The sequence below is a fragment of the Roseixanthobacter psychrophilus genome (assembly GCF_043195195.1).
Classification (GTDB): Bacteria; Pseudomonadota; Alphaproteobacteria; order Rhizobiales; family Xanthobacteraceae; genus NCEH01.
Genome location: NZ_JBAFWT010000023.1, coordinates 1 through 57,125, shown reverse-complemented (window position 1 = coordinate 57,125; position 57,125 = coordinate 1). Strand labels below are relative to the sequence as shown.

The 57,125-nt window shown below is 64.8% G+C and carries 49 protein-coding genes and 1 pseudogene (1 of these 50 running past the window's edge); 32 read left to right on the top strand and 18 right to left on the bottom strand.

The window, feature by feature from the left end; all coding sequences use genetic code 11:
* The 11 genes from V5F77_RS18660 to trmB form a co-directional block, all read left to right on the top strand.
* Positions 1–39, top strand: the 3' end of a protein-coding gene (locus tag V5F77_RS18660) for a GNAT family N-acetyltransferase (RefSeq protein ID WP_429006839.1). Its footprint begins 438 nt before the window's first position; only the last 39 of its 477 coding nucleotides appear in the window; the start codon falls outside the window, past its left edge; its stop codon occupies positions 37–39.
* A gap of 111 nt (positions 40–150) precedes the next feature.
* Complete coding sequence (locus V5F77_RS18655; RefSeq protein WP_429006866.1) at positions 151–531, top strand: Fur family transcriptional regulator; 381 nt, start codon at positions 151–153, stop codon at positions 529–531.
* On the top strand, positions 528–1,496 hold the full coding sequence (locus tag V5F77_RS18650) for a lysophospholipid acyltransferase family protein (RefSeq protein ID WP_429006838.1): 969 nt from the start codon (positions 528–530) through the stop codon (positions 1,494–1,496). Before V5F77_RS18655 ends, V5F77_RS18650 begins: the two co-directional genes overlap by 4 nt.
* Positions 1,497–1,619: 123 nt before the next feature.
* Positions 1,620–3,005 (top strand): tRNA (N6-isopentenyl adenosine(37)-C2)-methylthiotransferase MiaB, encoded by a 1,386-nt coding sequence (gene miaB, locus V5F77_RS18645; RefSeq protein ID WP_429006837.1) that lies wholly within the window; start codon positions 1,620–1,622, stop codon positions 3,003–3,005.
* 69 nt (positions 3,006–3,074) lie between these two features.
* Positions 3,075–4,091, top strand: coding sequence for a PhoH family protein (locus tag V5F77_RS18640; protein ID WP_429006865.1), 1,017 nt, complete (start codon positions 3,075–3,077; stop codon positions 4,089–4,091).
* A gap of 1 nt (position 4,092) precedes the next feature.
* Complete coding sequence (ybeY, locus tag V5F77_RS18635) at positions 4,093–4,617, top strand: rRNA maturation RNase YbeY (protein ID WP_429006836.1); 525 nt, start codon at positions 4,093–4,095, stop codon at positions 4,615–4,617.
* 21 nt (positions 4,618–4,638) lie between these two features.
* Positions 4,639–5,628, top strand: coding sequence for a hemolysin family protein (locus V5F77_RS18630; RefSeq protein WP_429006835.1), 990 nt, complete (start codon positions 4,639–4,641; stop codon positions 5,626–5,628).
* Positions 5,625–7,256 (top strand): apolipoprotein N-acyltransferase, encoded by a 1,632-nt coding sequence (gene lnt / locus V5F77_RS18625; protein WP_429006834.1) that lies wholly within the window; start codon positions 5,625–5,627, stop codon positions 7,254–7,256. The genes V5F77_RS18630 and lnt overlap by 4 nt, the downstream gene beginning before the upstream one ends.
* A 93-nt stretch (positions 7,257–7,349) precedes the next feature.
* Positions 7,350–7,772, top strand: coding sequence for a helix-turn-helix domain-containing protein (locus V5F77_RS18620; protein ID WP_429006833.1), 423 nt, complete (start codon positions 7,350–7,352; stop codon positions 7,770–7,772).
* Between the two features lie 92 nt (positions 7,773–7,864).
* The gene (gene metK / locus V5F77_RS18615; RefSeq protein WP_429006832.1) at positions 7,865–9,055 is read left to right on the top strand and encodes a methionine adenosyltransferase; all 1,191 of its coding nucleotides are present in this window, start codon (positions 7,865–7,867) and stop codon (positions 9,053–9,055) included.
* 197 nt (positions 9,056–9,252) lie between these two features.
* Positions 9,253–9,948, top strand: a complete 696-nt coding sequence (gene trmB, locus V5F77_RS18610; protein WP_429006831.1) for a tRNA (guanine(46)-N(7))-methyltransferase TrmB — start codon at positions 9,253–9,255, stop codon at positions 9,946–9,948.
* 15 nt (positions 9,949–9,963) lie between these two features.
* Here trmB and V5F77_RS18605 read toward each other — a convergent pair whose 3' ends face one another.
* On the bottom strand, positions 9,964–11,676 hold the full coding sequence (locus V5F77_RS18605) for an AIPR family protein (RefSeq protein WP_429006830.1): 1,713 nt from the start codon (positions 11,674–11,676) through the stop codon (positions 9,964–9,966).
* Between the two features lie 623 nt (positions 11,677–12,299).
* Between V5F77_RS18605 and rimP the strand changes: the two genes are divergently transcribed.
* The 8 genes from rimP (at position 12,300) to pnp (ending at position 23,805) form a co-directional block, all read left to right on the top strand.
* On the top strand, positions 12,300–13,100 hold the full coding sequence (rimP, locus tag V5F77_RS18600) for a ribosome maturation factor RimP (protein WP_429006829.1): 801 nt from the start codon (positions 12,300–12,302) through the stop codon (positions 13,098–13,100).
* Complete coding sequence (gene nusA / locus V5F77_RS18595; RefSeq protein ID WP_429006828.1) at positions 13,100–14,713, top strand: transcription termination factor NusA; 1,614 nt, start codon at positions 13,100–13,102, stop codon at positions 14,711–14,713. The genes rimP and nusA overlap by 1 nt, the downstream gene beginning before the upstream one ends.
* Before the next feature lie 21 nt (positions 14,714–14,734).
* A complete protein-coding gene (locus tag V5F77_RS18590; protein ID WP_429006827.1) occupies positions 14,735–15,454 on the top strand; it encodes an RNA-binding protein in 720 nt (239 codons plus the stop codon).
* Positions 15,451–18,690, top strand: coding sequence for a translation initiation factor IF-2 (infB, locus tag V5F77_RS18585; RefSeq protein WP_429006826.1), 3,240 nt, complete (start codon positions 15,451–15,453; stop codon positions 18,688–18,690). The genes V5F77_RS18590 and infB overlap by 4 nt, the downstream gene beginning before the upstream one ends.
* Before the next feature lie 287 nt (positions 18,691–18,977).
* The gene (gene rbfA, locus V5F77_RS18580; protein ID WP_429006825.1) at positions 18,978–19,421 is read left to right on the top strand and encodes a 30S ribosome-binding factor RbfA; all 444 of its coding nucleotides are present in this window, start codon (positions 18,978–18,980) and stop codon (positions 19,419–19,421) included.
* A 71-nt stretch (positions 19,422–19,492) separates the two neighbouring features.
* Entirely contained in the window at positions 19,493–20,587 is a 1,095-nt protein-coding gene (truB, locus tag V5F77_RS18575; protein WP_429006864.1) for a tRNA pseudouridine(55) synthase TruB, read from the top strand.
* A gap of 507 nt (positions 20,588–21,094) precedes the next feature.
* Positions 21,095–21,364 carry a 30S ribosomal protein S15 gene (gene rpsO, locus V5F77_RS18570; protein WP_429006824.1) on the top strand — a complete coding sequence of 90 codons (270 nt, stop codon included), beginning with the start codon at positions 21,095–21,097 and terminating at the stop codon, positions 21,362–21,364.
* Between the two features lie 254 nt (positions 21,365–21,618).
* Complete coding sequence (gene pnp / locus V5F77_RS18565) at positions 21,619–23,805, top strand: polyribonucleotide nucleotidyltransferase (RefSeq protein WP_429006823.1); 2,187 nt, start codon at positions 21,619–21,621, stop codon at positions 23,803–23,805.
* 88 nt (positions 23,806–23,893) lie between these two features.
* Here pnp and V5F77_RS18560 read toward each other — a convergent pair whose 3' ends face one another.
* Complete coding sequence (locus tag V5F77_RS18560) at positions 23,894–24,754, bottom strand: DMT family transporter (RefSeq protein WP_429006822.1); 861 nt, start codon at positions 24,752–24,754, stop codon at positions 23,894–23,896.
* Between the two features lie 300 nt (positions 24,755–25,054).
* Here V5F77_RS18560 and V5F77_RS18555 point away from each other — a divergent pair, with 300 nt between their 5' ends.
* The 7 genes from V5F77_RS18555 (at position 25,055) to V5F77_RS18525 (ending at position 32,673) form a co-directional block, all read left to right on the top strand.
* On the top strand, positions 25,055–26,401 hold the full coding sequence (locus tag V5F77_RS18555; protein WP_429006863.1) for an aminotransferase-like domain-containing protein: 1,347 nt from the start codon (positions 25,055–25,057) through the stop codon (positions 26,399–26,401).
* Positions 26,402–26,691: 290 nt separating this feature from the next.
* Positions 26,692–27,669 (top strand): LysR family transcriptional regulator, encoded by a 978-nt coding sequence (locus V5F77_RS18550; RefSeq protein ID WP_429006821.1) that lies wholly within the window; start codon positions 26,692–26,694, stop codon positions 27,667–27,669.
* A 100-nt stretch (positions 27,670–27,769) separates the two neighbouring features.
* Positions 27,770–29,002: a CaiB/BaiF CoA transferase family protein gene (locus V5F77_RS18545; protein ID WP_429006820.1), complete on the top strand. Its 1,233-nt coding sequence runs from the start codon at positions 27,770–27,772 to the stop codon at positions 29,000–29,002.
* Entirely contained in the window at positions 28,999–29,949 is a 951-nt protein-coding gene (locus tag V5F77_RS18540) for a hydroxymethylglutaryl-CoA lyase (RefSeq protein WP_429006819.1), read from the top strand. The genes V5F77_RS18545 and V5F77_RS18540 overlap by 4 nt, the downstream gene beginning before the upstream one ends.
* 28 nt (positions 29,950–29,977) lie before the next feature.
* Positions 29,978–30,835 carry an ABC transporter ATP-binding protein gene (locus V5F77_RS18535; protein ID WP_429006818.1) on the top strand — a complete coding sequence of 286 codons (858 nt, stop codon included), beginning with the start codon at positions 29,978–29,980 and terminating at the stop codon, positions 30,833–30,835.
* Entirely contained in the window at positions 30,832–31,626 is a 795-nt protein-coding gene (locus V5F77_RS18530; RefSeq protein ID WP_429006817.1) for an ABC transporter permease, read from the top strand. The genes V5F77_RS18535 and V5F77_RS18530 overlap by 4 nt, the downstream gene beginning before the upstream one ends.
* A 33-nt stretch (positions 31,627–31,659) precedes the next feature.
* Positions 31,660–32,673, top strand: a complete 1,014-nt coding sequence (locus V5F77_RS18525) for an ABC transporter substrate-binding protein (RefSeq protein ID WP_429006816.1) — start codon at positions 31,660–31,662, stop codon at positions 32,671–32,673.
* Between the two features lie 168 nt (positions 32,674–32,841).
* Here the strand turns inward: V5F77_RS18525 and V5F77_RS18520 are convergent, their stop codons facing one another.
* Complete coding sequence (locus tag V5F77_RS18520; RefSeq protein WP_429006815.1) at positions 32,842–34,557, bottom strand: dihydroxy-acid dehydratase; 1,716 nt, start codon at positions 34,555–34,557, stop codon at positions 32,842–32,844.
* Positions 34,558–34,574: 17 nt separating this feature from the next.
* Positions 34,575–35,297, bottom strand: a complete 723-nt coding sequence (locus tag V5F77_RS18515; RefSeq protein ID WP_429006814.1) for a GntR family transcriptional regulator — start codon at positions 35,295–35,297, stop codon at positions 34,575–34,577.
* Positions 35,298–35,557: 260 nt separating this feature from the next.
* Between V5F77_RS18515 and V5F77_RS18510 the strand changes: the two genes are divergently transcribed.
* The 3 genes and pseudogenes from V5F77_RS18510 to V5F77_RS18500 form a co-directional block, all read left to right on the top strand.
* Entirely contained in the window at positions 35,558–36,850 is a 1,293-nt protein-coding gene (locus V5F77_RS18510; RefSeq protein ID WP_429006813.1) for an MFS transporter, read from the top strand.
* Positions 36,843–37,736, top strand: coding sequence for an amidohydrolase family protein (locus V5F77_RS18505; RefSeq protein ID WP_429006812.1), 894 nt, complete (start codon positions 36,843–36,845; stop codon positions 37,734–37,736). Before V5F77_RS18510 ends, V5F77_RS18505 begins: the two co-directional genes overlap by 8 nt.
* A gap of 21 nt (positions 37,737–37,757) precedes the next feature.
* Positions 37,758–37,894, top strand: a pseudogene (locus tag V5F77_RS18500) (IS481 family transposase); the annotation flags it as partial.
* 10 nt (positions 37,895–37,904) lie between these two features.
* Here V5F77_RS18500 and V5F77_RS18495 read toward each other — a convergent pair.
* The 8 genes from V5F77_RS18495 to V5F77_RS18460 form a co-directional block, all read right to left on the bottom strand.
* Complete coding sequence (locus V5F77_RS18495; protein ID WP_429006811.1) at positions 37,905–38,564, bottom strand: NUDIX domain-containing protein; 660 nt, start codon at positions 38,562–38,564, stop codon at positions 37,905–37,907.
* The gene (locus tag V5F77_RS18490) at positions 38,561–40,192 is read right to left on the bottom strand and encodes an ABC transporter ATP-binding protein (protein ID WP_429006810.1); all 1,632 of its coding nucleotides are present in this window, start codon (positions 40,190–40,192) and stop codon (positions 38,561–38,563) included. The genes V5F77_RS18495 and V5F77_RS18490 overlap by 4 nt, the downstream gene beginning before the upstream one ends.
* Positions 40,192–40,407: a hypothetical protein gene (locus V5F77_RS18485; protein ID WP_429006809.1), complete on the bottom strand. Its 216-nt coding sequence runs from the start codon at positions 40,405–40,407 to the stop codon at positions 40,192–40,194. The genes V5F77_RS18490 and V5F77_RS18485 overlap by 1 nt, the downstream gene beginning before the upstream one ends.
* Before the next feature lie 648 nt (positions 40,408–41,055).
* Positions 41,056–42,234 (bottom strand): ABC transporter permease, encoded by a 1,179-nt coding sequence (locus tag V5F77_RS18480; RefSeq protein WP_429006808.1) that lies wholly within the window; start codon positions 42,232–42,234, stop codon positions 41,056–41,058.
* Between the two features lie 2 nt (positions 42,235–42,236).
* On the bottom strand, positions 42,237–43,349 hold the full coding sequence (locus V5F77_RS18475; protein ID WP_429006807.1) for a microcin C ABC transporter permease YejB: 1,113 nt from the start codon (positions 43,347–43,349) through the stop codon (positions 42,237–42,239).
* Between the two features lie 46 nt (positions 43,350–43,395).
* Positions 43,396–45,327, bottom strand: coding sequence for an extracellular solute-binding protein (locus tag V5F77_RS18470; protein WP_429006806.1), 1,932 nt, complete (start codon positions 45,325–45,327; stop codon positions 43,396–43,398).
* Complete coding sequence (locus tag V5F77_RS18465; RefSeq protein WP_429006805.1) at positions 45,324–47,225, bottom strand: extracellular solute-binding protein; 1,902 nt, start codon at positions 47,223–47,225, stop codon at positions 45,324–45,326. The genes V5F77_RS18470 and V5F77_RS18465 overlap by 4 nt, the downstream gene beginning before the upstream one ends.
* 269 nt (positions 47,226–47,494) lie before the next feature.
* Positions 47,495–48,118, bottom strand: a complete 624-nt coding sequence (locus tag V5F77_RS18460; RefSeq protein WP_429006804.1) for a c-type cytochrome — start codon at positions 48,116–48,118, stop codon at positions 47,495–47,497.
* A 191-nt stretch (positions 48,119–48,309) separates the two neighbouring features.
* On the opposite strand from V5F77_RS18460, the gene V5F77_RS18455 reads away from it, so the two are divergent.
* Both V5F77_RS18455 and V5F77_RS18450 read left to right on the top strand, forming a co-directional pair.
* Positions 48,310–49,071: a 3-deoxy-manno-octulosonate cytidylyltransferase gene (locus tag V5F77_RS18455; protein ID WP_429006862.1), complete on the top strand. Its 762-nt coding sequence runs from the start codon at positions 48,310–48,312 to the stop codon at positions 49,069–49,071.
* Between the two features lie 24 nt (positions 49,072–49,095).
* Positions 49,096–49,947, top strand: coding sequence for a prephenate dehydratase (locus tag V5F77_RS18450; protein WP_429006803.1), 852 nt, complete (start codon positions 49,096–49,098; stop codon positions 49,945–49,947).
* Positions 49,948–50,345: 398 nt separating this feature from the next.
* On the opposite strand, the gene V5F77_RS18445 is transcribed toward V5F77_RS18450, so the two are convergent.
* The 3 genes from V5F77_RS18445 to V5F77_RS18435 all read right to left on the bottom strand — a co-directional run bounded on the left by V5F77_RS18445 (position 50,346) and on the right by V5F77_RS18435 (position 54,024).
* Positions 50,346–51,092, bottom strand: a complete 747-nt coding sequence (locus V5F77_RS18445; RefSeq protein WP_429006802.1) for a glycosyltransferase — start codon at positions 51,090–51,092, stop codon at positions 50,346–50,348.
* Positions 51,093–51,812: 720 nt separating this feature from the next.
* The gene (locus V5F77_RS18440) at positions 51,813–52,712 is read right to left on the bottom strand and encodes an NAD-dependent epimerase/dehydratase family protein (protein ID WP_429006801.1); all 900 of its coding nucleotides are present in this window, start codon (positions 52,710–52,712) and stop codon (positions 51,813–51,815) included.
* 58 nt (positions 52,713–52,770) lie between these two features.
* Complete coding sequence (locus V5F77_RS18435; protein ID WP_429006800.1) at positions 52,771–54,024, bottom strand: NADH:flavin oxidoreductase/NADH oxidase family protein; 1,254 nt, start codon at positions 54,022–54,024, stop codon at positions 52,771–52,773.
* A 147-nt stretch (positions 54,025–54,171) separates the two neighbouring features.
* Between V5F77_RS18435 and V5F77_RS18430 the strand changes: the two genes are divergently transcribed.
* A complete protein-coding gene (locus V5F77_RS18430; RefSeq protein ID WP_429006799.1) occupies positions 54,172–54,828 on the top strand; it encodes a TetR/AcrR family transcriptional regulator in 657 nt (218 codons plus the stop codon).
* Positions 54,829–54,905: 77 nt separating this feature from the next.
* Here V5F77_RS18430 and copD read toward each other — a convergent pair whose 3' ends face one another.
* The 3 genes from copD to V5F77_RS18415 all read right to left on the bottom strand — a co-directional run bounded on the left by copD (position 54,906) and on the right by V5F77_RS18415 (position 56,739).
* Complete coding sequence (gene copD, locus V5F77_RS18425; RefSeq protein WP_429006798.1) at positions 54,906–55,790, bottom strand: copper homeostasis membrane protein CopD; 885 nt, start codon at positions 55,788–55,790, stop codon at positions 54,906–54,908.
* Entirely contained in the window at positions 55,787–56,155 is a 369-nt protein-coding gene (gene copC, locus V5F77_RS18420; RefSeq protein WP_429006797.1) for a copper homeostasis periplasmic binding protein CopC, read from the bottom strand. The genes copD and copC overlap by 4 nt, the downstream gene beginning before the upstream one ends.
* A gap of 158 nt (positions 56,156–56,313) precedes the next feature.
* On the bottom strand, positions 56,314–56,739 hold the full coding sequence (locus tag V5F77_RS18415; RefSeq protein ID WP_429006796.1) for a nuclear transport factor 2 family protein: 426 nt from the start codon (positions 56,737–56,739) through the stop codon (positions 56,314–56,316).
* Positions 56,740–57,125 lie beyond the last annotated feature (386 nt).

The following is a 57,125-nucleotide window of genomic DNA, read 5'->3' as shown; positions in this document are numbered from 1 at the left end:
GGCGGCATGGATGCGCTTGTGATGCGGCGTGCGCTATAGGCCGCCTTGCGGTTGCCGAAAGGGGCGGCGATAAGCGTCGAAGTCTGAGCGAGGGATTGGCTCTTGAGCGAAATCATAAGTGCCATTGAGCACGCCTGTACCGTCAAGGGCATGCGCATGACCGAGCAGCGCCGTGTGATCGCGCGCGTGCTGACGGCCGCCGAGGACCATCCCGACGTGGAAGAATTGTACCGCCGCGCCAGCGCCATCGACGACAAGATCTCCATTTCCACGGTCTATCGCACGGTCAAGATGTTCGAGGATGCCGGCATCATCGAACGGCACGAGTTCGGCGACGGCCGCGCCCGCTACGAGCCGGTGCCGGAGGAGCATCACGACCATCTCATCGATTTGCGCAGCGGCAAGGTGATCGAGTTCCGCTCCGAGGAGATCGAGCGCCTGCAGGAAGAGATTGCGCGCCGGCTTGGCTACCGCCTCGTGGGCCATCGCCTGGAGCTGCACGTGTTGCCGCTGGATGAGGAGCCATCGTGAGTAGCCCCAAGGATGGCGAAAATATTTTCGACGAACTGGCGGGCGGCCGCACCAAGCGCCCGCGCAAGCAGCGATCATTCTTCGGCCATTCCGCCGAACCCATGGCGCGGTCCACCTTCGATGCCGAGCCGATGCCGGACCTCGGCCCCGAGATGCCGCGGTTCGGCCGATTCTTGGATACGGCGCGGGTCGGCGTGATTCTCACCCTGGTCGGCCTCGTGACAGCCATCGGGATTCCGCTGCAATGGCTGTCGCTGAAGCTTCACCTGCCCAGCCGCCGGCTGATTCCGATGCTTTATCACCGCATCGTCCTGTCGCTGATCGGCGTGCGGCGGCGGGTGCGTGGGGTTCCGGCCGAGGGACGGCCACTGCTGCTGCTGTCCAATCACGCGTCCTGGCTGGACATTTGCGTCCTCGGTTCCCTGACGCCGTTGGTGTTCGTCGCCAAGAGCGAGGTCTCCCGCTGGCCGCTCATCGGCCTGCTCGCCGCCTTCCAACGCACCATCTTTGTCGATCGCCAGCGCCGCCACGCCACCGGCAAAGTGAATGCCGCCATCGCCGCGCGCCTGTCGGAAGGTGACCCCGTGGTCCTGTTCGCCGAGGGCACGTCGAGCGACGGCAATCGTATTCTCCCGTTCCGCTCCGCCCTCGTGGGCGCGGTGCGGGAGACCTTCGAGGCCAACGGCCAGGCGATGGTTCAGCCGGTGTGCATCGCCTATGTGAAGATCCAGGGCATCCCCATGGGGCGGTCCCATCGCGGGATCGCCGCCTGGTTCGGCGACATGGATCTTGCGCCCCATCTCCTGGAGGTGCTGCGACAGGGGGCCATCGACGTCGACGTCACCTTCGGGGAGGCGCGGGCGCTCGACGGGGAGGTGAACCGCAAGGCGGTCACAAAGGCGAGCGAGGACGTGGTGCGCAGCCTGAGCGAAGCGAGTTTGATGGGGCGGATCACTCCGGCCTGAGTTCCCAAAGCGCCGATTTGCCGGTAAGACAAACGTTCCAGGTTTTCAATCGGGGACGGACCGCGCGGGCGTCACTGGAGCGTCGCGCCCATGCGCGATGGTGGAGTTGGCAGAACGCGAAACATGCACGAACCCCGCAAGCTTTATGTGAAGTCCTTCGGGTGCCAGATGAACGTCTACGATTCCCATCGTATGGCCGACACGCTGGCGAAAGAGGGCTATGTGGAGACCACCGATCCGGCCGATGCCGATCTGGTCATCCTGAACACCTGCCATATCCGTGAGAAGGCGGCCGAAAAGGTCTATTCCGAACTCGGACGGCTGCGCAAAGCCAAGGCCGAGGAGGGGCGCGACACCCTCGTCGCCGTCGCCGGCTGCGTGGCCCAGGCGGAAGGCGCCGAAATCATGCGCCGCTCCCCGGTGGTGGATCTGGTCGTTGGGCCGCAGAGCTATCACCGCCTGCCCGAGCTGCTGGCGCAGGTGAAGGCTGGCGTGCGGGCGGTGGATACCGAATTTCCGGTGGAGGACAAGTTCGACCATCTCCCGGCGCCGAGCGATGCCGCCACCCGCAAACGCGGACCCACCGCCTTCCTCACCGTGCAGGAAGGCTGCGACAAGTTCTGCACCTTCTGCGTGGTGCCTTATACCCGTGGCGCCGAGGTCTCTCGCCCCGTGGCCAAGATCCTGGCCGAGGCCGAGAGGCTCGCCGATCAGGGCGTGCGTGAGCTGACCCTGATCGGGCAGAACGTCAATGGCTTCCACGGCATCGGGCCGGACGGCGGCGTGTGGACCCTGGCCCGGCTGCTCCATGCCCTGGCTCAGGTTCCCGGCATTGCCCGCCTGCGCTACACCACAAGCCACCCCCGCGACATGGGCGAGGATCTCATTGCTGCCCATCGCGATCTGCCGGCCTTGATGCCCTATCTGCATCTGCCGGTTCAGTCGGGTTCGGACCGGGTGCTCGCGGCCATGAACCGCAAGCACGGCAAGGGTGTCTTTCTGGATATCGTCGCGCGTATGCGTGAGGCGCGTCCGGACTTGGCGCTTTCGACCGATTTTATCGTCGGCTTCCCCGGCGAGACCGACGCCGAGTTCGAGCAGACCATGGATCTGGTGCGCGAGGTAGGCTTTGCCGGGGCCTATTCCTTCAAATATAGCCCGCGCCCCGGCACCCCGGCTGCGGACCTGGAATTGCAGGTTCCCGAAGAGGTGAAGGCCGAGCGCCTCGCCCGCCTTCAGCAGGCGCTGGAAGCCTCCAAGCGCGCCTTCGACCGCTCCTGCCTCGGCCGCACCTTGGATGTGCTGCTGGAAAAGCCGGGTCGCCAGGATGGCCAGTTCATCGGCCGCTCGCCCTATCTCCAATCGGTCGTGGTGACGGACCCACCGGTCGGGATCGGCGCCTTCGTCACCGTCGTCATCACGGACGTGGGGCCGAACAGCCTTGCGGGCCGCGTCATTGACCATCCCTCGCCTGCGCAAACGCGCACGTTCGCTGCCATGGAGGCTTGAGCATTGCGAAGATCAGGCGCCGATAAAGACCGTCCTTCTCCTTCGGCGCAGACCCCCGCAAGGGCGGCCATCAGCGATCCCTGGGCCATCAACGGCGAGGATACTCCCGCCCAGGTGGTCCTCGCCTTCGACGATAACCGCTTGGCGACGCTGCTGTTCGGCCATTACGGGCGCAACCTCGCCCTGATCGAGCGGAAGCTCGGCGTGAAGGCGGATTCGCGCGGCAACCATGTCAGCCTGGAAGGTGGCCGCGAGAGCTGCGAGCAGGCGCGCAAGGTGCTGGAGCATCTCTATGAAACCCTCAAGCGCGGCCGGGAAATCAGCGTCGGCGACGTGGAGGGCGCGATCCGCGAAGCGGTGGCCCAAGGCTCGCTGTTCGATTTCGATCCCGCCGAGGGCCAGGCGTTCGACGAGATCCAGTTGCGGCGGCGCCCGGTGCGGGCGCGCACGGCAGCGCAGGATGCCTATATCCGAGCGCTGAAGCGCAACACGCTCAATTTCGGCACCGGCCCGGCGGGCACGGGCAAGACCTGGATCGCGGTCGCCTATGCGGTGCATCTGCTGGAGCGGCGGATGGTGGACCGCATCATCCTCTCGCGTCCGGCGGTGGAGGCGGGCGAGCGGCTCGGCTTCCTGCCCGGCGACCTGAAGGAAAAGGTCGATCCCTATTTGCGTCCCATTTACGATGCGCTTTACGACCTGATGGATCGCGCCTTCGTCGAGCGGGCGCTTCAGACCGGCGAGATCGAGATCGCGCCGCTTGCCTTCATGCGCGGGCGCACCCTCTCCAACGCGGCGGTGATTTTGGACGAGGCGCAGAACGCCACCTCCATGCAGATGAAAATGTTCCTCACGCGCCTGGGTGAGAATTCGCGCATGATCGTCACCGGCGACGCCAGCCAAACCGACCTGCCGGTGGGCCAGACGTCGGGCCTTGCCGAGGCGGTACGCCTTCTTGAGGGGATCGAGAGCGTGGGCATCACCCAGTTCAAGGCGGCAGACGTGGTGCGCCACGAATTGGTTGGGCGCATCGTCGGTGCTTACGAGGCTCACGAAGCGGCGCGCATTGCCGCCAAGGGGGCCTGAGATGGCGCGCGGTGCGACATCGGTGTCTTCGCCCGCGCCGGATCGGTTCGCCGTCGATATTCTGGTCGAGGACGCGCGCTGGGATGGTGTGCCGGATGCTCCGGTGCTGGCCGAGCGTGCCGCCCAGGCGGCGCTCGCGGCCTGCGGTGATGGTTTCGAGCGGGCCGCGGAGATGAGTGTGACGCTGACCGATGATGCGCGCATCCGCGTGCTCAACCGGCAGTGGCGCGAAAAGGACAAGGCGACTAACGTTCTGTCCTTTCCCGCCGCAGAAGTGCCGGAGGATGTCACGCCGGAGCCATTGGGCGATGTCATTGTGGCGCTGGAGACCGTGCTGGCCGAGGCGCAAGCCGAGGACAAGCACCCGCAGGATCATCTGGTGCATCTCGTCGTGCATGGCACGCTGCATCTGCTGGGCTTCGACCATGAGGACGATGCCGATGCGGAAGAGATGGAAGAAATGGAGCGTGGCATCCTGAAGGGGCTCGGCATTTCCGACCCCTATGCGCTGCCCGCGGAAACTTGAGGCCGACCCCAAAGGGAGACCATGTCCAACATCGACCAGTCGAGCGACCCCGCCTCTGCGGAGCCGCAGAGTTTCATCGATCGATTGCGAGCCCTCCTCGGGACGTTCCGCTCCCATGGCTCCTTGCGCACCGACCTTGTCGAGGTGCTCGAGGAGGCAGGCGGAAGCTCCGGGGAGGTGAGCGAATTCTCTCCGTCCGAGCGCAAGATGCTGCGCAACATCCTTCATCTGAAGGAAGTCGGCATCGGCGACATCATGGTGCCGCGCTCGGAGATCGTGGCGGTCCAGAAGGACGTCTCGCTGGGTGAATTGATGGTGGCGTTCGCAAACGCGGCCCATTCGCGCCTGGTGGTGTTCGACGACGATCTCGATGATCCGGTCGGCATGGTCCATATCCGCGACCTGCTCTCCTTCATGACCGGCCCGCTGCCCGAGGGTGCCGAGGATCATCCCGCAAACAAGGAAATCGATCTCGCCAAGGTCGATCTGCGCCAATCTCTGACCGAGGCCGGGCTGGTGCGGCGCCTGCTCTATGTGCCGCCCTCCATGCCAGCGGTGGACCTGCTGGTCTCCATGCAGGCCGCGCGGACCCATCTTGCGCTGGTGATCGACGAGTACGGCGGAACCGACGGGCTGGTTTCGATCGAGGACGTGGTCGAGGAGATCGTCGGCGAGATCGAGGACGAGCACGACGACGAGGCGGCGCTGATTCAGCGCCAGGCCGACGGCAGCTTCGTCACCGACGCGCGCACGCCGCTCGAGGACGTGCTGAACGTGCTGGGCGAGGATTTCGCTCCCGCCGAAGTGGCCGATGAGGTGGATACGCTGGGTGGCCTCATCGTGACCATCGCGGCACGGGTGCCGTCGGTGGGCGAAATCATCTCCCTGCCCGGCGGGCACAGCGTCGAGGTGCTCGATGCCGACCCGCGCCGGGTGAAGATGCTGCGCATCATCCCCCCGGCTTCGTCGGCGCAGGATTCGACAGCGGCCTCGGACGGCGAGCACGCGTGACGCGCCTAACCCTGAAGCTGCTCGCCGTTTCGCGGCGGGTGAGCGCGCTGGAGGGATGGCGCCGCCTCGGGGCTGCTTTCGCCGCCGGCGTGCTCGCGGCGCTGTCCACCGCACCGTTCGGCCTCTGGCCCGTGCTCGCGATCAGCTTTCCGGTACTGGTCCTGCTGCTCGACGGCACCCGTACGGCAACGCGGCATCCCTGGCGGATCGCCGCCGCCATCGGATGGTGGTTCGGCTTCGGCTATTTCCTGTCCTCCCTCTGGTGGATCGGCGACGCCTTCCTGGTTGAGGCTGACGTGTTCGCCTGGCTGCTTCCGGTGGCGGTGGTGTGCCTGCCTGCCGGCCTTGCCCTGTTTCCCGCCCTCGGGCTGCTCGCTGCCCGCATGCTGTGGTCACGCGGGCCGGCGCGGCTGTGTGCGCTGGCGGCGGGCCTCGGCGGTGCCGAATGGCTGCGCGGCCATGTGCTGACCGGCTTTCCCTGGAACACCTTCGGCTATGCCTTGGCGGAGAATCTTGCGTTCGCCCAGACCGCGGCGCTGGTGGGAATCGCCGGACTGACCTTCCTCACCATCCTGCTGCTTTCCGCGCCGGTGCTTCTACTTTCGGCGCCGACGCGGCCGCACCATCTGGTCTCGCTCACCCTGGCGGTTCTGAGCCTCGTTGCGATGTACGCGGGTGGGGCGATCCGCCTGGCACGGACCGACGTGGGCATGGTGCCGGGGGTGAACCTGCGGATACTCCAGCCGGCCTTGGCGCAGGACGAGAAGTTCGCCTATGGCCGACGCGAGGCCATCCTCGATGATTACCTTACGTTGAGCGCGCAGCCGAGTGCCCGGTATCCCGGCGGCCTCACCGACGTGAGCCTGCTGATCTGGCCGGAATCGGCCTTTCCGTTCCTGTACGAGCGCGAGCCATGGGCGGCGCGCCGGATCGCCGAGAGCTTGCCGCGCAACGTTGTGCTGGTGACCGGCGCCGCCCGCTACGGTGTTCCACCGGAGGGGCAGATCTCGCCTTATTTCAACTCCATCCGCGTCATCGCCGCCGATGGAACGGTGTTGCAGAGCGCGGACAAAGTGCATCTCGTTCCGTTCGGCGAATACCTGCCATTCCAGGCCTTTCTGGAGCGGATCGGGCTGGAGCAGCTCACCCGGGTACGTGGCGGCTTCTCCTCCGGGGCGCAGTTGCAGGCGCTGCATATTCCCGGCGCCCCGCTTGCCGGCCCGCTGATCTGCTATGAGGCGATCTTTTCCGGAGCGGTGATTCCCCCCGGCCCGCGGCCCGGATTCCTGTTGAATGTGACCAATGATGCCTGGTTCGGCGACACGCCGGGGCCGCACCAGCACTTCCTCCAGGCGCGGCTGCGGGCGATCGAGGAGGGGCTCCCGCTGGTGCGGTCCGCGAATACCGGGATTTCCGGGATCATCGATCCCCTGGGACGCATTGTCGCAGATTTGGGCTTGGACAAACGCGGTGTAGTGGATGGATACCTCCCTCAGAGGTTGGAGAATCCACCGCCGGCTGCGCGGATAGGTGGTTCCATTGTTCTAATCATGTTTCTTCTGCTTTTTGCCCTCGGCGCGCTGGGCGCCGACAGCTTGCGCTGCATACGCGCTGCACGCAAAAGTTGATCGACGCGCAAAGCATGTATGCGTATCTTCGCGCCGTCAGGGCAGCCTTCGCGATGCGAAGTGTGACACATTTCCGATCCAGCCGGAGAGAACATGGCCAAGAAGGCGCCGAATCCTATTGATAAATACGTAGGTAGCCGTGTGCGTATGCGACGCATGATGGTGGGGATGAGTCAGGAGAAGCTTGGCGAGAGCCTTGGGATCACCTTCCAGCAGATCCAGAAGTACGAAAAAGGCACCAACCGCATCGGCGCCAGCCGGCTTCAGCAGATTTCGCTCGTCCTCAGCGTGCCCGTTGCTTTCTTCTTCGAAGGCGCACCCTCACTGACCACCGATTCCGAGGGCTTCGGGGAAGCACATTCGCCTGCGTATGTCTCTGATTTCCTTGCGACATCGGATGGCCTCGTCCTGACCCGCAATTTCATGCGCATCTCGGACGCAAAAATCCGCCGACGGATCGTGGAATTGGTCACCGCGATCGCCGGCGACGAGGAAACGGCCGAGCGTCCGGCCTGAGCCCCCTCCAATGCCGGCGAGCCGGTCTTGACCGGCCCGCGGGCCTTTGACACAAGCAGGGTCGAGCTCCGTCGGTGGGCGAGGGGAAGCATATGTCGCGTCAGTCCTATTTGTTCACCAGTGAGTCTGTGTCCGAAGGGCATCCCGACAAGGTGTGCGACCGCATCTCGGACGAGGTGGTCGATACCTTCTTCAGCGTCTCTCAGGAGCAAGGGTTCGACCCCTCGCAGGTGCGCGTGGCGGCTGAAACCTTGGCCACCACCAACAAGGTGGTGATCGCCGGCGAGACCCGCGGCCCCTCGGCCATCACCAAGGATCTGATCGCCCACAAGGCGCGCCTTGCGATCAAGGACATCGGCTACGAGCAGGCCGGCTTCCATTGGGAGACCGCCGATATCGAGGTGGTGCTGCATGCGCAGTCCGCCGACATCGCCCAGGGCGTCGACATCGACGGCAACAAGGACGAGGGCGCGGGCGACCAGGGAATCATGTTCGGCTATGCCGTGCGCGAGACCCCGGAGCTGATGCCGGCCCCCATCTTCTATGCCCATAAGATCTTGAAAACCCTCTCGGAAGCTCGCCGCTCCGGCGAGACCGGCGCCCTCGGCCCGGACGCCAAGAGCCAGGTGACCGTGCAATATGAGAACGGCAAGCCGGTCGGCGTGACGCAGATCGTGCTGTCCACCCAGCATCTGGACGAGCACCTCACCTCCCACGACGTGCGCTCGCTGGTGGAACCCTACATCACCCAGGCCTTGCCCGAGGGCTGGATCTCCCCCGAGACGGTGTGGCACGTGAACCCCACCGGCAAGTTCGTGATCGGCGGCCCCGATGGCGATTGCGGCCTGACCGGGCGCAAGATCATCGTGGACACCTACGGCGGAGCGGCGCCCCATGGCGGCGGCGCCTTCTCCGGCAAGGATCCGACCAAGGTGGATCGCTCGGCCGCCTATGCCGCGCGCTATCTCGCCAAGAATGTGGTTGCCGCCGGCCTGGCCGATCGCGCCACCATCCAGCTCGCTTATGCCATTGGCGTATCGGACCCGCTGGCGGTCTATGTGGACCTGCACGGCACCGGCCATGTGGATGAGGCGAAGCTTGAAACCGTGCTGCGGCAGGTGGTGAACCTGCGCCCGCGCGGCATTCGCGAGCATCTCGGCCTCAACAAGCCGATCTATGCCCGCACCTCCGCCTATGGCCATTTCGGCCGCACCCCGGATGCCGACGGCGGCTTCTCCTGGGAGCGGACGGACCTTGTGGATGCTCTGAAATCGGCGTTCTAGGTTTCACGTGAAACATTTTGGGGCTGCGGGCGGAATGAGGAATTTCGCCCGCAGAACGCCACGGAGAAGCGCAGAATTTTGCGAATGACGCGCCTTTCCGCGCCTTTTCCGCAGAACTTCCACAGAAGGTTCTCGCGCGGCCCGCGAAATGGGCGCGGATTTGACGGCGCAACCGAAGGTTGCAGAACGAAGACCCCATGATTGCCGATTACGACGAGAAGGGTGCCTTCTACGGGCGCCGGGTGGGCAAGCCGCTGCGCCCTGCCCAAGTGAGCGCCCTGCGCGATAGTCTCCCCCGCTATCTCATCGCCCTCGATTCCATCGCCCCCGAAATGTCCCTCGCCGATCTGTTCGCCGGCGCGGTGGATGAGGTGCGCCTGGAGATCGGCTTCGGCGGCGGCGAGCATCTGCTGGCCCGAGCGGCCGAGGCGCCGCGCACCGGCTTCATCGGCGTGGAGCCCTTTCTCAACGGCATGGTGAAGGCGGTGACGGGGCTGGAGGCGACGCCGCGCGAGAATGTGCGCCTGTTCGACCGCGACGCGGCGCTGCTGCTGGCGCGCCTGCCGGAAGGATCGCTCGCCGGCGCGAGCCTGCTTTATCCCGATCCCTGGCCCAAGCGCCGCCACTGGAAGCGCCGCTTCGTGCGCCCCGACAATCTGGACCTGCTGGCCCGCGCGCTCGCGCCGGGCGGCACGTTCCGCTTCGCCAGCGACGTGCCGGACTATGTGGACTGGACCCTGCGCGAGATCCGCGCCCACGGCGTCTTCACATGGACCGCCCGCACGGCGGACGATTGGCGCACGCCCTATGCCGGCTGGCCCGGCACCCGCTACGAGGCCAAGGCGCTCAGGGAAGGGCGCGTGCCGACGTATCTGGAGTTTGTGCGGGGGTGAGATATTGCAACAGTGCTATTTATCTGTTTTATCTTTGTAAAATTGGATCGATTTTTCGAGAACATCCTTACTCATCGATGTGCTCTTAAACAAGACTGCAAGAAATTTACCCTGATAGTCCTTGTCTAACACACTAACCATTCCCTTATATATATCATCGCATTTTTTCTCGATATTTAAAATTTGAACTGATTTATCAAAATCGGATATTGACTGAGACATTATGTTTACATCAATCAATTTAAATACAGATGAAGCAAGTATTCTATTCCCGTGTATTAAGACACCCCAAGAAAATCCACTTTTCTTTCCAGCCATACTCTGCTTATTGTCGATCCACTGATCTATTTTTCGCTGAATTGTGATCGTATTGAAAGCTCTCGCCCCGCTTAGCTTTGCATTGAAGAGCGCCTTATAAGGCGCTTTTGTAAGATCGTTGTAAAACCGTCCGATTCCGGTCTTAACCGCTACTGCGTGTGAGGCATCTCCGGATGCGCAAGCTAGTGCCGTTGTCAATTCAATTAGTTCACACGATCGTGGTGAAGATATAAAATCCTCACTACGTAAGTATTGATACTCTATACTTTCGATGGCCATCTCCATTTGGAGGCGGCGTTGTTCCGGATCTTGCGCTACGAAGTCACGTCCTTCAACTCGATTTTGAAGATTATTCGTTCGAGTTACCTCGCCCCCAAAACCTTCGGGCGCACCTTTCAACAATATTACACGTATGGGAACTCGAACCAGCCCAAGATTTTCATCATTTTCAACCCGCGCAAGCGTGCTAACGGTTTGTGCTCCGTTCACAATCGACGCACCGTTGAATTGAAATACCCCAGATGAGCGGGATGCTGCCGCTACTGGGGCCTTTAAAGCCTCATCGGCAATAAGAGTGATTCCGTTGTTAAAATACCAGAAATTTTCAGGGTTCGAAATAGCAGTTTTCATAATTTGATTATTAACATCTGTGTGTCCGAGGGAATGTCTGATATTTTTTGCAACTAATCGTTTTCCAAAACTAGACCACCACGTTTTAAGTTGGAGTCCGTCGACAATACCGAAGTAGGCCGCGTACGGCTGAGAAACAAAAGACCAGTCAATTATATTTGCATCAATAGAAATTTTGTCGTGAGATGATCCGCTAGCTATAGCAGGATACACGTCGGGCAATCCGATAATTTGAGTGGTTGCCAATGGTTCTTGCTGATCGGAACCGTTTAATTCTGACGCAATTCGTTCCAAGGCAGCCATGCCTGGCCGAGCAATTTTACTTGAACCAGTAGTTATTATGATCAAATCTAACGTGGTACCGGGCGTATTAATTGCCTCTGATATAGCAAATATTTTTGAGTGTAATCTCTCGGAGAAATTTGCTGTCTCCAGCTCAACTAAATCCTTAACGCCGTTAGCAAAAGTTGAAATATCCTTGGCTTCGGGCTCGCCACTTCCCGAGTGAATCCACTTTGATTGAACGATAATTACCTTTGAGCTAGACTTGTCATAATAAACGGCATCGATACCATTGTCACCCGAGCCGTCCCAAATAGATATTGCAGCATCTTTTTCAGAGCAGCCTGTTTGAGTATATATAGCAAATGCGGCCAAACAACGCGTTAATATCTTATTTTCTCTTTCTTTGTCGGATATTGAAATATCTCTCAAATCTAGGTGTTGTTTAAATAAATCTAGCAATCTCTTCTTAATTTGCTTAACTCTAAGAGTGGTCATGAAGAATCTACCAGATGGATGTTTCGGAACGGGTGGCGTCGATTGCTGAGCGTGGTCGGTATTTTTAAAGGGTAACAGCGAATCTCGCCTCGGGCGAGGGTGAGGCTTGTGCAAAATCAGTTAGAAATGGGCGTTACACCCGATTTTCTGAGGGGCGCGAAATTCGAGGGCTCAAGTCTTGAAGTATCTCGATATTGAGATTGCACTCGCCCCATCCCCCGCCCTTGCATCCCCCGCCGTTCCGTCTATATTAGCGCTGTCCCCCAACGGGGATACCTCAGAGCCATCGTCGTCGAAGGTGATGAGAGTGGGCCCCCGCCGGGACCCGCTCGATTTTCGTTTACGCAATCGTCTGCGGAGCGCATATGCCCCGTACCCTTGCGCCTCGAACCTTCGATCCGCGGTGCCGTCCGGTCGCTTCCCCCGCTTTTGCGCCGGGCCGGCGATCCGGGCCCAAGCCGCCGCCCCAGCGGGCGCGGCAGATGCGGGCGCGGCCGATGAGGGAATGAAGGGGCGCGCAGGCGCTGTATTCGGCGCCAAGGCGCCAGAGATAAGAGCGGCGCATCCGCGCCAGTGACACACGGCGCCCACGCGCCACAGGAAGAAAGACGTCCCGGAGGGACATGACCGATACGCAAGCGACCCACGGTGTGGACACCGGAGACCTGAACGAACCCCGCCTCATCATCGAGACGGGTGTGGCCGCGCGCGTCGCCGGCATCGTCGGTCCCGTGCTCGCCGGCCTCGGCCTGCGGCTGGTGCGCGTGAAGCACACGGCCCGCGACGGCGGCACGCTGCAGATCATGGCCGAGCGCCCCGACGGCTCCATGACCATCGACGATTGCGAGCTGGTCTCCCGCGCCGTCTCCCCCGTGCTCGACGTGGAAGACCCCATCGCCAGCGCCTATCGCCTGGAAATCTCCTCCCCCGGCATCGACCGGCCCTTGGTGCGCCTCACCGATTTCGATCGCTGGTCGGGCCATGAGCTGAAGGTGGAAATGGCCGTGCCGCTGGACGGCCGCAAGCGCTTTCGCGGCATCCTGCTCGGCACCGAGGGCGGCCTTGCCTTGGTGCGGCGCCCCGATGCGCCCGCCGGGGAAGATCCGGTCTCGCGCCTGCCGGTCGCCGATATCGGCGATGCCCGGCTGATCCTCACCGACGATCTCATCACCGAGGCGCTGCGCCGGGCGAAAGCCGCCGGCCGCGCGCTGGACGAGATGGACGAAGACGAATTGGCCGAAGGCGCTGACATCGCCGCCGATGACGGCGACGCCGCGCCCGCCCCCTCCAAGCCCGTCAAATCCAAGCCTGAAAAGCCCTTGCAGCCGCGCAAGCTGGAAAAGCCCAAGGCCGGCAAGACCAAATCAAAGCCCCCGGCCCGCAAGGCCAAGGGCGGCAATGCCAAAGCGAAGGAGACGCACTGATGGTTGCCGTCAGCGCAAACCGGCTCGAGCTGCTGCAGATCGCCGAAGCGGTCGCCCGCGAGAAGACGATCGATCGCAGCATCGTCATTGCCGCCATGGAAGATGCCATCGCCAAGGCCGCGCGCTCGCGCTACGGCCAGGAGACGGACATCCACGCCGACATCAATCCCAAGACCGGCGAATTGCGGCTCGCCCGCCATCTGCTGGTGGTGGACGAGGTGGAGAATTTCGCCACCGAGATCACGCTGGATGGCGCGCGCCGGCACAATCCCGCCGCCCAGGTCGGCGATACCATCGCCGATACCCTGCCGCCGTTCGATTTCGGCCGCATCGCCGCGCAGAGCGCCAAGCAGGTGATCGTGCAGAAGGTGCGCGAGGCCGAGCGCGATCGCCAGTATGACGAATATAAGGACCGCATCGGCGAGGTTTCCAACGGCCTCGTGAAGCGGGTGGAATACGGCAACGTGGTGGTCGATCTCGGCCGCGGCGAAGCCATTCTGCGCCGCGACGAATTGCTGCCGCGCGAAGTGGTGAAGACCGGCGACCGCGTGCGCGCCTACATCTACGACGTGCGGCGCGAGCCGCGCGGGCCGCAGATCTTCCTCTCGCGCACCCATCCCCAGTTCATGGCCAAGCTGTTCGCGCAGGAAGTGCCCGAGATCTATGACGGCATCGTCGAGATCAAGGCGGTCGCCCGCGACCCCGGCTCGCGCGCCAAGATCGCCGTGGTCTCGCGCGACCAGTCGGTGGACCCGGTCGGCGCCTGCGTCGGCATGCGCGGCTCGCGCGTGCAGGCGGTGGTGAACGAACTGCAGGGCGAGAAGATCGACATCATCCCCTGGAACCCCGAGATCGCCACCTTCATCGTCAATGCGCTCGCCCCGGCCGAAGTGGTCAAGGTGGTGCTGGACGAGGATCGCGAGCGCATCGAAGTCGTGGTGCCCGACGCCCAGCTCTCGCTCGCCATCGGCCGGCGCGGGCAGAACGTGCGCCTCGCCTCCCAGCTCACCGGCTGGGACATCGACATCATGACCGAGGCGGAGGAGAGCGAGCGGCGCCAGAAGGAATTCGCCGAGCGCACCACCATGTTCGCGGAAGCCCTCGATCTCGACGAGATGATGGGCCAGTTGCTCGCCTCCGAGGGCTTCGCCTCGGTGGAGGAAATCGCCTATGTGCCGATTTCCGAACTCGCCTCAATCGAGGGCTTCGATGAGGAGACCGCCGGCGAACTGCAGGCGCGCGCCCTGAAGAACCTCGCCGACGTGGAAGAGGCGCTCGACAATGAGCGCAAGGAATTGGGCGTGGAAGACGCCCTCGCCAACGTGCCCGGCGTCACCTCCAAGATGCTGGTGGCGTTCGGCAAGCACGACATCAAGACCGTGGAAGACCTGGCCGGCTGCGCCACCGACGATCTGACCGGCTGGTCGGAACGCAAGGACGGCGAGACCACCCGTTTCCCCGGCGCGCTCGACGGCTTCGACCTCACCCGCGAGGATTCGGAACACATCATTATGCAGGCCCGTGTCGCGGCCGGCTGGATTTCGCAGGACGATCTCGACTCCGACGCCCATGGCGCGGATGACGAAGATGTGTCCGACGAAATCCAGACCTGAGAGAAAAGGAGATGACCCGGCGTGCTGGCAGCGAGTGTGATCGAGGAAGAGACCGATGGGGGGCCGCGCGGGCTTGTGTCCGCGCGCGCGCCGCTGGCGCGTCTGTGCCTCGCGACGCGCGCCGTCACGCCGGTTGCGCAGATGATCCGCTTCGTGATGGGGCCGGACGGCACCATCGTCCCGGATCTCGCCGCTAAGCTTCCCGGCCGGGGCGCCTGGGTCACCGCGACCCGCGCCGCCCTCGCCGAAGCCTTGAAGCGCAAGGCGTTCGGCCGCGCGTTCAAGGGCAAGGGCACGATTCCCCCCGATCTGCCCGACCTCATCGATACCCTCATGTTGGCCGATACCCGCAGCGCCTTGTCGATGGCGAACAAAGCGGGCCGGGTCATCACCGGCACCACCAAGGTGGATGCCGCCCTCCATGCGGACCCCGTGCGCGTGCTGCTGCATGCTGCCGACGGCCGTCCGGATGGGAAACGCAAACTCGACGGCATTGCCCGTCAGAGAGAAGCCGCCGGCATGAGTCCGGTGGACATCGTCGACTGTTTATCGGGCCTCGAATTGGACTTGGCGCTCGGGCGGTCAAATGTGGTACACGCTGCGCTGCTCGCGCATCCGACGACCGCGGGATTTCTCGCGCGCTGCCGAAAGCTCGAGCGCTGGCGGATGGGAACATCCGCCCGCGCACCGGACGGGCATGGCCTGACGCTCGACCGGATGCCAGGAACGGATACGGAATGAACGACACTAAGACACCCGGCGACAAGACGCTCCACCCTGCCACCGGCAAGACGCTGACCCTCAAGCGACCCGTGGAGCAGGGCACCGTGCGCCAGAGCTTCAGCCATGGCCGCTCCAAGGCGGTCGTGGTGGAGAAGGTGAAGCGCCGCGTGTTCGGCCCGGGTGATGCCGCGCCGGCGAGCGCTGCTCCGGCTGCGCCGGCGGCCGCCCCGCGCCCGGCGGCGCCCGCAGCTCCGGCTCCCGCCGCTGGACCCGCTCCGGCGGCGCCGCGCCCGGCTGCCCCGGCGCCCGCTGCTGCGCCCGCCGTGCCGGTGGAAGCCAAGGCTCCTGCGTCCGCACCTGCATCCACACCTGCACCTGTGAGCGCGCCGGCCGAGGCTGCCGCCCCGCAGCCCGTTGCAGCTCCCCCGGCGCCCGCGCCGGAAGTCGCCGCCCCCGCCGCTCCGGTGGTCGAGGCGAAGGCGCCGGCGGAACCCGCTCCCGCCCCCCAGGCGGCCGCGGAACCGGTCTCGCAGGCAAAGCCGATGGACGCAAAGCCCGCCGAGGCGAAAGCCCCGGAATCGCGCCAGTCCGAATCCCGCCCGAGCGAACCGCGTCCGAGCGAGACGCGCTCGGCCGCCTCTTCGCGTGCCGGCGAAGGCCGCACCAGCGCGGCCGGCTCGTCCTCGCGCTCGGCCGGTGCGGGTGGCAATCGCAGCGCCTCCGGCGCATCGCAGCGCGGCGGCCAATCCGGTTCCGGCCAAGCCGCTTCCGGCCAGGCCCAGCGCCCTGCCCAGGGCGGGGCCCAGCGCGGCGGTGCCGCACCGAGCGGCGAACGCCGTCCCGGTGCCGGCGGCACCCCGGCCGCCCGGCCCGGTTCCAACCGCCCCGGCGGTTCGGGCGTGGTGCTGCGCACGCTGACCGATGAAGAGCGCAACATGCGCGCCAGCGCCCTTGCCGATGCCCGCGTCCGCGAAGTGGAAGAGCGGCGCATGGCGGAAGAGCGCCGGATCGCCGAGGAAGAGGCGCGTCGCCGCGCCGAGCGCGAGCGTGCCGAGCGTGTCGAGCGCGACGCTGCCGAAGCCCGCAAGCGCGAGGAAGAAAGCCGCCGCGCGAACGAGGACGAGAGCAAGCGCAAGGCCGAGCAGGAGGCGCGCAAGCGCTTCGGCGGCGAGGATACCAGCGGCGCCGCGCGTCCGGCCGGTACCGCGACCACCGCGCGTCCGCTCACCGCCCGCCCCGCCGGCACCGCCAATGCCGAGACGGCCGAGGAAGAAGAGCGCAAGGGTGCAGCGGTGCGCCGCAGCCCCGCCGCGCCGCGTCCCGCGCCCCCGGCCAAGCTGCCCAAGGGCCCCGGCGCCGAAAAGAGCCGTGGCCGCCTGACGCTCGTGACCGCCCTGTCGGGCGACGAGGAACGCCAGCGCTCGCTGGCCTCGTTCCGCCGTCGCACCCAGCGCATGACCGGCCATCGGGTGCAGGAGGCCAAGGAAAAGATCGTCCGTGAGGTGATCCTGCCCGAGACCATCACCATTCAGGAACTCGCCAACCGCATGTCCGAACGGGCTGTGGACGTGATCCGCATGCTGATGAAGCAGGGCCAGATGGTGAAGATCACGGACGTGGTCGACGCCGACACCGCCCAGCTGATCGCCGAGGATCTTGGCCACACGGTGCGCCGCGTGTCGGAATCGGATGTTGAGGAAGGCCTGTTCGACACCGTCGACGCGCCCGAATCCCTGCAGCCGCGCCCGGCCGTCGTGACCATCATGGGCCATGTCGACCACGGCAAGACCTCGCTGCTCGACGCGATCCGCAAGACCGCCGTCGTCTCCGGCGAGGCCGGCGGCATCACCCAGCATATCGGCGCCTATCAGGTGACCTCGCCCTCGGGCAGCAAGATCACCTTCATCGACACCCCCGGCCACGCCGCCTTCACCGCCATGCGCGCCCGCGGCGCCAAGGTGACGGATATCGTGGTTCTGGTGGTGGCGGCCGACGACGGCGTGATGCCCCAGACGGCGGAAGCCATCGCCCACGCCAAGGCGGCGGGCGTGCCGATCATCGTCGCCATCAATAAGATCGATAAGCCCGACGCCAAGCCCGAACGGGTGCGCAGCGAGCTGCTCCAGTACGAGATTCAGGTGGAAAGCCTGGGCGGCGAGACCTTGGAGGTGGAAGTTTCCGCCACCAAGCAGATCAATCTCGACAAGCTGCTGGAAATGATCGCCCTGCAGAGCGAACTGCTCGATTTAACCGCCGATCCCACCCGCCCCGCGGAAGGAACAGTGGTCGAAGCCAAGCTCGATCGCGGACGCGGCCCGGTCGCGACCGTGCTGGTGCAGCGCGGCACGCTGAAGATCGGCGAGATCGTGGTTGCGGGTGCCGAATGGGGTCGCGTGCGCGCCCTCATCGCCGACACCGGCGCCAATGTGGACGCGGCCGGCCCCTCCATGCCGGTTGAAGTGCTCGGCTTCAACGGCACGCCGGAGGCGGGCGACCGCCTCGCGGTGGTGGAGAATGAAGCCCGCGCCCGCGAGATCACCGATTATCGCCAGCGCCAGAAGCGCGAGAAGGCGGCGGCCCGTTCCGCCACCATGCGCGGCTCGCTCGAACAGATGATGAGCCAGGTCAAGGCGACCGGCCGGAAGGAATTCCCGCTCATCATCAAGGGTGACGTGTCCGGCTCCGTGGAAGCCATCATCGGCGCCCTGGAGAAGCTCGGCAACGACGAGGTGCAGGCCCGCGTGATCCACGCCGGTGCCGGCGGCATCAACGAAAGCGACGTGACGCTGGCGGAAACCTCCGGCGCCGCGATCATCGCCTTCAACGTCCGCGCCAACAAGGAAGCCCGCGATGCCGCCGCACAGGCCGGCATCGAGATCCGCTACTACAACATCATCTACGACCTGGTGGACGACGTGAAGAAGGCCATGAGCGGCCTGCTCGCCCCCATCAATCGCGAGACGATGCTGGGCAATGCCCTCATCCTGGAGATCTTCGCGGTCTCCAAGGTGGGCAAGGTTGCGGGCTGCCGGGTTACCGACGGCACTGTGGAGCGCGGCCAGCACGTGCGCCTGATCCGCGACAATGTCGTGATCCACGAAGGCAAGCTTGCCACCCTGAACCGCTTCAAGGACGCCGTGAACACGGTGGTCGCGGGCCAGGAATGCGGCATGTCGTTCGAGAACTACCAGGACATGCGCGCCGGGGACGTGATCGAATGCTACCGCGTCGAGGTCATCCAGCGCTCGCTGTGATGCGCGGCTGAGGCTTCTCCTTGCCGAGGAACTCCCTCCCCCCTTGAGGGGGGAGGGTTGGGGAGGGGGTATCTCGCGACCGCGCGGAAATCGTTTGCGTGGAGAGATACCCCCTCCCGAGCCCTCCCCCTCAAGGGGGGAGGGACCTTAGGGGACGTCAACGCCATGCGTTCGCCGGGTTTGCCGGTATGATTGTCATCGAGGCCGGACGGTCCAAGCCCGCCGGCCTCATGTTTTCCATGGCGCTCAAAGCCCGCGACAAGCGGCGCGCCGAGAAGGTTTCGACAATGAAGACTCAAACTCGTTCTGGACCGGGCTCGGGCCCGAGCCAGCGCATGCTGCGCGTCGGCGAACTGGTGCGCCACGCTTTGGCCGACGTGCTCGCGCGCGGCGACGCGGTGGTGGACCCGGTGCTCTCCGGCCGCATCATCACGGTACCGGAAGTGCGCATGTCGCCGGATCTGAAGATCGCCACCTGCTATGTCATGCCGCTCGGCGGCAATGACATCCAGCCGGTGCTGAAGGCGCTGGCCGTGCACCAGAAGGTGCTGCGCACCGAGGTCGGGCGCCGGGTGGAGCTGAAGTCCGTCCCGGCCCTGCGCTTCATGAAGGACACCTCGTTCGAGGAGGGCGCGCGCATCGACGCGCTGCTGCGCAAGCCCGAGGTGCTGCGCGACCTCTCCCACGAACCCTTCACCCTCGACGATAAAGCCAAGACGGAAGACGAATGATGCGGATCGAGGACGAAGCCGGCGTGGCGACCCTGGACCTCAACGAGGACCTGAACCCGACTCTGGCTGGAATGCCGGTCGCCGGCGCCCCGCTAGAGAGCGATGTGGATGCGCGCCGCGACGAACCCGCCGCCCGCGCGCCGCGCGAGGGCGAGCGCCCGCGCTACAAGAGCGCCGATCCGCGCCCCCGCACCCCGCGCGCGCCGGACGATCCCCAGCGCCCCCGCCTGCCCAAGCGCGACATCGACGGCTGGGTGCTGCTGGACAAGCCCGTGGGCATGACCTCCACCCAGGCGGTTTCGGTGGTGAAGCGCCTGTTCAACGCCAAGAAGGCGGGCCATGCCGGCACGCTCGATCCGCTCGCGTCGGGCTGCCTGCCGATCGCCTTCGGCGAGGCCACCAAGACCGTGCCCTATGTGATGGACGGGCAGAAGACCTATCGCTTCACCGTGCGCTTCGGCACCGAGATGGACACCGACGATGCCGAGGGTTCGCCGGTGGCCACCAGCGACCTGCGCCCGAGCGATGCGGCCATTCTCGATGCGCTCGACGCGTTCCGGGGCCAGGTGATGCAGGTGCCGCCGGCCTATTCTGCGCTGAAGATCGGCGGCGAGCGCGCCTATGATCTTGCCCGAGAGGGCGAGCAGGTGGTGCTGGAGGCCCGCCCGGTGGTGATCCACCGGCTCGATCTCGTGGACCGTCCCGACGCCGACCATGCGGTGTTGGAAGCGCAATGCGGCAAGGGCACCTACGTGCGCGCCATCGCCCGCGACCTCGGCCGCATGCTGGGCGCGCTCGGCCACGTCTCCATGCTGCGTCGCGCGGCGGTGGGGGCGTTCCTGGAGGAGCAGCTTGTCACCCTCGACGATCTGCGCGCCCGCGCCGATGCCGGGGAAGGCCCGCTGTTCGAGGCGCTCGACCCGGTGGATTGCGCGCTGGAGGAGCTGCCGCAACTCTCCTTGTCGCCGCAGGACGCCCATCGCCTGCGCTGCGGGCAGAATGTGTTCCTGCGCGGCCGCGACGCGCCGATCTTCGAGGGGCATGTGGCGGTGAGCTGCCAGGGCAGCCTCGTCGCCATCGGCGACATGGTGGAGGGCGAAATCCGTCCCCATCGCGTGTTCAACTGGTCCCGCGCCATGCCCCGCGCCCTGCGCCGCACGGCCTGAGGGGAAATACTTCACCGGCTAACAACTTACTTCCCCCTTGGGGGAGAGAGGGATTCTCAGCCGTTGAATTTGCATCCGCCGGAAATGGCGTGTGCCCCTCCTCGGATTTCCCCCAGCCCTCCTCCGCAAGGGGGGCGGGGGGCGATGGTGCTTTCGGCGCAAATCCTCTCCCCGCAAACCCGCACAATTCCCTCTCCCGCGCGCGGGAGAGGGTCAGGGAGGGGGCATACGGGAAGCCCGCGCGCCGCGGCAAGACTCCTTCCCCGCGCAGGATTCAAGAACCGCTGGCGCTGGAAGGGCTTTCGTGTATGGTGCGCGCGTGTAGCGCTCCTGGATTTTTCCCAGGGGACTGCGCGCGCCCTTCTTTTGACCGCGCTGGACGACATCCCGGCCCGGCCGAATGGGCAGGCCCCCATCGCACTGCGTTCCGTTCACGGCATGAACCGTTCACGGCCCGCGTGCCTCGGTGGAGCCTTTCGTTTTTCTTCTGTTTGAAAGGATCATCCGATGTCGATCACCATCGAGCGCAAGCAGGCGCTCATTCAGGATTTCGGTGCCAAGGCCGGCGACACGGGTTCGCCGGAGGTCCAGGTTGCGATTCTGTCCGAACGCATCTCCAACCTGACCGAGCACTTCAAGTCCCATAACAAGGACAACCATTCCCGCCGCGGCCTGCTGAAGCTGGTCTCCACCCGCCGCAGCCTCCTGGATTATCTGAAGCGCAAGGACGAAGCCCGTTACAAGGCGCTGATCGAGCGTCTGGGCCTGCGTCGCTGATGCCGGCGGAGCCTGCCGCGGTCGAAAAGGTCGGACCTTTTCCGCGTCGGGCTCCGGTGCACCGCCGATGAGGCGGGGCACGACGCGTCGGGCATGGGGCCCGCCGCGCACAAGCGAAGCTCAGGGATAGTCATGGCAGGATCGCCGGACGCAACCGTCGCAGCCGCCCCCATTGCGGGGAGCGGTGGCGCGCGGTGCGTCCGGCCGTCTTGCTCATGGCTCTCCCGCTTCGAAGGACGAGAGAGATAAATTCCATGTTCGATATTCATCGCGAAGAGCTGGATTGGGGCGGACGCACCCTGATCCTCGAAACCGGCAAGATGGCCCGCCAGGCTGACGGCGCGGTTCTTGTCACCTACGGCGACACCAAGCTGCTCGCCACCGCCGTTTCCGCCCGTGAGGCGAAGCCCGGCATCGATTTCTTTCCGCTGACGGTCAATTACCAGGAAAAGACCTATGCGGCCGGCCGCATCCCCGGCGGCTATTTCAAGCGCGAAGGCCGTCCGAGCGAAAAGGAGACCCTGGTCTCCCGCCTGATCGACCGTCCGATCCGCCCGCTGTTCGCCGACGGCTACCGCAACGAGACCCAGGTGGTCATCACCGTGCTGGCGCACGATCTGGAGAATGATCCGGACATCGCCGGCATCGTCGGCGCCTCGGCCGCCCTCACGCTCTCCGGCGTACCCTTCATGGGTCCCATCGGCGGCGCCCGCGTCGGCTTCATCGACAATGAATATGTGCTGAACCCCACCATCGACGAGCTGAAGGAAAGCGCGCTCGACCTGGTGGTCGCCGGCACCGGCGATGCCGTGCTGATGGTGGAATCGGAAGCCAAGGAGCTGCCCGAGGAAATCATGCTCGGCGCGGTCATGTTCGGCCACCGCCACTTCCAGCCGGTGATCGAGGCCATCATCCGCCTCGCCGAGAAGGCCGCCAAGGAGCCGCGTCCGTTCTCCGCCACCGACAATTCGGCGCTTGAGGCGAAGATCCGCGAGATCGCCGAAGCCGATCTGCGCGCCGCCTACAAGATCGTGCAGAAGCAGGCCCGCTACGAAGCGGTCGGCGCCGCCAAGTCCAAAGTGAAGAAGTATTTCGAGGAACTGGCCATGGACGGCCAAGCGGTGCCCGCCGGCCAGCAGGTCGGCGAAGTGCTGAAGGGCCTCGAAGCCAAGATCGTGCGCTGGGCCATCCTCGACGACGGCATCCGCATCGACGGCCGCGACGTGCGCACCGTGCGCCCGATCGAATCGGAAGTCGGCGTGCTGCCGCGCGCCCACGGCTCGGCCCTGTTCACCCGTGGCGAGACCCAGGCGCTGGTTGTCGCCACGCTGGGCACCGGCGAGGACGAGCAGTTCATCGACAGCCTGGAAGGCACCTACAAGGAACACTTCCTGCTGCACTACAACTTCCCCCCCTTCTCGGTGGGTGAAGCCGGCCGCATGGGTTCGCCCGGCCGCCGCGAAATCGGCCACGGCAAGCTCGCATGGCGCGCCATCCGCCCCATGCTGCCGCCGAAGCATGAATTCCCCTACACCCTGCGCGTGGTCTCCGAGATCCTGGAATCCAACGGCTCGTCGTCGATGGCGACGGTCTGCGGCGCCTCGCTCTCGCTGATGGATGCGGGCGTTCCCCTGCGCCGTCCGGTGGCCGGCATCGCCATGGGCCTGATCCTGGAAGGCGGCAAGTTCGCCGTGCTCTCGGACATCCTCGGCGACGAGGATCACCTCGGCGACATGGACTTCAAGGTGGCCGGCACGGATCGTGGCGTCACCGCGCTGCAGATGGACATCAAGATCGCCGGCATCACCGAGGAGATCATGAAGGTCGCCCTCGGCCAGGCCAAGGAAGGCCGCGCCCATATCCTCGGCGAGATGGCGAAGGCGCTGACCTCCGCCCGCGCCGAGCTGGGCGAGCATGCTCCGCGCATCGAGGTGATGAACATCCCGGTGGACAAGATCCGCGAAGTGATCGGTTCCGGCGGCAAGGTGATCCGCGAGATCGTCGAGAAGACCGGCGCCAAGATCAACATCGAGGACGACGGCACCATCAAGATCGCGTCCGCCAATGGCGAGTCCATCAAGGCGGCGATCAATTGGATCAAGTCCATCGCCTCCGAGCCGGAAGTCGGCCAGATCTATGACGGCACGGTCGTGAAGGTCGTGGACTTCGGCGCCTTCGTGAACTTCTTCGGTTCCAAGGATGGCCTGGTCCACATCTCCCAGCTTGCCAAGGACCGGGTCAACAAGACCTCGGACGTGGTCAAGGAAGGCGACAAGGTCAAGGTCAAGCTGGTCGGGTTCGACGAGCGCGGCAAGACCCGCCTGTCCATGAAGGTGGTCGACCAGATCACCGGCGAGGACATGGAAGCCAAGGAAAAGGCCGAGCGCGACGCAGCCCGCGATGCGGCCAAGGAAGAGAATGAGGCCGGCGCCGCCGAGTGATCGGCCGTCCGCGCAGTCTGTATGAAAAGGAAAGGGCGGCTCTCGGGCCGCCCTTTTCATTTTCGGACGACCTTCGCGGCTCCGCCCCTCAGGCATAGCGTTTGCTGCCGGCGACGCAGAGCACCACCAGTGCGGTGGTGGCGATCATGGTCCAGGCCACTGGTTCGCCGAGCAGCAGCCCGGCGAGCGCCAGCCCGAAGAACGGCTGGAGCAGTTGGAGCTGGCCCACACCGGCGATGCCCCCCAGCGCCAGCCCCCGGTACCAGAAGACGAAGCCCACCAGCATGCTGAACACCGAGACATAGGCAAGGCCGAGCCAAGCCGCCGCGCCGATGCCGCTCCATACCGGCGGCAGGGTTAAAAGCGCGATCCCCGCCATGACGGGGAGCGCACCCACCAGGGCCCAGGAGATCACCTGCCACCCGCCCAGGCGACGCGAGAGGCGGGCGCCTTCCGCATAGCCAAGGCCACACAGAATGATGGCCGCCAGCATCAGCAGATCGCCGACGCGCGAGGCGGGGCCGCCGCCCGCCCAGGCGAAACCGGCGACGCAGGCGGCGCCGGCGAGCGAGAACAGCCAGAACGCCGGCCTCGGCCGCTCGCCGCCCCTGACCACGCCGAACACGGCGGTGGCCAGCGGCAGCAGGCCGATGAACACCATGGAATGGGCCGAGGTGACGTGCTGGAGCGCCAGCGCGGTCAGGAGTGGGAAGCCGACCACCACCCCGAGCACCACAATCGCGAGCGGGCGGAGATCGCTCCGCGCCGGGCGCTTCTGACGCAGCAGCAGGAGCAGGCCGGCGCCGAGCAGGGCCGCCATGACCGCGCGGGCGGAGGTGAGGAACAGCGGCGTGAATCCGCCCACCGCCACCCGCGTGGCCGGAAGCGAGCCGCTAAAGATCACGACGCCGAGGAGGCCGCTGCCCCAGCCTGCCGTCGAACGCTGCATGACGCTTCTCCTTGGTCTCTCGCGTCGGGGCGCGGGGCTAATCCGCCCCTAAGGTCTCAGCGCGCGATCCCCGTCCGGTCCCCCCATCCTGGCCCGCGATAGCGCGGGCGGGCTTGCTGCGACAGCAACACACCCATACGCTGGTGCCGAACAGTATTGATGGATGGAGCCATACAGTTGGTGACCAGCGAGATGCACGGCGGCGCGCATCAAGGGGGCGAAGCCCAAAAGACCGCCTCCGAAGCCCGGACCCCGGGCCCCCGCGCCGAAGGCGTGCGCGGCATGCGGACCCTCGCGGTCATGGCCGAGATTCGCCGCCGCATGGCGGGCCGCGCCCTGGCGGCAGGGGAAAAGCTGCCCTCGATCCGCAAATTCGCCCGCGACATGCAGGTGTCGCCCTCCACCGTCGTGGAGGCTTATGACCGCCTCGCGGCGGAAGGGCTGATACGCTCGCGTCCCGGCTCCGGCTTTTTTGTCGCCGGCGCCGTGCCGCCGGTGGTGCCGGGGGATGTCGCGCCGAAGCTCGACCGCGCCATCGATCCGCTCTGGGTGTCGCGGCAGTCGCTCGACGCCGGGCCGGACATGCTGCGGCCTGGGTGCGGCTGGCTGCCGGCCGATTGGATGCCCGAGGCCGCGATCCGCCGGGCGATCCGCGCGCTCGCCCGCGCGGACGGCGCCATTCTCACGGACTATGGCTCCACGCGCGGGTCGCTTGCCCTGCGCCGCCTGCTGGCGCGCCAGTTCGCGGCCGAGGGCATGGAGGCGGGACCCGACCAGATCCTGCTGACCCCCTCGGGCTCACGGGCCATGGATCTGCTCTGTCGCGCCTTGCTGAAACCGGGCGATACCGTCCTGGTGGACGATCCCTGCTATTTCAATTTCCAGGCGCTGCTGCGCGCCCATGGGGTGCGGATCGTCAGCGTGCCCTACACGCGGAGCGGGCCGGACCTCGCCCGCTTCGGCGAGGCGCTCGCGGCCCACCGCCCGCGCCTCTATGTCACCAATTCCGCGCTCCACAATCCCACTGGTGCAACTCTCTCGCCGCAGACCGCCCACCGGCTCCTCACCGCCGCGGCGGCTTACGATCTCACCATCGTGGAGGATGAGATCTTCGCCGATTTCGAGCCGGAGCCGTCCCCCCGCCTCGCCGCGCTGGACGGGCTCGCGCGCGTGATCCGCATCGGCAGCTTCTCCAAGACGCTCTCGGCCTCGATCCGCTGCGGTTATATCGTTGCCCGGCCGGATTGGATCGAGGGCCTCGTCGATCTCCAGGTGGCGACCAATTTCGGCGGGCCGAGCCCGGTCGCGGCGGGGCTGGTGTTCGCAACCCTCAGCGACGGCAGCTATCGCAAGCACCTTGAGAGCTTGCGCGGCCGCCTCGCGAAGCGGCGCCGGGAGATCACCTCCCAGCTCGAGGGCCTCGGCGTGCGCCCCTGGACGATCCCGCGCGGCGGCTTTTATCTATGGTGCCATCTGCCCGACGGGCGGGACGCGGCGGCGGTGGCGCAAGCCGCGCTACGCGACCAGGTTGTGCTCGCGCCGGGCAATGCCTTCAGCGCGGCCCAGACGGCGGGTGATCTGATGCGTTTCAACGTGGCGCAGATGAATGGCGAGGTGTTGCGCGTGCTCGGCCAATCGCTGCAGTGAGGAGGAGCGCCGCCACGCCAGCACCGCCAGGTCCGCCTTGCCGGACCTCTCACGCCGCTTGGGCGAGGGCGTGAGCGCAGCGCGCGGTGCCCGCGCGTCCGCCACCGCCCGCACGGAGGCGAGCGAGGAGCCGGTCCCGATCCTCCGGTCTTGGCTGAGGCGCGGACGGCGCGGATAGTGGGCGTGCCGGTTTGTGTGTTGCCCGCGGGTGGGCGGCGCCGGCGGCAGGCAGTTACGCAGGCAGGCAGTTACGCAGGCAGGTACGCCGCGCGCGCGGTCGGGAGGGTTTCATGCCGACGATAGGTCCGCAGGCGGTACCGAATGCGACGTCCGGGTCGACGATCCAGCAGTTCCTGCGCCGGGTCGATCTGACCTCGCTGCGGCTGTTCATCGCCATCTGCGAGGAAGGCTCGCTCACCAAGGCCGCCCTGCGCGAGGGCATTGCCGCTTCCGCGGTTTCCAAGCGCCTGTCGGACCTTGAGGATATTCTCGGCGTTTCGCTGTTCGACCGCCTCGCGCGGGGCATGGCGCTCACCCCGGCGGGGGAGACGCTGCTGCATCATGCCCGCGTGACTCTGCTGACCATCGAGAAGATGGGCGTCGAGCTTGGGGAATATTCGCTCGGCGTGCGCGGCCATGTGCGCATGCTGGCCAATCTTTCGGCCATCGTTCAGTTCCTGCCCGACGACCTGCCGTCCTTCCTCGAAGCGCACAGCCTGCTGCGGTTCGACCTGCAGGAGTGCCCGAGCGCCGAGGTGGTGCGCGGCATCGAGGATGGAGGCGCGGACATCGGCATCTGTTCGGGGGACATGGAAAGCCGTTCGCTGGAGACCTTTGGCTACCGGCGCGACCGGCTCGTGGTCGTCACCCGCCGCGACCATCCCCTGGCCATGCGGGAGCGGGTCTATTTCGAGGAGACGCTGGATTTCGACTATATCGGGCTGCACGCCGCCTCCTCGATCTTCCTGCGCTCCCAATATGCGGCGAGCCTGGCCGGCAGAAACCTCAAGCTGCGGGTGCACGTGCCGGGCTTCGATGCCATGTGCCGCATGGTCCAGGCGAAAATGGGCATCGGAATCCTGCCCGACCGCGCGTTCGATATCGTCGGCAAGAGCATGAGCCTGAAAGCGATCCCGCTCAGCGACGCCTGGGCGTCGCGGCAACTGCAACTGGTGGTGCGCGAACTGCGCAGCCTGCCGCCAACCGCGCGCCTGCTGTTCGAGCATCTCATGGCAGGCGGCGGCCCAAAGTCCGTCGCCTTGGACTGACCGTTCGCATTCCACGAACGGTCTTTGTCTAAAGACTATTGGACCTGCCGCCGCTTTCGCCCGATAGAGCAAAAAAAGACCAATTGGGAGGAGCGTGCCAATGGACGGACCCGCAGAGGGGCCTCTCGCCGGAATCCGTGTTGTCGAGCTCGGCAACCTCATCGCTGCGCCGTTTGCGGCGCGGCTGATGGCTGAATTCGGCGCCGAAGTCATCAAGGTCGAGGCTCCGGGCGAAGGCGACCCCATTCGCAAATGGCGCAAGCTCCACAAGGGGACCTCCCTGTGGTGGTATCTCCAATCGCGAAACAAGAAGTCCATCGCCATCAATCTGCGCATGCCCGAGGGGCAGGAGCTTGTGCGCCGGCTGGTGCGGGATGCTGACGTGCTGATCGAGAATTTCCGCCCCGGCACGCTTGAGCGATGGGGCCTCGGCTGGGATGTGCTGAAGGCGATCAATCCCAACCTCGTCATGGTGCGCATCTCGGGCTTCGGTCAGGATGGTCCCTATCGCGAACGGCCCGGCTTCGGTTCCGTCGGTGAGGCGATGGGCGGCATGCGCTTCACCACCGGCGATCCGGACCGCCCGCCGGCACGCACCGGCATTTCCATCGGCGACTCGCTTGCCGCGCTGCACGCGGTGATGGGCGCGCTGATGGCGCTGCTCCACATCAAGTCGGGGCGCGGCACCGGGCAGGTGGTGGACGTCTCGCTGTTCGAGAGCGTCTTCAACCTGATGGAGAGTCTCGTCCCCGAATATGACCTGTTCGGCTATGTGCGCGAACGCTCGGGCGGCTCGCTGCCGGGTATCGCGCCGTCCAATTCCTACCCCACCGCCGAGGGCAGCTATGTGATTGTTGCCGGCAATGGCGATGCCATCTTCAAGCGGCTGATGAGCGCGATCGGGCGCGAGGATCTCGCAGCGGATCCGCGGCTCACCTCGAATAACGGCCGCGTGGCCCATGTCGAGGAGATCGACGGCGCCATCACCGAATGGACCCGCCGGCATTCCATCGACGAAGTGACCGCCGCGCTGGACCGCGCCGAAGTGCCGAACGGGCGCATCTATTCGGTCGCCGACATCATGCGCGACGAACAATATCTCAGCCGCGACATGATCCTTGCCTCACACTTGCCGGACGGGACCGAGGTGAAGATGCCCGGCATCGTGCCGAAACTGTCGCAGACCCCGGGCGCGGTGAACTGGCCGGGTCCCCGGCTCGGCGAGCACACCGCCGAATTGATGGCGGGGCTTGGTTATATGGCCGGTGAGATCGATGCGCTGATCGCCAAGGGGGTCGTGGCGCGCATGGATGCCGAAGGAGATGACGCATGATGTGGGAGACATTCCCCAAGCGCGTTCACATCCAGGACGTGGTGACGCGCGACGGCCTGCAGATCGAGCCGCGTTTCCTGCCCACCGAGACCAAGATTGCCCTGATCGACGCCCTCTCGCAGACCGGCGTGTCGAAGATCGAGGTGACATCCTTCGTCTCGCCCAAGGCGGTTCCGAACCTTGCCGATGCGACCGAGGTGGCCCGGGCGATCAAGCGGCGGCCGGGCGTGACCTATGTCGCTCTGGTGCCCAACCTGCGCGGCGCGCAGGCCGCCCTGGACGCGCGGATGGACGAGCTGAACCTCGTGCTGTCCGTGAGCGAAACGCACAATCTTGCCAATATGCGCATGACACCGGCCCAATCGCTGGACGCATTCCGTGCCATCGTCGCGGCCGCACACGGAACCCCCGCGACGCTGAACGGCACCATCGCCACGGCCTTCGGCTGTCCGTTCGAGGGCTCGCAGCCGGAGGCGAAGGTGTTGGGGCTGGTGGAGCGCTATCTTTCGATCGGACTGGATTCGGTGACGCTTGCCGATACCACCGGCATGGCCAATCCGCGGCAGGTCTCAAGCCTCGTCGCGGCGGTGCGCCGGCAGTTCGGCGCGGTGCCGCTGACGCTGCATTTCCACAACACGCGCGGCATGGGCCTCGCCAATGTGGTGGTGGCGCTCGATGCCGGAGCGGACCGCTTCGATGCCTCCTTGGGCGGCATCGGCGGGTGCCCCTTCGCGCCGGGCGCCACCGGCAACATTTCCACCGAGGACCTCGTCCACATGCTCGAAGAGATGGGCCTCGATACCGGCGTCGACCTCGGGCGGCTGCTCGAACTGGCGCGGAGCCTGCCGGCCCTGCTGGGTCACGATATCGCCGGGCAGGTGGCGAAGGCAGGCCGGAGCGGAGACCTTCATCCCGCGCCGGCGGACATTCGCCGCACTGCGACATAACAAGAAACGCCAAATGGGAGGACAAGACATGGATTCCGCCGTGCGTCGGCAAGTGGCCGAACCACTGCCGCCCGTTTCCCCCACCGCATCGATGGCGGTCGCGCTTGACGATGTGAGCATCAGTTTCGCCATCAAGGGACGGCCCGTTTACAAAGCGGTGGCGCCAACCTCGCTCCATGTGCGCGAAGGCGAGTTCGTCGCCATTGTCGGCCCGACCGGCTGCGGCAAGTCGACCTTGCTCAATGCGACAGCCGGGCTGCTGAAGCCCGCCAGCGGCACGGTCTCGATCTTCGGCGAAGGCTTGAGCGGGCTCAACGCAAAGGCGGGCTATCTCTTCCAGCAGGACGCGCTCATGCCGTGGAAGACGGCGCTCGACAATGTGGCGATCGCGCTCGAAATCAACGGCACCCGCCGCGCCGACGCGGTGGCCGAGGCGCAGAAATGGCTGAAGAAGGTCGGTCTCGCGCGGTTCGGCGATCGCTATCCGCACCAGCTCTCGGGCGGCCAGCGCAAGCGCGTGGCCCTCGCCCAAGTTCTGGTGCGCGATCCCAAGATTTTGCTCATGGACGAGCCCTTCGGCCCGCTCGATGCCCAGACCCGGCAGATCATGGGCACGCTGCTACTGAACCTGTGGGCGCTGGACCGCAAGGCGGTGCTGTTCGTGACCCACGACCTGGAAGAAGCCATCGCGCTCTCCGACCGCGTGGTCATCATGTCGGCCGGCCCGGAGGCGCGCATCATCGGCGACTTCCCGATCGACCTTGCGCGCCCCCGCGACGCCTCTGAAATCCGCCTCGATCACCGGTTCCACGAACTGCACCGGCAAATCTGGAATCAGCTCAAGACCGAGGTCGCCAAGACCTACGGGGAGGACCTCCCGTCATGAAGATTCATCCCGCCAAACTGCTGCTCCTGCAGATCCTCGTTGCCGTCGGCGCGCTGGCCTTTTGGCAGATCGGCGCGACGGTGCCGATCGGTGGCGATTATCTGCTGCCGGAGTTCTTCTTCTCCAAGCCCTGGGATGTGCTGACCCGCGTCTATACTCTGTTTGTGACGGGGGTCATCTGGAAGCACCTGTGGATCACTTTGACCGAGACGGTGCTGGCCTTCATCATCGGTTCGGTCGGCGGCATCGTCATCGGCTTCTGGTTCGCCCGCAAGCCGACCGTGGCGGCGGTGTTCGACCCCTATGTGAAGATGGTCAACGCCCTGCCGCGCGTCGTTCTGGCGCCGATCTTCATGCTGTGGCTGGGGCTCGGCATCTGGTCGAAGGTGGCGCTCGGCGTCACGCTGGTGTTCTTCATCGTCTTCTTCAACGTCTATCAGGGCGTGAAGGAAGTGAGCCCGGTGGTGCTGGCGAATGCCCGCATGATGGGAATGAACGAGCGCCAGCTGTTCCGCAACGTCTATTGGCCCTCCGCCCTGTCGTGGATGTTTTCCTCCCTGCACACCTCGGTGGGCTTCGCGCTGGTGGGCGCGGTGGTGGGCGAATATCTCGGCTCGTCCGCGGGGCTTGGCTACCTCATCCATCAGGCCGAGGGCGTGTTTGATGTGACCGGCGTGTTCGCCGGCATGTTCATCCTTGCGGCCTTCGTGCTTGTGATCGACTTCGGCGTCACGAAGGTCGAACACCGCCTTCTCGTCTGGCGGCCGCAGGCGGCCAGCGAGCAGAACTGAAAACAAATCCGAAAAGAAAAGGGAGGAAGTCACATGAAGATCCGTACGCTGCTCCTTGCGGCAAGCCTGCTCATCCCGGCGTTCGGCGGCGCCAAGGCGGCCGATGTCGAAAAGCCCGATATCACGATCGGCGTCGGCGGCAAGCCGCTGCTCTATTATCTTCCCCTGACGCTGGCCGAGCGGCTCGGCTACTTCAAGGACGAAGGTCTGAACGTCGAGATCAATGATTTCGGCGGCGGCGCGAAGTCGCTCCAAGCCCTCATCGGCGGGTCGGTGGACGCGGTCACCGGTGCCTATGAGCATACGATCCGCATGCAGCAGAAGAAGCAGGACGTGCGGGCGGTCATCGACCTTGGCCGCTATCCCGGCATTGTCGTCGGCGTGCGCAAGGAAAAGGCCGGGACCATCAAGTCCATCGCCGACCTCAAGGGCGCGACGATCGGCGTGACCGCGCCCGGCTCGTCGACCTACATCCTCGTGCAATATCTGCTGGCCAAGGCCGGCATGAAGACCGACGACGCCTCGTTTGTCGGCGTGGGCAGCGGCGCGTCCGCTGTGGCGGCGATGCAGAAGGGCGAGATCGACGCCATCTCGCATCTCGATCCGGTCATCACCAAGCTTGTGGACAGCGGCGACATGGTGGTGCTGGTCGACACGCGCACCACCGAGGGCACCGAGAAGGTGTTCGGGGGCATGAATCCCGCCGCCGTGCTCTACTTCAAGGAAAGCTTCATCAAGGCGAATCCGAAGACCGTGCAGGCGCTGACCAACGCCTTCTACCGCACGCTGAAATGGCTGGAGAAGGCGACGCCGGAACAGGTCGCCGCGACCGTGCCGGAAGAATATTGGCTGGGCGACAAGAACTTGTACCTCAAGGCCTTCAATGCCACGCGCCAGGCCTATTCGACCGATGGCAACATCGACGAGGCGAGCATGAAGAGCGCGCTCAACCTGCTCACCGTCACCGACCCGAGCATTGCGGCCTCGAACATCGACCTGTCCAAGACTTTCGACGGTTCGTTCCTCGCCAAGGCAAAGAACCGCTGATCCTTCGTGCCTGATGGCCGTGCCGGCCCCTCAACGGGACGGCACGGCACTTCTCGAAATGACCTCGCCAAAGCGATGGCGGCGATTCATCGCCGCTTCTCCGCCTGTCCGCTTCTCCGCCTTGCTGCGCACGGTCGCCCGCGAGCCGCGCCGGCCTTGGACGCGGTGCTATTGCCCCGCGGGGACCGCGCGCAGGAAGTCGAAGTCGCAGCCCTGGTCAGCCTGGAGCACCTCGCGATAGTAAAGCCGCGCATAGCCGCGCGCGGGTGGGGGAGGGGCCGGCGGCTGCTCGTGTCTGCGGCGCGCCAGTTCGTCCTCGTCCACCAGCAGGTCGATGGTACCGGCTTTGACCGACAGGCGGATGCGGTCGCCGTTGCGCACCAGGCCGAGCGGGCCGCCGGATGCCGCGTCGGGAGCCACATGCAGCACGATGGTGCCATAGGCGGTCCCGCTCATGCGGGCATCGGAGATGCGCACCATGTCCTTGACCCCTTGCCGCGCGAGCTTCTGCGGGATCGGGAGATAGCCGGATTCCGGCATGCCGGACGCACTGCGCGGCCCGGCATTCTGCAGCACCAGGAAGTCGTCGGGCCCGACGTCGAGGTCCGGGTCGTCGATCCGTCCGGCAAGGTCTTCGAGCGAGGTGAACACCACAGCTCGTCCCTCCCTTTCGAATAGCGCCGGATCGGCGGCGGCGCGCTTCAGGATCGCGCCGCGTGGGGCGAGGCTTCCGAACAGCGCCACCAGCCCGCCCTGGGGTTGGAGCGGCGCATCCAGGGGCTTGACCACCGTGCGGTCGACGAAGGCGGGGGCAGGGGCAAGGCGCTCGCCGAGGGTTTCGCTGGCCACGGTCATGCAGTCGAGGTGCAGCAGCGGCTTCAGCTCCCGCAAGACCGCGCCGATCCCGCCGGCGGCGTGCAGATCCTCCATGTAATACGGGCCGGTCGGCTTCAGATCCACCAGGACTGGCGTGGTGTCGGAGAGTTCGTTCAGGCGCTTGAGGTCGATGTCCACCCCGGCGCGCCCGGCGATGGCGGTGAGATGGACGATGCCGTTGGTGGACCCGCCGATGGCGAGCAGCACCCGGATGGCATTTTCGATCGACTTCGCGGTGATGATGTCGCGAATGGTGATGCCGGCCCGCGCCAGGGCCAATGCGGCGGCCCCCGACGCCTCGGCCGCGCGCAGGCGGTCGGCATGTACGGCCGGGATGGCGGCGGTGCCGGGCAGCATGATGCCCAGGGCCTCGGCGATCGAAGCCATGGTGCTGGCGGTGCCCATCACCGCGCAGGTCCCGCTGGTTGTCGCGAGGTTGCCTTCCACCTCGCCGATGGTCGCCTCGTCGATCTCGCCGGAGCGGTATTTTGCCCAGAACCGGCGGCAGTCCGTGCAGGCCCCCAGCCGCTCGCCGCGCCACCGGCCGGTCATCATGGGGCCGGTGACCAATTGCACCGTGGGCAGGCCCGCCGAGACGGCGCCCATCAACTGGGCCGGCACGGTCTTGTCGCAGCCCCCGACCAGCACCACCGCATCCATGGGCTGGCCCCGGATCATCTCCTCCGTGTCCATCGACATGAGGTTGCGGAAGAACAGGCTGGTGGGATTGAGGAAGACCTCGCCCAGCGAGATGGTGGGGAATTCCAGCGGCAGGCCGCCGGCCGCGAGCACGCCACGCTTCACCGCGGCCACCAGTTCGGGAACGTTGCGGTGGCAATTGTTGAATTCGCTATAGGTGGAGGCGATGCCAACCACGGGCTTGTTCAGCAGCGCTTCGGAATATCCCATCGACCTGGCCATGGAGAGCCTGAGGTAACGGGCGAAATCCCGATCGCCGTAATTGGTGAGCCCGCGGGCCAGGCCGACGGGGGAGGGGTCTTCGCTCATCTCGGTCAAGCTCGAATCTAGAGGGCGTCGCGGGGGACCTGGCCGAATGCGCGCAGATACGCCGCTTTGGAGGCAGGGAGGTGGTTGCGGCACAGATGCACCAGGAGGTCGCTGTCCAGCGCTTCGATCGCCGCGATCATGGCGTGGTGTTCCTGGCGCGCGGCTTCGCGTTCGTGAGGGGCGGTGAGCACCAGGAAACGGATGCCGTGGGCGCGCTGGGCGGCGGCCGTGATGGCGTCCGAGAGGAAGACATTGCGGCAGCAACTGAACAGCTTGCGGTGGAAGGCGAGATTGGCGCGGAAGATCGCGGCGACATCGCCGGCGGCGATCGCCATGTCGTGGGCCGCCTGGAGGGCCTTCAGCTCGCCGAGGTCATCCGGCGGCATGGGAAGCGCGATCAGGCGCGCCGCCTCGCCCTCCAGCAGCCCGCGCAGCACGTAGAGCTGCTCGACCTCGTCGACGGTGTAGCTGCGCACCTGCGCGCCACGGTTCGGGATGCGCTCGATCAGGCCCATGCGGTCGAGTTCGATCAGCGCCTGCCGGGCCAGATGCCGCGTCGCCCCGAAACGGGCGATCAGATCCTCCTCGATCAGGCGCTCGCGCGGGTGCAGGCGGCCGAGGACGATGTCTTCCTCCAGCGCGGCCACCATGGCCTCAAGGGAGGCCGGCTCCGGCTTCTCGACGGTGCTGCCATCGCTCTCGTAGGAGCCGGCGGGCGCAGCGCGAACGGTTTTCGTCAACCCAAAGCTCCTGTTGCTGGAACGCTCTCTGCGTACCTTCATACACCAACGTCATGGCGCAACGTGCGGTCAAGATAATTATCGCCGAGATTATTGACAATCTAATTGACGAAAATTTTTGCGTCTCCTACCGTGTCATTCGATCGCAATGCTGCGCCCAGCGCGCTCGAGCGGTGCTGCTTTCGAAGCAAAATAAAAACTGGGGTGCGCAGTTCTGCGATCCGCCAAAGGCGGACCAGATGCGTTTCAGGGAGACGAAAATGAGTACTACGCCTGCAAGCGAAAGAACCGTGGTCGCCGAAGACCTGAGCCTCACCGGATTTTTCCGCGACATGACGCCGCCGGAGCGGCGCACGTTCTGGGCCTGCTTCATGGGCTGGGCCCTTGATGCTATGGATTTCATGATCTACCCGCTGGTGATCGGCACCATCATCGCCATGTGGCAGGTGGATCGAGGCATTGCAGGCCTTGCGGTCACCGGCACCCTCATCGTCTCCGCGCTGGGCGGCTGGCTCGCAGGCTTCCTCTCCGACCGCATCGGGCGGGTGCGAACCCTTCAGATCACCATTCTCTGGTTCTCCGTCTTCACCCTGCTGTGCGCCTTCGCCCAGAATTTCGAGCAGCTGATGATCATCCGCGCCCTGCTCGGGCTCGGCTTTGGCGGCGAATGGGCTGCCGGCGCCGTGCTGATCGGCGAGACGATCCGGGCGCAGTATCGCGGCCGCGCGGTGGGCACGGTCCAGTCGGGCTGGGCCGTGGGCTGGGGCGCGGCCGTGCTGTTGCAGGCGGTCTGCTACACCCTGCTGCCGCCCGAGGTGGCATGGCGCTGGATGTTCGGCCTTGGTGCGATCCCCGCTTTGCTGATCTTCTTCCTCCGCCGCTACGTGGAAGAGCCGCAAGTTTCGGTGGTTTCCCGCCAATTGGAAAACAAGACCAAGGATCGCCCCTCGCTGTGGGAGATCTTCTCCCCCGGCGTCCTGAAAATCACCCTCCTGACGTCCCTGCTCTGCACCGGCGCGCAGGGCGGCTATTACGCGGTGACCACCTGGCTGCCCACCTATCTGCGCGTGGAGCGCGGGCTGACGGTGGTGGGCTCCACCGGTTATCTCGCGCTGCTCATCGTCGGCAGCTTCATCGGCTATGTCTGGGGCGCCTATCTCGCGGACCGCATCGGCCGGCGCCGCCTGTTCATCCTGTTCTCGATCCTCGCCTCGATCCTGGTGATCGCCTATACCCAGCTGCCTTTGTCCAACCAGGTGATGCTGTATCTGGGCTTCCCGCTGGGCATCTGCGCCTCCGGCTATTTCTCCGGTCTCGGGGCCTTCCTCACCGAGCTGTTCCCGACCCGTCTGCGGGGCTCCGGCCAGGGGTTCGCGTATAATTTCGGGCGCGGCATCGGCGCTCTGTTCCCGGCCTTGGTGGGCTTCCTCTCGGCCAGGATGCCGCTTTCCAGCGCCATCGCCATCTTCGCCGTGCTCGCCTACGGCCTGCTCCTGGTGGGTGCGCTGGCTCTGCCGGAGACCCGCGGAAAGGTGCTGCATCCCGATGAGTGATCCGATAGCCCAAAAGGGGGAGCCGCCGGCCTGTCCCGGGCCGGATCCCCATCCCCATGGAGCCACGCGCTTCAAGGTACCGGCGGGAGCGGTGGATACGCACGCCCACGTCATCGGTGCGCCACCGGACTATCCCTTGATGCCGAACCGGAGCTACACCGCTCCGGTCGCCACGGCCGCCGATTATCTCGGCATGCTGGATGCCACCGGCATGACCTATGGCGTGCTGGTCCAGGTCAGCGTCCATGGCACCGACAACCGGCTGATGCTGGAGACGCTGAGGGCCAACCCCGACCGCCTGCGCGGCGTGGCGGTGGCGGATCTCGGCCTACCGGACGCCACCTATGCAGCGCTGAAGGAGGCGGGTGTGGCCGGGTTGCGCATCAATGCGCTGTTCGGCGGCGGCGTCAGCCTCGACCTCATGGAGCGTTACGGGGACTTATGCGCCGAGATGGGCTGGCACCTCCAGTTCCTCCTGGACGCGCGCGATCTGGTGGAGCTCGGGCCGCGCATCCGCAAGCTGCGCGCGCCTGCGGTGGTGGACCACATGGGCCATTTCCCAGCATCGGAGGGCATCGAGCACCCCGGATTCCAGGAACTCCTGCGGCTGGTGGCGGAGGGCGGATGGGTGAAGCTTTCCGGCGCCTATCGCCTTTCGGTCGAGGGCGCACCCTATCGGGACACGATCGCGCTGGCGCGTGCGCTCACCAAGATCGCGCCCGAGCGATGCGTCTGGGGTTCGGACTGGCCGCACGTCTCCACCTGGACACCCATGCCCAATGTCGGCGACTTGCTGGATCTGCTTGCCGACTGGGTTCCCGACGAAGCCACGCGCAATCGCATCCTCGCAGACAACGCGCACCGCCTCTACGGCTTCAAGCCGTAGAGGGTTTGATCCCACGCTTTGAGGATGCAGCCTTCTGTCGCCGATCTGCCGGCCGGACCCAAAGAGCCGAAGTCCGGTGTTCTGTCGGCGGAAGACGAGGCGATCGTCGTCGCGTTTCGTAGGTATTCCTGTTGCCGATTGGTGACGGCCTTTACGCCTCGAAACGCTCTAGGCTTGGCGCATCGCCTTGGCGGCGAGGTCGAGCATGTGCGCGCGATTGAGCGCCAGCCATTGCAGGGCGATGCGGGTATAGCCGTTCATCACGCAGCCGGGGCTGAGCATGCCGAGCGCATCGTCCAGGCCGATAGCGAAGGGCGCGGTGACCTCGTGTTCATGGGCGAGCCCCGCTTGTGCTGGGAGCGCGCCGGAATCGACGATGCCGAGATACAGCGTGCAGAGTTCGTCGGTGACGCCGGGCGTGGGCATGAACTTAAACAATTCTTCCAGGCGCGTCGGCGCGATGCCGATTTCCTCCAGGCATTCGCGATGGGCGGCAGCAGCCGGCGCTTCGCCCGTTTCGACGCGGCCGGCGACGACTTCCACCATGCGCCCGAGGCCAGTCGCGAGATGGGCGGCGAGGCGGAATTGGTGAATCAGCACCACGTTGCAGCGCGCCGGATCGAAGCACAGAACCGCCACCACGCGCCCACCCGCGACGATGTCGCGCTGGGTGGTGTCGTGGCCGCCGCCATCCTCGTGGCGTAAAGCCACGTCGTAGCGCAGATAATCGCGAAACCCCTTGCCCAGCAGATGCGGCGGCGAAACCTGCGCGTCGGCGGCCGTGTCGCCATGGGCGCGGGGCGGGGCGACCTTGCTGGCCTCATTCATTGGGCAGTCACTCCAGGCTGGGCGGTTTCCAGGTTGAAGGCCGCAGCGAAGAGGGCCTTGGTATAGGCCTCCTTCGGATTTTGGAAGACCTCACGCGCGGGGCCTTCCTCGACCATCTTGCCGTTGCGCATGACTAGGATGCGACTTGCCAGCGCGGAGACCACCCGCAGATCGTGGGAGATGAACATATAGGTCAGGGACCGGCGCCGCTGTAAGCCGCGCAGCAGGTCCACGATCTGCGCTTGCACGAGCATGTCGAGGGCGCTGGTGGGCTCATCCAGCACGACGAAGGAAGGTTCAAGGGCCATGGCGCGCGCGATGGAAATGCGCTGGCGCTGGCCGCCGGAAAATTCGTGGGGGTAGAGGTGGCGGCTTTCGGGATCGATACCGACATCGGTCAGGGCCGCGATCACCCGCTGCTCGCGCGCGTCCGCGTCCAGATCTTTCTGATGCACCCGCAGCCCTTCGCCCACGATGTCCTCGACCGACATGCGCGGGGAAAGGGCGCCGAACGGGTCTTGGAACACGATCTGCATGTCCGCCCGCAGCGGCCGCAATTGCTTGAAGCGCAGGCCGTCGATGCGGTTGCCGAGGAAGGCGATGGGGCCGCTGGAGGAGATCAGGCGCAACAGGGCGAGCCCCAGCGTGGTCTTGCCCGAGCCGGATTCGCCCACCACGCCCAAGGTCTCGCCCTCATGAATGTCGAGCGTGACCCCGTCCACCGCCTTCACATAGCCGATGGTGCGGCGAAGAATGCCGCGCTTGATGGGGAAATGGACTTTGAGGTCCTGCGTCGAAACCACCACTTTCGCGTCGGGCGCGGCGGGGGCGGGGTCGGGCTTCGGCTCCGCGTGCAGCAGCGCCTGGGTATAGGGGTGCTGGGGATGGAGGAAGGTTTCCTCCGCTCCGCCTTGTTCGACGATCTCGCCCTTGCTCATCACACACACCCGGTCGGCGATCTTGCGCACGATGCCGAGGTCGTGGGTGATGAACAGCATGGCCATACCCATGCGGGCCTGCAAATCCTTCAGCAGCTTGAGGATCTGCGCCTGGACCGTGACGTCGAGGGCGGTGGTGGGCTCGTCGGCGATCAACAGGTCCGGCTCGTTCGCGAGCGCCATGGCGATCATAACGCGCTGGCGCTGGCCGCCGGACAGCTGGTGCGGATAATCCGACAGCCGCCGCTCGGGATCGGGGATGCCCACTTCGTGCAGCAATTCCAGCGTGCGCTCGCGCACCTGCGTCCCGCCCATGCCGCGATGAAGGATCAGCATCTCGCCGATCTGCTGGGAGATGGTGTGCAGCGGGTTGAGCGAGCTCATGGGTTCCTGGAACACCATGGTCACGTCATTGCCGCGCACGCCGCGCAATTCGCGCTCCGGCAAGGTGAGCAGGTCGCGGCCCTTGAACAGAATCTTGCCGGTGGGGTGGCTCGCCGCGGGGTAAGGCAGGAGCTTCAGCACCGAGAGCGCGGTGACGGATTTTCCCGAGCCGGATTCGCCGACCAGCGCCACCGTCTCGCCGGGCGCGACATCGAACGAAACATTCTTCACCGCCAGAAAATCCCCGCCCACCCGGCGGAAAGCGACGGAAAGGTCTTGCACGGAGAGGAGGGGGGAGGGGGTCATCAGATCATTCGCCCCGCGAGAGGTTGATCGATAGAGATAAGACTACCCTCCTGCCATACGAAATATTTTGTCACATAAGATGCAGATTCATTATCGACGTCGCCCATTTCTTCAATCGCGACATCGACATATTCTGCCCAGGGCGTATCGAACTCAAAATCTGAGGGGAGATGACCTCTAGGATAGCCATAAACTACTTTTCTATGCAGTTTCATGCCACTAACCATTCTTGTATATTGAATTATTTATTTCGCGAGCTCTTGCCAGAAACGCCTCCTCACTTATTCGCGCCGCGAAGTGCGGTGCTTGGATCAGTTGGGAGGGATATGGTGCTTCATGAAGCTTTAGACGTTTGAACCAAATATAGGTACTAGATCCAAAACAGATGACAGTTTTTGGCTTTATAATAGATAATATATACATATGTATATACGCTGACTCCCGAGAAATTACTTCAAAATCTGGATCGGAGGTCGCGCTTGAAATGCTTTTGCTCCTAAAGAAAAATAAATTAGAACAAAATATTTCTCTTAAATCACAATCTATTTGAGAGAAAAATTTCTGAATCCGAATTTGCCGAGGCTGCTGGCCGGCTAAATAGGTTTTGGACCGTAATCGCCAAGAGCCGTCCATGTACTCATTCCAATGGCTGCTCGGGCTTCGCAACAGGTCTTCCAAGACACTTTCTCGTTCTGCGCTCGGGTCACCACCGGGATTGAAGCCGAGAACATAAAGGTCTCCTCTCTTTAGAGAGTCTCTGCTGCTATAGAGTAGCTTCCCCGGCTTCGTTGCAATTAGCATTCCTTGAACCATGCGCTCCAAAGTCGAGAATGCTTTGGTGGAGCAGTGCTCAGCCATGGCGCTCACCCGAAGGTCTTGCGCGGGTCGAAGGCGTCGCGCACCGCCTCGCCGATGAAGATCAGAAGGCTCAGCATCAGTCCCACGGTGAAGAAGCCGGCAAGGCCGAGCCAAGGCGCCTGCACGTTGGATTTGCCTTGCGAGAGCAGTTCGCCAAGCGAGGGCGAGCCGGGCGGTAGGCCGAAGCCGAGGAAGTCCAGGGCAGTCAGCGTCATCACCGAGGAGGAGAGGATGAACGGCAGGAAGGTCAGCGTCGCCACCATGGCATTGGGCAACAGGTGCCGCACCATGATGGTGAAATTGTTCACGCCCAGGGCGCGGGCCGCCTGCACATATTCGAAATTGCGGGCGCGCAGGAATTCCGCCCGCACCAGGCTGACCAGCGAGACCCAGGAGAACAGCAGCAAGATGCCCAGCAGCACCCAGAAGCCGGGCACCAGCACCGAGGAGATGATCAGCAGCAGATAGAGCGAGGGGATCGAGGTCCACACCTCGATGAAGCGCTGGAACAGAAGATCCACCCAGCCGCCGAAATAGCCCTGCACCGCCCCCGCGGCGACGCCTATGGCGGAGGAAATGAGGGTGAGCGCGAGGCCGAACAGCACCGAGATACGGAAGCCGTAGATCAGGCGCGCGAGCACGTCGCGGCCCTGATCGTCGGTGCCGAGCCAATTATATTCGAGCCCGGAGCAGCCGGAGACGCCCTTGCGCTCGGCCACCGATTGGCACTGCGCTTCGCTCAGCATCCAGGTGGGCGGCGAGGGGGCAGGGGTCGGCAGGTCGAGATTGTGGGTGGAATAGTTGAAATGCACCGGCGGCCAGAGCATCCAGCCGCCCTTCTCATCGATCAGCTTGCGCAGATAGGGGTCGCGGTAATCCGCCGTGGTCTCGAAATCGCCGCCGAACGTGGTCTCGGGATAGGCGGTCAGGACCGGGAAATAATAGGCGCCGTCGAAGCGCACCACGATGGGCCGGTCGTTGGCGATGAACTCGGCGAACAGGCTGAGCACGAACAGGATCATGAACAGGACGAACGACCACCAGCCGCGCGTGTTGGTGCGAAAATTGGCGATCCGCCGCTGGTTCAGCGGCGAGAAGAACGGCCGCTTGTTCGGCTTCGCCGTCGGCATGGGGGCCGGCGGGGTGGCGGCGGCGGTCTGGGGGAGAGTCGGAAGGGCCGTCATGCTCAAACGTCCCGGGACTCAAAGTCGATCCGGGGATCGACCAGCATATAAGTGAGGTCCGACAGCAGCCCGACCACCAGGCCGGCGAGGGAGAAGATGTAGAGCGTGCCGAACACCACGGGATAATCGCGGTTCAGCACGCTCTCAAATCCCAATAAGCCGAGGCCGTCGAGGGAGAAGATGGTCTCGATCAGCAGCGAGCCGGTGAAGAAGGCGGAGATAAAGGCGCCGGGAAAGCCGGCGATGACGATCAGCATCGCGTTCCGGAACACATGGCGATAGAGCACGCTGCGCTCCGAGAGCCCCTTCATGCGGGCGGTGGTGACATATTGCTTGCGGATCTCTTCCAGGAACGAGTTCTTGGTCAGCAGGGTCATGGTGGCGAACGCGCCCAGCACCATGGAGGTGAGTGGCAGCACGAGGTGCCAGCCATAATCCAAAATCCGCTCGGGCCAGGACAATTGGGCCCAATTGTCCGAGGTGAGGCCGCGCAGCGGGAACCAGTCCAGGAACGAGCCGCCGGCGAACAGGATGATCAAAAGGATCGCGAACAGGAACGAGGGGATGGCATAGCCGACGATGATGACCGCCGAGGTCCAAACATCGAAGCGCGAGCCGTCCCGCATCGCCTTGGAGATGCCGAGCGGGATCGAGATGGCGTAGGTCAGCAGCGTCATCCACAGGCCGAGGGAGATGGAGACCGGCATCTTCTCCGCGATCAGGTCGATGACGCGGATGTCGCGGAAATAGGAGCGGCCGAAATCGAAGGTCGCGTAATTCTTGATCATCAGCCAGAAGCGCTCATAGGCCGGCTTGTCGAAGCCGAACTGCTTCTCCAGTTCCTGGATGAATTTCGGGTCGAGCCCCTGCGCGCCGCGATATTTCGAGGCCGAGGCATCGGCCCCGCCGCCGCCGGGCATGGCGGCGCCACCGGCAAAATCGCCGCCCTGGCCGGAAATGCGCGAGGTGGCGGAGGCGCCGTCGCCGGTCAATTGGGCGATCACCCGCTCCACTGGGCCGCCCGGCGCGAACTGCACCACCACGAACGAAACCAGCATGATGCCGAGAATGGTCGGGATCATGAGGGCCACACGGCGGATGATATAAGCGAGCATCGAGTCTCCAGGTTCGGACCGACGGTGCGGGCTCTTGTGGGCGGCGTCAACCGCCCTTTACGGGCGGCAGCGAGGATGCCGGCTTCTGCCACCAGGTGTCGAGCACGCCTCGGTCATATTTCGGCTTCACCACCGGCCGCTCGAACACATCCCAATAGGCCACCCAATGGGACGCCTTGTTCCATTGCGGCACCCAATAACGGCCCGCGCGCAGCACACGGTCCAGTGCACGGCAGGCGGTGACGAGGTCCGGCCGGTTCTGGGCGGCGAGCGCAACCTCGATCAACCCGTCGACGGCGCTGTCGGAAATGCCGGAGAGATTGTTCGACCCGCGCGTGCGCGCCGCCTCGCTGCCGAAATAGGCGCGCAATTCCTCGCCCGGATTGAGCGACACCGAATAGCGCCGCACCACGATGTCGAAGTCGAAATCCTTCAGCCGCGCCTGATATTGCGCGGGGTCGACGATGCGATAGGTGGCGTCGATGCCGAGTAGCTTGAGATTGCCGATGAAGCGGGAGGTGTGGCGCTCGAACGAGCCTTCATCGTCCAGGAACTCGATTTGCAGCGGCTGGCCCTTGCCGTCCACCAGCTTTGCCTGCTGGATGGTGTAGCCCGCTTCCTTCAGCAAGGCCGCCGCGCGGCGCAGCAAGGCGCGATCCTGGCCCGAACCGTCGGTGACGGGCGGGACATAGGCCTCCTCGAACACATCCTGCGGCAGGCGTTCGGCATAGGGGCGCAGCAGCTTTTCTTCCGCGGGCGAGGGCTTGCCCTTGGCCATCAGGTCGGAATTCTGGAAGAACGACCAGGTGCGCTCATACTGGCCGTACATCAAATTCTTGTTGGTCCATTCGAAATCGAAGGCGAGCGAAATCGCCTCGCGCACCTGACGGTCGAAGAATTTCGGCCGGCGGGCGTTGAAGAACCAGCCCTGGGCGCCTGAGGGCGTCTCGTCGGGGAGCACGTCGCGCTTCACATGGCCGTCACGCAGCGCGGGAAAATCATACTGGGTGGACCAGGCGCGCGAGGTGAATTCCTCGCGGAACAGGTAGACGCGGGCTTTGAACGCTTCGAAGCCGACGTCCCGGTCACGGAAATATTCGTAGCGCAGGGTACCGAAATTGTTCCGGCCCACGTTCACGGGCAAGTCCTTAGCCCAATAGTCCGTGACCCGGTCGTATTCGATGAAGCGTCCGGATTCGAAGCGGCCGACCTTGTAGGCGCCGCTGCCGAGCGGCGGCTCCAACGTCGTCTCCTCGAACTTGTGCTTGGCATAATAAGCCTTGGAGAAGATCGGCAGGCTCGCGGTATAGAGCGGCACGTCGCGCGGGCGCTGGGCGGTGAAGCGCAGCAGCACGGTGCCCGCGCCCTCCGCCTCCGCGCCGGAGAACTCGCGCAGCGCCTGCCGGATCAGGGGGTGGCCCTGCGCCTTCAAGGTGTTGATCGAAAAGGCGACATCCTCGGCGGTCAAAGGCGAGCCGTCGTGAAAGCGCGCCTCGGGGCGCAGCTTGAAGGTATAGAGGCGCCCCTCCTCGCCGATCACGACGCTCTGCGCCACCAGGCCATAGAGCGAATCCGGTTCGTCGGTGGCGCGGGCCATGAGGCTGTCGAAGATCAGCGCCAGCCCCTGGGCGGCATCACCGCGCAGGATATAGCCGTTGAGCGAATTGAAGGTCTGGAACGACTGGTTATAGGCCGCCGTCGGGCCGATCTGCGAGAAGGTGCCGCCCTTGGGCGCGTCCGGATTCACATAGTCGAAATGCCTGAAATCCTTGGAGTACTTCAGGTCGCCGAACGCGGAGATGCCATGCCGTTCCGCGCCCTGCGCCTGCGGTGAAGCCGCGGCGGGGGGCGCCACCTGGGTTGGCGCTACTTGGGCCGGCGCGGGGGACTGGGTTTGGCTCAGCGCCGGCCGGGCCAGCAGCGTGACGCCGCCGGCGGCGGCGAGGCGCAGCAGGGTGCGGCGATCGAAATCGTTCATTGCCCGCGCGTCCCGATCTTTGCCGCCTTGGCCGCGTCCCACCACCAGATCTCGGGGAAGGCGTAGGAATAGCGCGGCAAGGTCTCGGGGTGGCTGAAGCGGTCCCATCGGGCGGTGCGAGTATAGCGCAGCGTCCAGGCGGGAATGACATAGTCGTTCCACAGCAGCGCCCGATCGAGCGCGTGGGTGGCGGCCACCAGATCCTCGCGATTGCTGGCGTAGATCACCTTCTCGATCAGCGCGTCGATGGCGGGGTTGGCGATGCCGGCATAATTGCGCGAGCCGTCACGGGTGGCGGAATCCGAGCCCCAATAGTCGCGCTGCTCGTTGCCGGGCGAGAGCGACTGGCCCCAGCTCGCGACGATCATGTCGAAATCGCGCGAGCGGATGCGGTTGATATATTGCGAGGTATCCACCATCCGCACCGAGACGCCGATGCCGAGCCGCTCCAAGGCCGGCTTGTAGAACAGGGCGACACGCTCAAATGCGGGGCTCGTCAGCAGGATCTCGATGGTGAAGGGCGCGCCGGAGGGATCCATCAGCTGCCTGCCCTTCACTTGAAAGCCGGCCTCCTTCAGCAGGTCGGCCGCCTTGCGCAGGTTGCTGCGGCGGTCCTGGTCGGTGCCGTTGATCGGATTGACATAAGGCGTGGTGAAGAGCTGCGGCGGCAGCTTGTCCTTCAGCGGGGTGAGGATCTCAAGCTCGCGGCCGGTCGGAAGGCCGCTGGAGGCCAGCTCGGTGCCGCTGAAATAGCTGTTCACCCGTTCGTACTGGTCGAAGAACAGGGTCTTGTTCATGCCCTCGAAATCGAGCGCATAGTTCAGCGCGCGGCGCACGCGCGGATCCTGGAACTTGGGCCGGCGCAAATTGGGCACGAACGCCTGCATGACGCCGGAGGCGCGGTTCTCGAAGGTCTCGAGCAGCACCTTGCCTTCGCTCTTGGCAGGGAAATCATAGGCGGTCGCCCAGTTCTTGGCCGAACTCTCGACGCGGAAATCATACTGGTCCGCCTTGAAGGCCTCCAGCTCGACCGTGTCGTCGCGATAATACTCGTAGCGGATCTCGTCGAAATTGTTCGTGCCGACATTCACCGGCAGATCCTTGCCCCAATAGTCCTTCACCCGCTCGTAGACGATGGTGCGGCCGGGCACGAACGACTTGATCTTGTAGGCGCCCGAGCCGAGCGGGGCTTCCAGCGTGCCCTGGGTGATGTCGCGGGCGCGGCCGGTGCCGTCGGTTCCGGTCCACCAGTGCTTGGGCAGCACCATCATCTCGCCGACGATCTGCGGCAATTCGCGATTGCCGCCCTGGTCGAAGGTGAAGGTCACCTCGCGGTCGCCGGTCTTTTCCACGCTCTTCACGTGGCGATAATAGAAGGCCTGGCCGGGGTTATTCTTGGTGAGCACGTCAAACGACCACACCACGTCGTCGGGGGTGATGGGCGCCCCGTCATGCCATTTCGCTTCGGGGCGCAGGCGGTAGGTGACCGAGGAGAAGTCGGCGGGATAGCGCACGCCGTCGGCGATCAGGCCGTAGGCGGTGGCCACCTCGTCGCGCGACTGGGTGGTCAGCGTATCGTAGATCAGGCCGAGCCCCGCGCCCGGCGTGCCGCGGGTGATGATCGCGTTGAAGCTGTCGAACGTGCCGTTCTCGGACAGGCGCACGGTGCCGCCCTTGGGCGCGTCCGGGTTCACATAATCGAAGTGCTTGAAGTCCGCCGGATATTTCGGGGTGCCCATCAGCGAGGTGGCGGCGCGGAAGTCGCCTGCCGCTGCCGGCGGGGCGGCCGGGGCCAAGGCGCCCTGCGCGGCCGCGTCGCGGATCGCGCCCGGTACGCCCAGCCCGAAGGCGGGCAGGAGGGCAACGAGCAGGGCGGCGAGGCGGACCTTCACTTGCATCAGCGGCTCCGGGGGTTGGGATCTGCGACTAGGCTTCTGGCAATATCCGATTATGGCACCTGCCGCGACGGCATAAAAATGGCGACCCCGGCCCGCTTTGCGACATTCCGCCCGGCAGACGTGCACGTTGCGGTGAGCGGAATCTGCGGCGTGGGGCTGGCGCAAGCGCCGTGCGGGTAGGCGCCAAAGAAAAAGGCCAGCACGGAGGCTGGCCTTTTGAACGTCGAATCACTGGAATCGCCGGGTGGCGAACCTCACTGCGCGGGACTTCACTGCGCGGGCTTGGCACCTTCCGCAGGAGCGGGCGCAGCAGGGGCCGCCGGTGCCGGTGCCGCCTCGGCCGGTGCCGCGGCGGCGGTCGGCAGGGGCTTGGGCGAATGGGCCAGGGAATTGAGATAGGCGATCAGATCGGCCCGCTCGGTTTCCTTGGGGATGCCGGCGAACGCCATGGCGGTGCCGGGCACGTCGGCCTTGGGATTGGTGAGGAAGTGATTGAGCGCCTGGGGCGTCCATTCCCCGCCCTTGGCCTTCATGCCGGCCGAATAGGCAAAGCCGGCGACGCTGGCCACCGGACGGTCCACGACGCCGTAGAGGTCGGGGCCCACCTTGGGGCCGGCGCCTTCCGCGAAATTGTGGCACGAGCCGCAGCGCTTGGCGACGTTGGCGCCCTTCTCGATCGAGGCGGTGGCGAACAATTGCTCGATCGGAATCACCGCCGCCTTGGCTTCCGTCACGTTGCCGCCGGCCGGGCCCTCGGGCACGGCGATCTCGTAGCCCGGCTTGGCGGGCGCTTCGGGTGCGAAGAGAATTTCGGAAACGATGCCGAGGCCGATCGTCAGCGTGAGGGTGCCGAGCACCGCCCCCGCGATTTTGTTTAATTCGAAACTATCCATCGGCGCTTCGCTCCTCGGAGCCCCTTATTCGCGGTCGAGCGGGCAAAAAAATTGGGCCATCGCGCCAATTAAGGCGCAACCGGTCGGACACTAATCACTTTGATTGGCGCCGTGCAACCCGTATAAGGCGCGCCCCAATGCCACGTTTCGCGCCGCCGCCGGCGCATTCCCGCCCCAAGGCTGCCACGATCATGAACCCTGCGGAAGTTCTGGTATTGATCCCCGCCCGCATGGCGGCCACCCGCTTGCCCGGCAAGCCGCTCGCGGACGTCGGCGGGCGCAGCATGATCGTCGAAGTGGCGCGGCGAGCGGTCGCAGCCGGAATTGGCCGCGTCGCCGTGGCAACCGATACCCAGGAGATCGCCGACGCGGTCCGCGGTGCCGGCCTTGAGGCGGTGATGACCCGCGCCGACCATCCCTCCGGATCGGATCGCATCTTCGAGGCGTTGACGCAGCTCGACCCCGCGGGCGCGGTTTCGTTCGTGGTCAACGTCCAGGGCGACCTGCCGACCATCGCTCCCGCGACCATCGCCCGCGCGCTGGCGCCCTTGGCCGATCCGGCGGTGGATATCGCCACCCTCGCCGCCGAGATCGTGCTGGAGGAGGAGCGCACCGACCCGAACGTGGTCAAGGTGGTGGGTTCGCCAACCGGGCCCGGCCTGTTGCGGGCGCTCTATTTTACCCGCGCCACCGCGCCTTATGGCGCGGGGCCGCTGTATCATCACATCGGCCTTTATGCCTATCGCCGGGCGGCCCTGGCGCGGTTCGTCGCGCTGCCGCCCTCGCCTCTGGAGCTGCGGGAGAAGCTGGAGCAGTTGCGGGCGGTGGAAGCCGGCATGCGCATCGACGTCGCTGTGGTGGACGCGGTGCCGCTCGGGGTAGATACACCCGCCCATCTGGAGCGGGCGCGCGCCCTGCTCGCCGCCGAGCGCACATCGGGAGATTTGGCATGAGGACCTTGGCATGAGAATTCGGGCATGAGCCGCCGCATCGTTTTCCAGGGCGAGCCGGGCGCCAATTCCCACATCGCCTGCCGCGAGACCTATCCCGATTTCGAGGTGGTGCCCTGCCACACCTTCGAGGATGCCTTCGCGGCGGTGGAGGGCGGCACCGCCGACCTCGCCATGATCCCGATCGAGAATACGGTCGCCGGCCGGGTGGCGGATATCCACCACCTGCTGCCGCGCGCCAGCCTGAAGATCATCGGCGAGTTCTTCCTGCCGCTCTCGCATCAATTGATGGCGGTGAAGGGCGCGAGCCTCGCCACGCTGAAGACCGCGCAGAGCCATGTGATGGCGCTCGGCCAATGCCGCAAGGCGTTGCGCACGCTCGGTTTGACGGCGGTGATCGGCGCCGATACCGCCGGCTCCGCGCGCGAGATCGCCGAGGCGCGCGACGTCACCCGCGCCGCCATCGCCTCGCGCCTGGCGGCGGACCTCTACGGGCTGGAGATCCTGGCGGAAAATATCGAGGACGAGAGCCACAACACCACGCGCTTCGTGATTCTTGCGCGCGAGGGGGAATGGGCCGGGGCCGAGGACGGCCCGGTGATGACCTCGTTCGTGTTCCGCGTGCGCAATGTGCCGGCGGCGCTCTACAAGGCCATGGGCGGGTTTGCCACCAATGGGGTCAATATGACCAAGCTGGAATCCTACCAGATGAACGGCGAATTCACCGCCACCCAATTCTATGCCGAGGTGGAGGGCCACCCGGACGACCTGCCGGTGAAGCTGGCGCTGGAGGAACTCGCCTTCTTTTCCAAGGAGCTGCGTATTCTCGGGGTGTATGCCGCCCATCCCTTCCGGCGCACCATCGTGCGGGGCGACTAGAGCGTTTCGCGGAAAATGTTTCACGTGAAACAGGATTTTGCGAAGAAGAACGGCGCGGAACTCTGAACTTCCGCGCCGGTTCAGGCGCAGAAATCGCATGTTCTGGAGAAGTTCGGCGAACGCCGGGGACTGTCAGTCCTCTTCGGCGAAGAAGTCCTCGTCCCAGGCGCTTGAACTCCACCGCGCGGGCGAGGCGCTCGCCCACGCCGGCTTGCCCAATTCACGAACGCCGAAGCCGCGCCAGGGTGTCTGTCCAAAAGAAGGTTACTGGCTCGACGCGAATGTCGCGCTACGCGACGCCTGCGATCCTCACTTAAAGATCGCGGCGTGGCGCGATCGCCAGAGACCCACCGGGAGCGAGCGGTCCTTGTTTTGCACGTCTCTAAAGGGCGCAAAGATCATCCGTGCGACCGACGCGCGCACGCGAGTTCCTCCATTTCATCAACGAGACGGCCCGCCTCAACCTCGCTGGCGATCAATTCGCTTAGCCTCTGTGCAGCCACGCGGAAGTGCGGTTCGCTTATTAGACGCATCATCGCTGCAGCTATCTGCGTTTCAGACGCGGTTGATGGTAGGACCAATCCAGCACGGTGAACTTCCACTCGTGAGGCGATGTCACTCTGATCACGTCCCATCGGCATGATTAGAAGCGGCAGGCCATGCGACAGGGCTCGGCTTACTGTTCCGTGGCCACCATGGGTCACCACGAATGATACTTCCTTCATTACAGCATCGTGCGGCGCGCTGGATACTATAGTTACATTCCTAGGCACTCGTAGATTCGCACCTTCCAGAGCCGGTCCGATCGTCGCTACCCCATCCATATCAATTGCGGCCATCGCGTCCACGGTGCGTTGCAGTGCATCGGTCTGGCTTTGATCGGTTGTGCTGAAAGACACCAGCGCTCGGGCACGATCCGATCCATGAGGCCATGGGGCTATCCATGATTTTGCCCAATCGGAACCGTCTAGCAACGGCCCAATGTACCGCACATTCTTGGGAAGTCGATCGGCCGAAAAATCGAACGCCGCGCTGATCGCAAGCAGAAGCCGTTCAGGGCGGTCAAACAACTCCAATATGTCGTCAAAAGCAGCGAGACCTAACTCCCCACGGGCCCGGTTTAGCATTGGCAACCATTCGTTCATTACGGCAATATACCGGGCGGAGGCCGCGTCAACGCCAGCTCGCTCTTCCGGTGTTTCAGGTGGCCTCAACCCGCTTCGTAACGGAGGGACGCCAAGCAGCGGTCGTGGGCTGACCGTGGCCGACAGCAGTGCGCACGGTATGCCGGCGGCTTCCGCGGCAGAACCTGAGCTCACCAAGAACACATCCGCCAGCAGAGCGTCCGTTGGTGCGCGACCGATCTCGTCCCGTATGTCGGCTGCACGAGCAGAGGCCGGCCCAAATACGATATGATTGTATACTTGCCGTACGGGTTCGCTCCCCGATGCAACGGGCGTAAAGCTCGGCGTCCGCTGCCAAGTTGCAAAGCGATATCCTGCACGCTCGACTACGGCGCGCGCATCCTCCCGCCCAATGAGGCGAACGCCGTGACCGCGACTGCGCAACTGGTGTGCTGCGGTCAGCATCGGGCCGAGGTGACCCGCACCGCCGGAAGCTGCCAGAAGGAAGTTGTAAGACATCCGGTCAATCCGTAGATGGGCGCCATTTTGAAGCGCAGCCAAATCAGAAGCCATGAACTTAAGAATTATTGTTTATGGATTCGTCATAGCTAGGCTTGACGCCGATTGGGGGAGAAAATGGCTTGCGGTTTACACGCCGAGACGCCTCCAGATCGCCGGTTCGAATGGAATAATGTGCAAGGCTGGAAGCGGCCATCGTCGTTCTCTAAATTCCCGGCGCCATTAAGCGGGTGGAAGCGACTTGATCCATTCTGCCAGGGACGGTGCCGTCGGCGCCCAGCCGAGCCTGCGGGCGTTGGCCGCGCGGACATAGCTGTTCGACGCCACGCCAAGGCGCGCGTGTTCGCCATATTGCTGGATAACCTGATCGACGGGCACGCTGACGATGTTGCCGCCAAAGCCGAGATGGACGCTGATCATTCCGGCCAATTCCTTGAAGGAACTGCGGCCGTTCTCGGCGAAGAAAAAGGAGCCGCCGGGCGCCGTCTCCATCGCCAGCAGATAAAGGGCGGCTAGATCGTCGATGTGGACGTTCGAATAGTGATTGAGACCCTTGCCGAAATAGACGCCCGCGCCAACCTGCTTGGAAATGGCCATCAATTTCGGGATCTGATCGCTATCCGATTGAAGACCGCGCCCCGTGCCGTAAATCATCGTCGGGCAGACGACGATGGCGCGGACCCCTTTTTCGATCGCGGCCTGACGGAGATAGCGGTTCATATCGACGCGCGATCGCCGAGATGGGACAGGCTCGTAATAGTCGTCCTCCGTCAGCGGCAACTTAGTGGCATATTCGCCGTCAGCTTGGTCTGCGACGATGGCGGAGCCCGTGGTGTGGATCAGAACTTTTCCGCTGCGTTCGAGCGCGGTGACGAGCGTCACGACCGAACCCGGATGATCGGCGCTCGCCGCATGAATGACGGCGTCGGCCGCCTGAGCCGCCTTGGTGAGGATTTCGGAGGTGTCCAGCGTGCCTAAGACAGGCTCAATTCCGCGTGCCTTCAGCAACGTGGCCTTTTCCTCGGACCGCGCCAGGCCCGTTACCTCATGGCCCGATTCCATGAGCCTTTCGGCGACGGAGCCCCCGATATAGCCCGTCGCTCCCGTGACGAATACTTTCATTCTGCTTCTCCCTGCGTTGGAACTTGGTGCCACAATCGAATCCTCGCGATGGCCGGCGTTACGCGGCGCGACGATCGCGGTGTTCGAGAAGCGCAGCCATGTTCTTGCCTTCGAGTTCGGCGAACGCGGCAAGAGCGGCCTCGCCGCTCAGGGAAAGGTCGGGGTCGAGACCGTCGGCGAGCCGCTCGATCTGCATGTTGTTCCATGCGAGCACATGGAACGCGCTCAGCGCCGCCTCCGGCGAAAGCAGGGTGCCGATCTCACCGGCGAGCACACGGCGCGGTGCTTCGGGGTCGGCAATCAGTGGTCGTCCGAGGCCAACGACATCGAGATCGCCGCCGTCCAGCGCCTCGACCATTCCCGCGACACTGCGAAATCCACCCGTGACCATGACCGGCATCCGGGCTACTTCACGCACCGCGCCAGCAAGTTCCACAAAATAGGCTTCCCGCGCCGCCGTGCTTGCACGCCGACCGTCTTCACCTTCGTCCTTGAGGGTGACGCCGACGACCTTGGGCTGTTCGAGCGTACCGCCCGACAGTTCGAGCAAGTCGAGACCTGTGCCATTCAGAAGCTTCACCAGTTCCACGCACTCGGCATTGGTGAAGCCGCCCCTCAAGAAATCGGAGGTGTTGAGTTTGATACCGACCGGGAAATGAGATCCGACAGCACCGCGGACGGCAGCGATCACGTCGAACATGAAACGTGCACGGCTCTCAAGCGATCCGCCCCAACTATCGGTTCGGTGGTTCGTCAACGGACTGAGAAACTGCGAAATGAGATATCCGTGTGCCGCGTGAAGCGACAGCCCCGTGAAGCCGGCGCGCTTCACCTCTCTCGCGGCAAAAGCGAACTGTTCGATGGCATGGCCGATCTCGGACTCGCTCATCGGACTTGGCTTCGCAAAGCTGAATCCTGCCTCGCGAATGATATCGATCTCGACATCGGATGGAGACAGCGGTGCGGCATTGATATGGCTGCTGACTTGCCGACCTGTATGGCTGAGTTGAGCCCAGAAATGCGCCCCTCCGGATTTTCCGGCGGCAGCAAGTCTTGTGAGCTGCGTTCGGCCGCTATCATCGTCGATCACGATATTGTTTGGTCGCTCCAGGTGCCAGCGATCGACCTGAATATTGCCGGTGAGCAACAGTCCTGCGCCCGAGTCCGCCCAGCGCCGGTACAGCACCTCAAGCCGAGACGTGGAATGGTTGCTGGCATCGGCAAGACCTTCGCTCATGGCCGACTTGGCCAGGCGATTGTTCAATGTGGAGCCGCAAGGCAGGTCGAGCGGTCGGGCGAGAGGATGGGCCATCTTTTCTCCGTTTCGCGAGAGCCAAGCCCCCCCGACAGACTTGCGGGATCGAGGCCGCGGCTGTATCCATGTCATTCGACAGCGCTCGCTGTCATTCATACGACAGTTGTCGCTGTCGTATGAATTGTCAAGAGATATAGGCGGTGGATGGCGAAGACCTGGTCAGCAGATAATCCCAAGGCGGCTCTGATGGCGCGCAAACGCGCCGCCATTGTTGAGGCTGCCCTGAGGGCATTTCTGGACGCGGGCTATGCGGAGGCTTCCGTCAATCACATCGCCGCAGCCGCCGGAGTGTCGATCAAGACCCTCTATCGGCACTTCGAGAACAAGGATGATCTGTTCAGCGCCGTGATGCAGGCGGCCTGTGGCAAGATGCCGGGCGCGGATATCCCCGAGGAGGATGAGCCCCCGCCGGTCTGGTACGGCGCGCCGCCAGTCGAAGCGCTCCCGCAGGCCGGTGAGGAGTATATTCGTCATGTTTTGTCGCAGGACCAGATGGCGCTCTACCGAGTCGTCACCCGCGATGCACATCGCTTCCCCGAACTCGGCCGCCGCTATCAGGAAGAAACGACCGATTCCCGCGATGCCACGTTCGTCGGCTACCTTGATATCTGGACGGGTCGCGAAGGTTGGACCGTGCGCGACAAGCGCGCGGCCGCCCAGGTGTTCGCCGGATTGCTGAAGGCCCGTATCTTTGACGAAGTGCTCCTCGGGCTTCGCCAACCCTCGGATACCGAGATCGCCGACAAAGCGCAGGAAGCCGCGCAGAGTATGCTCCTGCTTCTGCGGGAGGAGCGGTTCTGAGGGTCGCGGACAGGCTGACCAATTCCAGCACGCCCGCGCGCCTCTGTCAGCAGAGGTCTGCCCCGCAGTGAGTTTTTTCAGCTGGGATCCATCAGGCCGAAGACCGCGACCAGCCCCAGCACGCCGGCGCCGAGAGCGACCTCGACGAAGGTTCCCGTGCGGATGCTTGCTACGGCACGCTCGGGATGGGCACGAAGACACGGCACGAAGACATAGCGGTTGAGAACCGCAAGGCCGGTCATGGCGAAGACGAGAATGATCTTGGCGTCGAGCAGGAATTGATAGGACGAGGTCGGATCGTCCGGCCATCGCCCCAGGATGAGCGCGGTATTGACAACCCCAGAGGCAATGACGAGCGCGACCGCAACATGTCCGACCGAGGAGAAGCGGCGCAGCGCAGTCGTCGCCTCCGCACGCAGTGCAGGGTCCCGCAGCCGCGCTAGACAGGCCGGCAGCATGATGAGCGATCCAAGCCAGAAGCCACCCGACAAGAGATGCAGGGCGTGATTGAGGATATGGAGCGTGCGCCATGCGTCTTCGTCCATCTCCGAATGGCCGGAGAGGGCGAGGCTTGCCAGCAGCAAGGCGGCGAGCACTGTTTGCATCCCGCTTGCGCGCGGTCGAGCAGTGAGAACCACCGCGGTCAGCAGCGCAAGGCCGACCCGGACCATCCAGGCCGTACCGATCGTCGTGCCGGAGGCGAGCGCCGACAGCGTCGCCCTGTCGATGGCCGAGGGCCAGCCGCCGCCAATGACGGCGGCTTCCATTGGCAACCAGGCGAGGCTGGCCGCGAGCGAGACGAAGGCAGCAGTCTTGATGCCCGCGTCCGTCGCAGCGCCGATCTCCCGCGCGAGTCGCGGGGGCGCAATGAAGGCAATGAAGCATGCAGCGCCATAGAAGGTGATCGTCGCCACATAGAAGAACAGCCTGCAAAGGGCGAGCGCCGCGGGCGGAGCGATCACGGGCCGACAGCAAACTGGTAGGAACCGTGGGTGGCGTGGCCGTCCCTCGAGAGGGCGTGCCATTCAACGGTATATTTGCCGGCGGCGAGCGGGCCGTTCAGGGGAACACTCATCTGCTTATCATCGCCCGGCGCGAGCACGGGAGTGCCGGTCGGGATGGGCTGACTGTCCGCTCCCTTGAGGGTGGCGCCGCTGAGATTGATCTCGAGCCCCTCCGAGAAGCCGAGCGACAGGGCAGTCGGCGAGGGCACCACCACATCATTGGCCTTGGGCGCCTCTGTTATGAGATGGGCATGGGCGAGGGCGCCGCTGGTGGACAGAAGGCAGATGACGAGGGTTAGCGCCGGGGTGATGGAACGTTTCATGGTCCGGGTCCTCAACGACGGTGTGGGATTCTGCGCGGTGCTGCGAAACCGCGTCTCGCTTTGGCGACTTCGGAAATGAGAGCCTATCCGGCCACGAAGTATCGATCCCCGGGTCCGCGTGGAGGCAGCGCGATAGCCGTCCCCACGGTGTTGGTTGCTCAATAGGCTGCAGCCGGATTGACCTGCCAGATCTCGTCGACCAGCTTGCCGTCGCGATAGAGCAGCACGTAACGCACCTTGACCGTGTTCTTGCCGGCGAAGGTGGCGTCGACCGTCACGGTGCCGCCCTTGGGGTTGGTCGCCTCGGCCGCCGCGGCGATGGTGGCCTTCTGGGCGCCCTGGGCAGCGAAGAATTTCGACCAGACCTCCTTGATCTTGCCTGGCTGGCTGTAGGTGCCGTCGAGCGGGCCGCCGACCCAGTGCAGGGTTGCGGCAGGCCCGTAAGCGGCAGTCACGGCGGCGAGGTCGGCGCCGGCAATGGCGTCGATGCGCGACTTGGCGAGGTCTTCGGCGGGTCCTGCCAGCGCGGCTGAGCCGGAAGCGGCGACGAGGACGAGGGTAGCTGCGAGGGTTGAAAGGCGCATGTGCGGGTATCTCCAAATGTGGCCTGCACACGAGGAGACTCGCTCCGCGCCGATTTATTCCGCCCGGTGAGCTCACGTTCTCGAATTTCTCATCGCGCGGCGTGGCCGTCGGACGGGCCTATGCGAAAGATCAGAGAAGACTGGTGCGAGCCGGGAATAATCGCGCCGGTCTGGAGTCCAACTTTCCAAGGCGCCATCGTGCCGAAAGAAGAAAGCCCATGCGACGCCGACACCTGTCTCGTGCCGGCGCGCGCTCGCGCGGCGCCTTGCTGGCAGCGCCACCCAGGCGCACGATGCCGCACCGGCCGTCTCGGGAGCCGCCCAGCCCACGGACGAGGCGCCCTTTCTGACCGAGAACGCCGCCGCCATGGACAAGATGATGGCGG

Excerpts from the sequence above, each read along its gene's own strand:
- V5F77_RS18545 (WP_429006820.1), top strand. The coding sequence starts at position 27,770 with ATGGACGGACCCGCAGAGGGGCCTCTCGCCGGAATCCGTGTTGTCGAG.
- V5F77_RS18555 (WP_429006863.1), top strand. The coding sequence starts at position 25,055 with ATGGCCGAGATTCGCCGCCGCATGGCGGGCCGCGCCCTGGCGGCAGGG.
- V5F77_RS18470 (WP_429006806.1), bottom strand. The coding sequence starts at position 45,327 with ATGAACGATTTCGATCGCCGCACCCTGCTGCGCCTCGCCGCCGCCGGC.
- V5F77_RS18440 (WP_429006801.1), bottom strand. The coding sequence starts at position 52,712 with ATGAAAGTATTCGTCACGGGAGCGACGGGCTATATCGGGGGCTCCGTC.
- V5F77_RS18525 (WP_429006816.1), top strand. The coding sequence starts at position 31,660 with ATGAAGATCCGTACGCTGCTCCTTGCGGCAAGCCTGCTCATCCCGGCG.
- nusA (WP_429006828.1), top strand. The coding sequence starts at position 13,100 with ATGGTTGCCGTCAGCGCAAACCGGCTCGAGCTGCTGCAGATCGCCGAA.
- infB (WP_429006826.1), top strand. The coding sequence starts at position 15,451 with ATGAACGACACTAAGACACCCGGCGACAAGACGCTCCACCCTGCCACC.
- V5F77_RS18460 (WP_429006804.1), bottom strand. The coding sequence starts at position 48,118 with ATGGATAGTTTCGAATTAAACAAAATCGCGGGGGCGGTGCTCGGCACC.
- V5F77_RS18450 (WP_429006803.1), top strand. The coding sequence starts at position 49,096 with ATGAGCCGCCGCATCGTTTTCCAGGGCGAGCCGGGCGCCAATTCCCAC.
- metK (WP_429006832.1), top strand. The coding sequence starts at position 7,865 with ATGTCGCGTCAGTCCTATTTGTTCACCAGTGAGTCTGTGTCCGAAGGG.
- V5F77_RS18445 (WP_429006802.1), bottom strand. The coding sequence starts at position 51,092 with ATGAACGAATGGTTGCCAATGCTAAACCGGGCCCGTGGGGAGTTAGGT.
- V5F77_RS18605 (WP_429006830.1), bottom strand. The coding sequence starts at position 11,676 with ATGACCACTCTTAGAGTTAAGCAAATTAAGAAGAGATTGCTAGATTTA.
- truB (WP_429006864.1), top strand. The coding sequence starts at position 19,493 with ATGCCGGTCGCCGGCGCCCCGCTAGAGAGCGATGTGGATGCGCGCCGC.
- V5F77_RS18510 (WP_429006813.1), top strand. The coding sequence starts at position 35,558 with ATGAGTACTACGCCTGCAAGCGAAAGAACCGTGGTCGCCGAAGACCTG.
- V5F77_RS18655 (WP_429006866.1), top strand. The coding sequence starts at position 151 with ATGCGCATGACCGAGCAGCGCCGTGTGATCGCGCGCGTGCTGACGGCC.
- copC (WP_429006797.1), bottom strand. The coding sequence starts at position 56,155 with ATGAAACGTTCCATCACCCCGGCGCTAACCCTCGTCATCTGCCTTCTG.
- rpsO (WP_429006824.1), top strand. The coding sequence starts at position 21,095 with ATGTCGATCACCATCGAGCGCAAGCAGGCGCTCATTCAGGATTTCGGT.
- V5F77_RS18455 (WP_429006862.1), top strand. The coding sequence starts at position 48,310 with ATGAACCCTGCGGAAGTTCTGGTATTGATCCCCGCCCGCATGGCGGCC.
- V5F77_RS18430 (WP_429006799.1), top strand. The coding sequence starts at position 54,172 with ATGGCGAAGACCTGGTCAGCAGATAATCCCAAGGCGGCTCTGATGGCG.
- V5F77_RS18560 (WP_429006822.1), bottom strand. The coding sequence starts at position 24,754 with ATGCAGCGTTCGACGGCAGGCTGGGGCAGCGGCCTCCTCGGCGTCGTG.
- rbfA (WP_429006825.1), top strand. The coding sequence starts at position 18,978 with ATGAAGACTCAAACTCGTTCTGGACCGGGCTCGGGCCCGAGCCAGCGC.
- miaB (WP_429006837.1), top strand. The coding sequence starts at position 1,620 with ATGCACGAACCCCGCAAGCTTTATGTGAAGTCCTTCGGGTGCCAGATG.
- V5F77_RS18475 (WP_429006807.1), bottom strand. The coding sequence starts at position 43,349 with ATGCTCGCTTATATCATCCGCCGTGTGGCCCTCATGATCCCGACCATT.
- V5F77_RS18415 (WP_429006796.1), bottom strand. The coding sequence starts at position 56,739 with ATGCGCCTTTCAACCCTCGCAGCTACCCTCGTCCTCGTCGCCGCTTCC.
- V5F77_RS18435 (WP_429006800.1), bottom strand. The coding sequence starts at position 54,024 with ATGGCCCATCCTCTCGCCCGACCGCTCGACCTGCCTTGCGGCTCCACA.
- V5F77_RS18540 (WP_429006819.1), top strand. The coding sequence starts at position 28,999 with ATGATGTGGGAGACATTCCCCAAGCGCGTTCACATCCAGGACGTGGTG.
- pnp (WP_429006823.1), top strand. The coding sequence starts at position 21,619 with ATGTTCGATATTCATCGCGAAGAGCTGGATTGGGGCGGACGCACCCTG.
- V5F77_RS18630 (WP_429006835.1), top strand. The coding sequence starts at position 4,639 with ATGTCCAACATCGACCAGTCGAGCGACCCCGCCTCTGCGGAGCCGCAG.
- V5F77_RS18535 (WP_429006818.1), top strand. The coding sequence starts at position 29,978 with ATGGATTCCGCCGTGCGTCGGCAAGTGGCCGAACCACTGCCGCCCGTT.
- V5F77_RS18530 (WP_429006817.1), top strand. The coding sequence starts at position 30,832 with ATGAAGATTCATCCCGCCAAACTGCTGCTCCTGCAGATCCTCGTTGCC.
- V5F77_RS18505 (WP_429006812.1), top strand. The coding sequence starts at position 36,843 with ATGAGTGATCCGATAGCCCAAAAGGGGGAGCCGCCGGCCTGTCCCGGG.
- V5F77_RS18550 (WP_429006821.1), top strand. The coding sequence starts at position 26,692 with ATGCCGACGATAGGTCCGCAGGCGGTACCGAATGCGACGTCCGGGTCG.
- V5F77_RS18490 (WP_429006810.1), bottom strand. The coding sequence starts at position 40,192 with ATGACCCCCTCCCCCCTCCTCTCCGTGCAAGACCTTTCCGTCGCTTTC.
- V5F77_RS18485 (WP_429006809.1), bottom strand. The coding sequence starts at position 40,407 with ATGAAACTGCATAGAAAAGTAGTTTATGGCTATCCTAGAGGTCATCTC.
- V5F77_RS18495 (WP_429006811.1), bottom strand. The coding sequence starts at position 38,564 with ATGAATGAGGCCAGCAAGGTCGCCCCGCCCCGCGCCCATGGCGACACG.
- ybeY (WP_429006836.1), top strand. The coding sequence starts at position 4,093 with ATGGCGCGCGGTGCGACATCGGTGTCTTCGCCCGCGCCGGATCGGTTC.
- trmB (WP_429006831.1), top strand. The coding sequence starts at position 9,253 with ATGATTGCCGATTACGACGAGAAGGGTGCCTTCTACGGGCGCCGGGTG.
- V5F77_RS18480 (WP_429006808.1), bottom strand. The coding sequence starts at position 42,234 with ATGACGGCCCTTCCGACTCTCCCCCAGACCGCCGCCGCCACCCCGCCG.
- V5F77_RS18465 (WP_429006805.1), bottom strand. The coding sequence starts at position 47,225 with ATGCAAGTGAAGGTCCGCCTCGCCGCCCTGCTCGTTGCCCTCCTGCCC.
- V5F77_RS18620 (WP_429006833.1), top strand. The coding sequence starts at position 7,350 with ATGGCCAAGAAGGCGCCGAATCCTATTGATAAATACGTAGGTAGCCGT.
- V5F77_RS18520 (WP_429006815.1), bottom strand. The coding sequence starts at position 34,557 with ATGAGCGAAGACCCCTCCCCCGTCGGCCTGGCCCGCGGGCTCACCAAT.
- rimP (WP_429006829.1), top strand. The coding sequence starts at position 12,300 with ATGACCGATACGCAAGCGACCCACGGTGTGGACACCGGAGACCTGAAC.